The 40,419-nt window shown below is 54.5% G+C and carries 30 protein-coding genes and 1 pseudogene; 18 read left to right on the forward strand and 13 right to left on the reverse strand.

Features of this window, described 5'->3' with window-relative positions; translation table 11 throughout:
- Nucleotides 1–197: 197 nt before the first annotated feature.
- Entirely contained in the window at nucleotides 198–1,652 is a 1,455-nt protein-coding gene (locus ACTH3S_RS06860; protein WP_441808272.1) for a hypothetical protein, read from the reverse strand.
- Nucleotides 1,649–1,789, reverse strand: coding sequence for a hypothetical protein (locus ACTH3S_RS06865; protein ID WP_441808273.1), 141 nt, complete (start codon nucleotides 1,787–1,789; stop codon nucleotides 1,649–1,651). Before ACTH3S_RS06865 ends, ACTH3S_RS06860 begins: the two co-directional genes overlap by 4 nt.
- 148 nt (nucleotides 1,790–1,937) lie before the next feature.
- Here ACTH3S_RS06865 and acnA point away from each other — a divergent pair, with 148 nt between their 5' ends.
- Nucleotides 1,938–4,706 (forward strand): aconitate hydratase AcnA, encoded by a 2,769-nt coding sequence (gene acnA / locus ACTH3S_RS06870; protein ID WP_441808274.1) that lies wholly within the window; start codon nucleotides 1,938–1,940, stop codon nucleotides 4,704–4,706.
- A gap of 58 nt (nucleotides 4,707–4,764) precedes the next feature.
- On the opposite strand, the gene ACTH3S_RS06875 is transcribed toward acnA, so the two are convergent.
- Complete coding sequence (locus ACTH3S_RS06875; RefSeq protein WP_441808275.1) at nucleotides 4,765–6,759, reverse strand: ATP-binding protein; 1,995 nt, start codon at nucleotides 6,757–6,759, stop codon at nucleotides 4,765–4,767.
- The gene (locus ACTH3S_RS06880; RefSeq protein ID WP_441808276.1) at nucleotides 6,756–8,543 is read right to left on the reverse strand and encodes an ATP-binding protein; all 1,788 of its coding nucleotides are present in this window, start codon (nucleotides 8,541–8,543) and stop codon (nucleotides 6,756–6,758) included. Before ACTH3S_RS06880 ends, ACTH3S_RS06875 begins: the two co-directional genes overlap by 4 nt.
- Before the next feature lie 102 nt (nucleotides 8,544–8,645).
- On the opposite strand from ACTH3S_RS06880, the gene ACTH3S_RS06885 reads away from it, so the two are divergent.
- The 5 genes and pseudogenes from ACTH3S_RS06885 to ACTH3S_RS06905 all read left to right on the forward strand — a co-directional run bounded on the left by ACTH3S_RS06885 (nucleotide 8,646) and on the right by ACTH3S_RS06905 (nucleotide 13,138).
- On the forward strand, nucleotides 8,646–10,301 hold the full coding sequence (locus ACTH3S_RS06885) for a diguanylate cyclase (RefSeq protein ID WP_441808277.1): 1,656 nt from the start codon (nucleotides 8,646–8,648) through the stop codon (nucleotides 10,299–10,301).
- A 28-nt stretch (nucleotides 10,302–10,329) separates the two neighbouring features.
- The gene (locus ACTH3S_RS06890; protein WP_441808278.1) at nucleotides 10,330–11,481 is read left to right on the forward strand and encodes an HDOD domain-containing protein; all 1,152 of its coding nucleotides are present in this window, start codon (nucleotides 10,330–10,332) and stop codon (nucleotides 11,479–11,481) included.
- Entirely contained in the window at nucleotides 11,468–11,869 is a 402-nt protein-coding gene (locus tag ACTH3S_RS06895) for a response regulator (protein ID WP_441808279.1), read from the forward strand. Before ACTH3S_RS06890 ends, ACTH3S_RS06895 begins: the two co-directional genes overlap by 14 nt.
- Nucleotides 11,870–11,910: 41 nt before the next feature.
- Nucleotides 11,911–12,231 (forward strand): DUF2288 domain-containing protein, encoded by a 321-nt coding sequence (locus ACTH3S_RS06900; RefSeq protein WP_441808280.1) that lies wholly within the window; start codon nucleotides 11,911–11,913, stop codon nucleotides 12,229–12,231.
- Nucleotides 12,231–13,138, forward strand: a pseudogene (locus ACTH3S_RS06905) (lysine exporter LysO family protein). Before ACTH3S_RS06900 ends, ACTH3S_RS06905 begins: the two are co-directional and overlap by 1 nt.
- 47 nt (nucleotides 13,139–13,185) lie before the next feature.
- Here ACTH3S_RS06905 and ACTH3S_RS06910 read toward each other — a convergent pair.
- Complete coding sequence (locus ACTH3S_RS06910; RefSeq protein ID WP_441808281.1) at nucleotides 13,186–13,992, reverse strand: TatD family hydrolase; 807 nt, start codon at nucleotides 13,990–13,992, stop codon at nucleotides 13,186–13,188.
- Nucleotides 13,993–14,153: 161 nt separating this feature from the next.
- Here ACTH3S_RS06910 and ACTH3S_RS06915 point away from each other — a divergent pair, with 161 nt between their 5' ends.
- Complete coding sequence (locus tag ACTH3S_RS06915) at nucleotides 14,154–15,425, forward strand: D-amino acid dehydrogenase (RefSeq protein ID WP_441808282.1); 1,272 nt, start codon at nucleotides 14,154–14,156, stop codon at nucleotides 15,423–15,425.
- 59 nt (nucleotides 15,426–15,484) lie between these two features.
- Nucleotides 15,485–16,678, forward strand: coding sequence for a methyltransferase (locus ACTH3S_RS06920; RefSeq protein ID WP_441808283.1), 1,194 nt, complete (start codon nucleotides 15,485–15,487; stop codon nucleotides 16,676–16,678).
- On the opposite strand, the gene ACTH3S_RS06925 is transcribed toward ACTH3S_RS06920, so the two are convergent.
- From ACTH3S_RS06925 to ACTH3S_RS06935, 3 genes are all read right to left on the reverse strand, one after another.
- Nucleotides 16,635–17,126, reverse strand: coding sequence for a DUF4124 domain-containing protein (locus ACTH3S_RS06925; RefSeq protein ID WP_441808284.1), 492 nt, complete (start codon nucleotides 17,124–17,126; stop codon nucleotides 16,635–16,637). The genes ACTH3S_RS06920 and ACTH3S_RS06925 overlap by 44 nt on opposite strands.
- A 103-nt stretch (nucleotides 17,127–17,229) precedes the next feature.
- On the reverse strand, nucleotides 17,230–18,441 hold the full coding sequence (locus tag ACTH3S_RS06930; RefSeq protein WP_441808285.1) for an OmpA family protein: 1,212 nt from the start codon (nucleotides 18,439–18,441) through the stop codon (nucleotides 17,230–17,232).
- A 170-nt stretch (nucleotides 18,442–18,611) separates the two neighbouring features.
- Nucleotides 18,612–20,891 carry an ATP-dependent helicase gene (locus ACTH3S_RS06935; RefSeq protein ID WP_441808286.1) on the reverse strand — a complete coding sequence of 760 codons (2,280 nt, stop codon included), beginning with the start codon at nucleotides 20,889–20,891 and terminating at the stop codon, nucleotides 18,612–18,614.
- A 114-nt stretch (nucleotides 20,892–21,005) separates the two neighbouring features.
- Here ACTH3S_RS06935 and ACTH3S_RS06940 point away from each other — a divergent pair, with 114 nt between their 5' ends.
- From ACTH3S_RS06940 to ACTH3S_RS06950, 3 genes are all read left to right on the forward strand, one after another.
- Nucleotides 21,006–21,383: a DUF2237 family protein gene (locus tag ACTH3S_RS06940; protein WP_441808287.1), complete on the forward strand. Its 378-nt coding sequence runs from the start codon at nucleotides 21,006–21,008 to the stop codon at nucleotides 21,381–21,383.
- Nucleotides 21,383–23,554: a tRNA(Met) cytidine acetyltransferase TmcA gene (locus ACTH3S_RS06945; protein WP_441808288.1), complete on the forward strand. Its 2,172-nt coding sequence runs from the start codon at nucleotides 21,383–21,385 to the stop codon at nucleotides 23,552–23,554. The genes ACTH3S_RS06940 and ACTH3S_RS06945 overlap by 1 nt, the downstream gene beginning before the upstream one ends.
- A gap of 70 nt (nucleotides 23,555–23,624) precedes the next feature.
- On the forward strand, nucleotides 23,625–24,332 hold the full coding sequence (locus ACTH3S_RS06950) for an ankyrin repeat domain-containing protein (protein ID WP_441808289.1): 708 nt from the start codon (nucleotides 23,625–23,627) through the stop codon (nucleotides 24,330–24,332).
- 21 nt (nucleotides 24,333–24,353) lie between these two features.
- Here the strand turns inward: ACTH3S_RS06950 and ACTH3S_RS06955 are convergent, their stop codons facing one another.
- Nucleotides 24,354–25,457, reverse strand: coding sequence for an enoyl-CoA hydratase/isomerase family protein (locus ACTH3S_RS06955; RefSeq protein WP_441808290.1), 1,104 nt, complete (start codon nucleotides 25,455–25,457; stop codon nucleotides 24,354–24,356).
- 219 nt (nucleotides 25,458–25,676) lie between these two features.
- Between ACTH3S_RS06955 and ACTH3S_RS06960 the strand changes: the two genes are divergently transcribed.
- The gene (locus tag ACTH3S_RS06960; protein ID WP_441808291.1) at nucleotides 25,677–26,012 is read left to right on the forward strand and encodes a c-type cytochrome; all 336 of its coding nucleotides are present in this window, start codon (nucleotides 25,677–25,679) and stop codon (nucleotides 26,010–26,012) included.
- Between the two features lie 23 nt (nucleotides 26,013–26,035).
- Here the strand turns inward: ACTH3S_RS06960 and ppnN are convergent, their stop codons facing one another.
- Nucleotides 26,036–27,418, reverse strand: coding sequence for a nucleotide 5'-monophosphate nucleosidase PpnN (gene ppnN / locus ACTH3S_RS06965; protein ID WP_441808292.1), 1,383 nt, complete (start codon nucleotides 27,416–27,418; stop codon nucleotides 26,036–26,038).
- Between the two features lie 110 nt (nucleotides 27,419–27,528).
- On the opposite strand from ppnN, the gene thiI reads away from it, so the two are divergent.
- Entirely contained in the window at nucleotides 27,529–28,983 is a 1,455-nt protein-coding gene (gene thiI, locus ACTH3S_RS06970) for a tRNA uracil 4-sulfurtransferase ThiI (RefSeq protein ID WP_441808293.1), read from the forward strand.
- Nucleotides 28,984–28,991: 8 nt separating this feature from the next.
- Here the strand turns inward: thiI and ACTH3S_RS06975 are convergent, their stop codons facing one another.
- Complete coding sequence (locus ACTH3S_RS06975) at nucleotides 28,992–30,005, reverse strand: histone deacetylase family protein (RefSeq protein ID WP_441808294.1); 1,014 nt, start codon at nucleotides 30,003–30,005, stop codon at nucleotides 28,992–28,994.
- A gap of 172 nt (nucleotides 30,006–30,177) precedes the next feature.
- On the opposite strand from ACTH3S_RS06975, the gene ACTH3S_RS06980 reads away from it, so the two are divergent.
- The 5 genes from ACTH3S_RS06980 (at nucleotide 30,178) to ACTH3S_RS07000 (ending at nucleotide 38,096) form a co-directional block, all read left to right on the forward strand.
- Nucleotides 30,178–31,632, forward strand: coding sequence for an NAD-dependent succinate-semialdehyde dehydrogenase (locus ACTH3S_RS06980; RefSeq protein ID WP_441808295.1), 1,455 nt, complete (start codon nucleotides 30,178–30,180; stop codon nucleotides 31,630–31,632).
- A gap of 132 nt (nucleotides 31,633–31,764) precedes the next feature.
- The gene (gene uvrD, locus ACTH3S_RS06985) at nucleotides 31,765–33,930 is read left to right on the forward strand and encodes a DNA helicase II (RefSeq protein WP_441808296.1); all 2,166 of its coding nucleotides are present in this window, start codon (nucleotides 31,765–31,767) and stop codon (nucleotides 33,928–33,930) included.
- Between the two features lie 190 nt (nucleotides 33,931–34,120).
- Nucleotides 34,121–34,987 carry a DUF4123 domain-containing protein gene (locus ACTH3S_RS06990; RefSeq protein WP_441808297.1) on the forward strand — a complete coding sequence of 289 codons (867 nt, stop codon included), beginning with the start codon at nucleotides 34,121–34,123 and terminating at the stop codon, nucleotides 34,985–34,987.
- Entirely contained in the window at nucleotides 34,988–36,925 is a 1,938-nt protein-coding gene (locus ACTH3S_RS06995; RefSeq protein ID WP_441808298.1) for an alpha/beta hydrolase, read from the forward strand.
- Entirely contained in the window at nucleotides 36,912–38,096 is a 1,185-nt protein-coding gene (locus ACTH3S_RS07000; protein WP_441808299.1) for a WD40 repeat domain-containing protein, read from the forward strand. The genes ACTH3S_RS06995 and ACTH3S_RS07000 overlap by 14 nt, the downstream gene beginning before the upstream one ends.
- Nucleotides 38,097–38,351: 255 nt before the next feature.
- Here ACTH3S_RS07000 and ACTH3S_RS07005 read toward each other — a convergent pair whose 3' ends face one another.
- Complete coding sequence (locus ACTH3S_RS07005) at nucleotides 38,352–39,149, reverse strand: undecaprenyl-diphosphate phosphatase (RefSeq protein ID WP_441808300.1); 798 nt, start codon at nucleotides 39,147–39,149, stop codon at nucleotides 38,352–38,354.
- Between the two features lie 128 nt (nucleotides 39,150–39,277).
- Nucleotides 39,278–40,348 (reverse strand): ACR3 family arsenite efflux transporter, encoded by a 1,071-nt coding sequence (gene arsB / locus ACTH3S_RS07010; protein WP_441808301.1) that lies wholly within the window; start codon nucleotides 40,346–40,348, stop codon nucleotides 39,278–39,280.
- Nucleotides 40,349–40,419: the final 71 nt, after the last annotated feature.

The raw sequence follows: 40,419 nt of genomic DNA on the forward strand, positions 1-40,419 counted from the left end.
TCGAAAAACTAGAGATGGCGCCTAAAGCCCGCCACTATCGTCAGTTGCTTCAGGCGACTTGACGCAGCTTGGGGCCTGTGAGGGCAGAGCACCCCAAAACCGTGCGGAGCCATGGATGGCGGAGCCGAGCGTACAAGGACGTATTCACAGCGTGTTTTGGGGTGCTCTGCCCTCATAGGCCTTACTCCTCAGCTTCCCTAATCTGGCGTTGCGAATGACGCTTTGGGGCCTTTTAGAAGTTCCCGCTTTTCAGCTTGTGCCAGAAACACCGGAATCTGTGCATGCAACGGATGGCTAGCACAACGCTTCTGAATAAACGTCAGGAAGGCCGAAGCCTTCTCCCACTGATTCATACCATTTGCTAGCGTTTGTGCAACCAGCAAGTACGCTGGGGCAAGCTCCTCGCTATCTGGGAAGCGTTTGTGGAAATCCTGCAACAGCCGCAAAGCTTGCTTGAAGAGACCGCGGTGATAGAGGCATTGAGCACAGCGGACAGACAGCGCTGCGTCATCCAGTTTGAAACCCGGTTCAGCCTGATCAAGCATGGCAAGCACTGAGGCTATGCCGTCACCGTCGTTCCGGTCGGCCAGCCAGCCCAGAATTCGGGGGTGGTATTGGTAAACCTCAATCCCATCGTTCCGGGCAACCAGCAGCTGATAGAGCTGTTCGATGCGCACCGGATCAAGGCGATTCTGCTTCAGTGATTCCTTCAGCATGCCTTGAACGCGGTCGTAGTTGCCGTCTTTCACGTTCATATCAATGTCTGCATCAAAACGGGTGCTGCGATCCCGCTGGTGCATATCCATATCTGAAGTTTCATCTTGAATATCCGCCGCAAACCCCAGCTCCTCCTGATACTGAAAAAGCAGGTAACCAAGCATATTGAACAGAATCAGCGTGAAGGTACTGTTGAGAAAACCGGACAAGGGTTGTGATAACCAGAGCGGGAATTGGTTGATGGCAAAGTCTTGAGCCATGCCGGAGGCCAAGAGGAGCAGGATCAAGTAGCCGTACAGCAGAAAGTAGGGGGTGCCGATGCGTGAAATCAATACTGCGAGATTCATCGGGTTTACGGCGGCGCCCACAGAGCGTTCCATGGCTAAAACCATAATGCTGGCGGGCAGTGCCAACACCACAAAGGCCAGTGTTAGCATCATTAGCAACGGCCCACCCATCTTGGCTGCCAAGCCAACCAGCCCGCCCATCACGATGAAAACCAGAAGCTGGAGAATGACAATATTAAACCCGCTGCCTGTGAAAGCGACAGACACGGAGGGTGGTTTCAAGTGGCCTTCAGCGGTGTGATTGATTACCGCATAGGTGTACTTGAACAACGCCAGTGCCAGCAGCAGCCAGATCAGGAGTCCGATCAGATTGGCGGGCGCAACAATGGGAACAAGGGTGCAAATGGCAATGACGATTAACGGATCGGAATGGAACGGGTAACGAAAAAACGACCCGATTCGATTCCAAAAAGGTACAACCTCGGTTGCGGCACCCATATACCGCATGGCTTTGCTGCATTTGGGGCACAGCGCTCTGCGCTGTCGGGTATCCGCATCTGGCATGCAGCGGGTGCAGTAGTGAACCTGGCATTCGCCGCAGTGCCATTTGGCAGGGTTGCCTGGGTGGTAGTGACAATCGTGTTTCACGGTAGGGGCTTGTCCTGATCCATCAGAAAACTGAGTAACAATAATGCCAGATGTCCCGCTAGATCGCAGCAAACCTGTTGCCAGTTCGCTTCACGAACGCGCAGCAACTGAGTATTCAGCCCGCGAATCCCGAACATTCACCAGATCATGGTTGAACTCTGGCTAAACGGTGCAATAGTTATATAAGACTTCACATTCCCTCATTTATGCGCCAGCCTGATTGTTTACTGTCGCAGCGAGCACCTGAAGCTGTGCTCAGATCACAACGAATAATGGAGGCACAGTATGTCGAACGATAACCTTGGAAAAGACAGCCTGAATACGCTTAGTGACTTGAGCGCGGGCGGAAAAACATTCCATTATTACAGCCTGCCCAAAGCGGCAGAGTCGCTTGGCGATCTAAGCCGTTTGCCATTTTCACTGAAAGTGCTTCTGGAAAACCTGTTGCGTAATGAAGATGGCACAACGGTAGACCAGAGCCACATCAATGCCATGGCCCAGTGGCTGAAAGACAGGCACTCAGAGACTGAAATTCAGTTCCGCCCGGCCCGGGTGCTGATGCAGGATTTTACCGGTGTTCCCGGTGTGGTTGATTTGGCCGCCATGCGTGAGGCCGTTAAAAAGGCAGGCAAGAACCCCGCACTGATTAACCCTCTGTCGCCTGTGGATCTGGTGATTGATCATTCGGTGATGGTTGACGAGTTTGGTACGCCCACCGCTTTTTCCGAGAACGTATCCATCGAGATGGAGCGTAACCAGGAGCGTTACGAATTCTTGCGTTGGGGGCAGCAGGCCTTTGATAATTTCCGCGTGGTTCCGCCGGGGACTGGCATCTGCCACCAAGTAAACCTTGAGTACCTGGGTAAAACCGTGTGGTACAAAGAGCAGGGCGGTAAAACCCTGGCCTACCCAGATACGCTGGTTGGAACAGACTCACACACCACCATGATCAACGGCTTGGGTATTCTTGGCTGGGGTGTTGGCGGTATTGAAGCAGAGGCGGCGATGCTCGGGCAGCCTGTATCCATGCTGATTCCGGAAGTGGTGGGCTTTAAGGTTTCTGGCAAGCTGCGCGAAGGCATCACTGCTACAGATTTGGTGCTGACCGTCACCGAAATGCTTCGCAGCAAGGGTGTGGTTGGCAAATTTGTGGAGTTCTATGGCGATGGCCTTAAGGACATGCCCGTGGCAGATCGTGCCACCATTGCCAATATGTCGCCTGAGTATGGCGCCACCTGTGGCTTCTTCCCGGTGGACGAACAAACCCTTAACTACCTGCGCCTAACCGGCCGAGAAGATGAGCAAGTAGAGTTGGTAGAAGCTTATGCCAAAGCCCAGGGCCTGTGGCGTGAACCTGGCCACGAGCCGGTTTATACAGCCACCCTGGAGCTGGATATGAGTGAGGTGGAGGCAAGCTTGGCTGGGCCGAAGCGTCCTCAGGACCGGGTTGCCTTGAAGAACATGAAATCCACATTCGAATTGTTGATGTCAACAGCCGAAGGCGTGCCAGAAGCATCTGATACCCGTGAGAGCAATCTGGAATCGGAAGGTGGCCAGACAGCGGTGGGTGTGGACAACAGCTACCATCACCCATCAAGCCAGCCCCTGGAGCTCAATGGCGAGAAAACGCGGCTCGACCCGGGCGCGGTGGTGATTGCCGCCATTACCTCTTGCACCAACACCTCTAATCCCAGCGTTATGATGGCAGCCGGTTTGGTTGCCCAGAAGGCCGTCGCCAAAGGGCTGACAACCAAGCCTTGGGTGAAAACCTCACTGGCACCAGGCTCTAAAGTGGTCACTGATTACCTGCGTGTAGGCGGTTTTCAGGATGATCTAAACGAGCTTGGGTTTAACTTAGTAGGGTACGGTTGCACCACCTGTATTGGTAACTCTGGCCCGCTGCCAGATGCGGTTGAAAAAGCCGTTGTGGATGGCGACATCACCGTCGCATCAGTGCTCTCTGGTAACCGTAACTTTGAGGGCCGGGTGCACCCCTTGGTGAAAACCAACTGGTTGGCATCGCCCCCCTTGGTTGTGGCCTATGCTCTGGCCGGTAACGTGCGGCTGGATTTGGATAAGGAGCCACTGGGCAAAGACAACGAAGGCAACCCAGTATTCCTGAAAGACCTGTGGCCTAGCCAGAAAGAAGTGGCCGACGCGGTAGAAAAAGTGAAAACCGACATGTACCGCAAGGAATACGCCGAAGTGTTTGATGGCGATGACACTTGGAAGGCCATCAAAGTACCTGAGAGCAAGGTTTACGAATGGTCTGATAAGTCTACGTACATTCAACACCCGCCATTCTTTGAAGGCATGGGCGAAGACCCGGAGCCGATTGAAAACGTGAAGGATGCGCGCATTCTGGCGCTGCTGGGTGATTCCGTAACCACCGACCACATCTCACCGGCCGGCTCGTTCAGTGCGGATTCTCCGGCGGGTAAATACCTGCAGGAGCACGGAGTGAAACCGAAAGATTTCAACTCTTACGGCTCTCGCCGCGGTAACCACGAGGTGATGATGCGTGGCACTTTTGCCAACGTGCGCATTCGCAACGAGATGCTGGACGGTGTCGAAGGTGGTTTCACTAAGTTTGTGCCCACCGGCGACCAAATGGCGATCTACGATGCCGCCATGAAATATCAGGAGCAGGGCACACCGCTTGTGGTCATTGCCGGTAAGGAATACGGCACAGGCTCTAGCCGAGACTGGGCGGCCAAGGGTACGCGGCTGCTGGGTGTTCGGGCGGTTGTGGCGGAATCCTACGAGCGGATTCACCGTTCCAACCTGATCGGCATGGGCGTTATGCCTTTGCAGTTCCCGGAAGGTACGGACCGCAAGAGCTTGAAGCTTACCGGCGAGGAAACCATCTCCATTGATGGACTGTCCGGTGAGATTAAACCAGGCCAGACCCTGACCATGACGGTAACCTACAAAGACGGTTCTACCGAAAGCTGTGAGCTGAAGTCGCGGATAGATACGGCCAATGAGGCTGTGTATTTCACCCACGGTGGCATTTTGCACTATGTGGTGCGTGAGATGCTCAAGTCTGCCTGAGCCACTGTTCTACTGGTTCAGATAAAAACCGGCAGCCCGTTTAGGGCTGTCGGTTTTTTTATGGGTTGTTGTTTGCGATCGGTAGACGTATCCAGAAGGTAGCACCCTGGCTCGGTAACGACTCAAAACCGACGTCGCCCGCCATCATGGTAATCAGCTCCCGTGTTATGGCGAGGCCAAGCCCGGTTCCGCCTTGGCTACGGGTGTCTGAGCTGTCTGCCTGGGCAAAACGCTGGAAAATCTGATCCCGGAAAGCTTCCGGAACACCCTGTCCGCTGTCTCGCACGGCAACAGTGACGGCTGGCTTGCCTTCGAATACTTGGTGCCGAACAGAGAGCTCTACTCGACCGCTGTCTGGTGAGAATTTTACCGCGTTGGAAATCAGATTGTTCAGCGCCTGCTGCAGCCGTTGACCGTCTACGAAGACGGCAGTCTCCGGAGTGTCGGGGATAAGGTGGATGTCGACAGTGCGCTGCGCGCCATAAGCTTGATTGGTGCTGACCGCCTGCTCAAGCAGCGGCTGTAACGGTTGCCGCTGCATGTTGAGCTTCAGTTTGCCTGCCACCAGCTTTTCGATATCCAGAAGATCATCGATTAACGTTGCCAGTTGTCGTGCATTACGCTCGGCAATGGCCATCATATCTTGCGCTTTTGGAGGAAGCGCTCCTGCGGCACCGCCTGCCAGCAGCCCGATGGCGCCCGCAATAGAGGTGAGGGGTGTTCGCAGTTCGTGGCTGACGGTAGACACAAACTGATTTTTTATGCGTTCCACTTTTTTACGCTCCGAAATGTCCTCCAGCAAAATCCAGAGCAGTTTTCGCTCCGAAGAATCGCGTATCAGCATGCTGTGAACGATCGCTGGGTAGCTGGCGCCCTTGCAGTCGATTATTTCTTGCTCAAGGGGGCCGAAATAGCCCTTCTGCCTTAACTGTTCCAGAACTTCGGTTCGCAGGGATGTGTGGCTTGGGGAAAGTAGCTGGCGGTAGCTAAGTTTCAAGAACTCGTCTTTTTGATAGCCGGTCGACTTGAGCATGGCAGCATTCACGTCGATGATTGTCGCCGTCTGATAATCAGCAAGAATGATACCGGTTGGTGCGAGTTCAAACAGGCGCCGAAGCTGCTGTTCACTTTCCTGTAGCCCCAGTAGTGCCCGTTTTTTATCATCGATATCTTCAAGGTAGCCATGCCAGATCACGCTGTTATCGGGGAGTTTTTGTGGCGTTGAGTTACCCTCAATCCAGCGCCAGCTGTGATCCTTTCTGCGCATCCTGAATTGGATCGACCAAGTGCATAGCTGACTTGCAGACTCGTCAATCGAGGCTTTTACAGCGGGTAGGTCATCGGGATTGATCATCGCAAACAACGCTGCCGCATCCTCTCGTGCCTGCGCCTGGGTCACACCGAACATGCGCTCAATTCCCTTGCTGCTATAAGGGTAGTTCATGCGTCCATCCGGATAGAGGCGAAATTGGTAAAGCCCGCCGGGTACCAGGTCTGCTAACTGTTTGAGCATTGCCAGGGATTCATTCTGTTGCTCTAGTTCCTGCTCTCGATAGTGAATGGCCAGTTCGCGAGCGCTGATCTGCTCTTCGACACAGTCGGCCAGGTCCCGCAGAAACTGCCGATCTTCTGCGCTCAGCGTGCGTGGTTTACGGTCGATGACGCACAACGTGCCCAAGGCATGATCGTCCGCGCTGTATAGCGGTGTGCCAGCATAAAAGCGAATGTGCGGGTCGCCTGTCACCAGGGGGTTATCAAAGAAACGCTCATCTTCCCGCGTATCCTCAATCACCAGCTGTTGCCTGCCTAAAATGGCGTGGCTGCAAAACGAGATACCTCTGGGTGTTTCGCTAACCCCCAGCCCAACGCAGGACTTAAACCACTGCCGGTCGCGGTCGATCAGAGAAATCAGAGCGATGGGCGCATCCAGCAGCCTTGCGGCTATGCGCGTGAGTCGGTCAAAACGTTCTTCTTGAGGGGTGTCCAGAATTCGTAGTTGGTCCAATGCCGTTTGCCTGGCGCGCTCATTGGTAGGTAAATCAGGTGTTTTCATGATGCCTGGCCCTCCGGGTGAGAGGTGTCGCCGATGGGTAACTCAACCCAGAAGTGCGCGCCGCCACGGTTAAAGAATCCGACATCGCCGTTCAGCAGACCAGCAAGCTGGCGGCTGATCGCTAAGCCGAGACCAGTGCCACTGGTTGCGCGGGTTGTGCCTACTTCTGCCTGGGCAAAGCGATCAAAAAGCTGATGCTTGAATCCGTCTGGTACGCCTTCACCTTCGTCGTTGACTGTAATGCGTAGCCGGTTGTGATCCGTTTTTTCGGCCTGGATGGTGACCAAGCCGTTCTCTGGCGAGAACTTGATGGCGTTGCTGATGAAGTTGTCCAGAATTTGCCGTAACCGATGGCCATCTGTTTTTAAAAGCACGTTAGGGATGTCGCCTGTGATCAGTCTGGCGCCAGATTCCCGGGCCATGGTTTCGTTGCTACTGACGGTTTCTGTGAGTAATTCCCGCAGATCTTCAGGCTGCAGGCTCAAACGCATTTTATTGTTTGAGAGTTTATTGAAATCGAGCATATCGCCGATGAGCCGTTGCAGACGTTCGCCGTTGCGTAAAGCCAGTGTTGTCATCTCTTTGGCGCGTTCGGGGAGTTCGCCCGTGGTGCCAGACTGGAGCAGCCGCAGGGCGCCATTCATTGAGGTCAGCGGCGTTCGCAGTTCATGGCTGACATTAGACACAAAGTTGTCTTTGAGTTGGTTGTTCGCGTCTCGCTCATCCATCAACTGGTTAAAGGCATGTGCCAAGTCACGCACTTCAGGCGCTCCCTGCTCTTGAAGGCGACGGGAGGATTCGGGCTTCTGGATCATGGAGCGTATCCGGCGGGTCATCTGAGTAAGGGAGGCCGTCGTTGACCGAAGCGCCACATAGGTCAGCAACAATATGCCGAGCGTTACGCCTATGCTGATCAAAAAGAATCGGATGAAGGACTGTTCTGCGGGGGCGGTCGCAAGCGATTTCGGAACGGCGCGAATAAATAACCAACCCAGACGCTGCAGATGGTTGGTTGCATAGATCAACGTCTCACCTGATGCGTTTTCAACCTCCCCAAAACGGATGCCTGACAGGGCTGCATCTATCAGTAAGTTTTCTCCCGGGTCTGGCAGGTCCTCAATAACTCTCCCCGGGCTGGAGCCTTCTACAAATAAGAAGTTGTCTGTGTCTACAACCAGAAAAATAGCGTCTTTACTGGCATCGCTTCTTATGTACTCGGGTATCAGCACCGTGTGATCCATGCGCAGGGCGCCACTGAGAAGACCGAGCAGTTCTCCGCTGTCACTTTTGATCGGTACAATAAACATCATTAGCGGCACACCGGTTGACCGGCCGATAACGGGGCGGGAGATCATTGGGCGCTGAATTTTAATGGCCTCTTTCCAGTGGGGCAGGTCACCAAAATAAGTGCCCACTCTGCCCGGTACATAAATATTCTCCGCGAGGCTGGTTGCGTTTGGCGACATAACATTCAGGCTGTGGGGGAACAACTCTCTCAGTTTTTGCTGTTTTTTTAGTAGCTTGGTAAGTTGTTCCGGAGACAGCAGCTGACCGTTATCAGTTAAAAGGGTGGCAAACTGATCCAGCACATTGATGCGAAGCTCCAGGTTCTGGCTGACCAGGTTGGAAACCCGAGCGGTTTCGCTGGCCTGTTGCGCTGACAGATTGCTTTCGAAATCTTCCAGCAGTGCCCCGTAAGCGGCATAGATCACAGAGCCCACGGTTGCCAGGCTGCCAAGTATTATGATTACAGCAAGGCGGGTACCTAGGGAAAAATGGCTCAAAACGTGCTCCTGTCTGGCTATTTTCTGGAAAACTTGCTTTGATTGAACATTGATTGAAACAGAATTCACAGCGTTAACGCGCGTTAATCAGCAAGAGCCTTTATGCCTCAAAGCCCTTCTTCCGAGGTGCGAAAAAAACTGGAGATTCTTCGTAATCGTTTCCAGAATAAAACGATACGTGAAATTGAGGGACTGGTCGCCAGTATTTTTCGCGCATCCGAACACCCTGAAGCCACCGAGGAGCTGGTCGTTGCTTATCAGCTGTTGCACAGGCTGGCAGGCTCGGCGGGCACCTTGGGCTTTACTCAGCTTGGAGAGCAGGCCCGGAAGCTTGAGATTGCACTAAAGCCGCTGGCTGATCAGGTTACGGCGGGCGCAGACAGCGGTCGTATTCAGGTTCAGCTAAAGCGATTGCTGGCCGATGGTTATGCCGAGGTTTTCGTTGGCCTTGGCAGTCTTTTGGGTGCAGCCGAGCCAATATCAACTGGCTGGCATCAACCCAAGCCGGCTGAGGCTGGTAACCAGCCTGTGTTGTTGATTCTAGAGCCCGATCAGGAGCTTGCAGAGCTGATATCGCAAGGTTTGGCTCTGTACGGGTATCGGTTGCGCAGCATATGTAATGGCCAGCAGTGGCACAGCGTGGATGATGTTGATCTGGTCATGGTAAGGGAAACGCTTCTTCAGGATGAGGGGGCATATTGGCTACCTAGGCTGCACGGCGTTCCAGTGATTTGTTTCAGTGGTGAACATGGTTTTGCCACTCGTTACCAACTGGCGTGCTTGGGTGTTGATGCTTGCCTTGATGAGCCCCAAGATATTCCTGCCCTTGCCGATCGGATAGAGCAGCTTCTGGCTGAAGGACTGGCAACGCTCACCGGCCGGGTGATGATTGTGGACGACGACAGCGAACTGCTGGAGCACTATCGGGTCGTTCTTACCAGCGGTGGGCTGCAGGTGCGGGCGCTCAACGACCCATCACGCCTGCTGTCGGAGCTGGCAGAGTTCCGGCCGGACATTTTGCTCATGGATGTACAAATGGGGCGCTACGAAGGTCCGGCTTTGGCCCGAATGGTACGGTTTCAGGCCGAGTGGCTGAGTCTACCTATTATTTTCTTTTCATCGGAAGAAGATCGCGATCTGCAGCTGGATGTGCTTGCCCGTGGCGGTGATGATTTTGTTACCAAGCCGGTATCTGATGAGTTTTTGCTGCGCACCGCGAGAATACGCTGCTATCGAGCCCGACAGCTCGGTAAACTGGTGTCCCTTGATAGCCTTACTGGCTTGTTAAAACACGCGCTCGCCAAAGCAGAACTGGATCGCGAACACGCACGCTGTGCCCGCAACGGCCATGATTCTGTTGTGGCTATGCTGGACTTGGATCACTTTAAACAGGTCAACGACTCCTACGGTCACGGCACCGGGGATATGGTCATCAAAGCCCTATCCAACCTGCTTCGCCATCGGTTACGCAATACGGACATTATTGGCCGTTATGGCGGTGAAGAGTTTGTTGTTGTGTTGCCCGAGTGCTCGTTGGACAAAGCCGTTGAAGTGCTTGAGGCGCTGAGCCAGGATTTTGCTCAGCTGGTGTTTAACGGTGGCAGCGAGGAATTTTCGGTCAGTTTCAGTGCCGGTGTGGCCACACTGAACGGGTATAAATCTGGTGGACAGGCCATTGAGGCTGCAGACAGAGCTCTTTACCAGCGCAAGCGCGCAGGGCGTAACGGCGTAACCGTGGCTTCAGCGGATCTGCCGTGACCTTTAACTGCAAACCGAGAGCGTCGCAATGCATGTGTTGATTCTCGAAGACGATGAGCTGATCGGCGACTTGCTGGAGAGCGTTGTAGCGAGTGCATGCTCCGGTGCAAGAATTCGCCAGTGCACGTTGGTACAAACTGCGCTCAGTGCGTGGGAAAAACAGCCGGCAGATCTGATTATTGTCGACTGGAATTTACCAGATGGCTCGGGGCTTGAGTTGGTTCGGGCGGTAAGGAAAACCAGCGCGCATGTGCCGGTGCTTATGATCAGTGGCCGTGCGGACCGCGATTCCATTTTGGCCGCCGCCCATCTGGGTATCAATGGCTACATGAGTAAGCCATTCCAGGTAAGCGCTCTGCACCAAAGGCTGACAGAACTGGTGCCGGAATCCACCGCTCGTGGCAGCAGAGAGAGCACCTTGGATGAGAAGATGGAGGCGGCCTGTAATTCTGCAATCCAGTTGCCGGGCCAGATTGACGCCGCCGCGGTTCTGACCCTCATGGAAAAACGCGACGAGCTGGACGCCGGGACACTTGCGGAACAATGGAAAAAAGAGCCGTCTCTGAGCGCCAAGATGCTGGATGTAGCCAACAGTGCCTCTTTTCGCCGTTCAGGCACGTCGGTAAAAACGCTACGAGATGCGATCAGTGTGATTGGTATTGCAATGGCATTGAATCAAGCGCTGGCGTTATCTCTGGATATTGCGGGTAAACTCTCTTGCTTGCGCCTGTCGGAACGAGCGCGCCTTGAACAGGAGCAGGCGTTGCGAGTTGCAGCGGCTGCCCGCGCGTTGGCTATAAGGGTGGGCGATAAGCCGGCAACCTACTACACCGCAGGCCTCTTGAGCCGGGCCGGGGAGTTGGCGGCGCTGAAGGTTCTACAGAACCAATGCGACCAGAGTGGTGAGCCGCCGGAATTTGAACAGATTGATACTGCTATTGCCGGTTGGGCAGAAAAACTGGGCAATCGAATCAAAGTGCAGTGGCGCTTGCCGCTTGATCTCAGGGAATTAATTGGGGCTGTGTATTTTGTGAGCAGAAGCAACGTTAGCCGGTCGAAACTGGTGATGCGAACAGCAGCCCTGCTGGCAGCCGATCAGGCTGATGGGCCTGAGTGCCGCACATTACTGCGACGGCTGGGTATTGAACATCGAGAGGAAAGCCGGGATGGCGCCAGATAACAGTCTTAAACGTATTTTGATGATTGAAGATGAGCCAGACATCCGGGCGGTCGCGGAATTAGCTCTGGAAGCTATTGGTGGGTTTGAACTCACGGCCTGTGAATCGGGGCAGCAGGGGTTGGAGCAGATAGATGCGTGCCAGCCTCAGCTCATTGTTCTGGATGTCATGATGCCAGGCATGGATGGACCGGCAACTTTGAAGGCCATCCGACGTTTACCTGGCTATGCGGCGACACCGGCGGTATTTATGACCGCGAAAGTTCAGAGCGACGAGGTTCAGAACTACCTGGCACTGGGTGCCGCCGGCGTGATTCCCAAACCGTTTGACCCTCTCTCGCTAGCCGACCAGATAAGGGAGATCTGGAACGAGGCCTGCGCAATCGGTTAAGATCTTGCCAGTTTATACTGTCACTATCGCAAAAGGCTGTCATGTCGTCCTCTCAGAATAACGATGAAATCAAAACCAAGCTCAACCTGGAAACCTCCCGCATACGGTGGCATGAGCTGCAAACTTACTATGCCCGAGGGCAGGTTGTGCGCGTTGGTAAAAATTTGGATCTGCTGGAGGTGGCTTCCGAGCTGACAGCGGATAACCGCGTCCGCTTTGAGCAATGGCTTGGCGCCGACGATGTAGGTGACGTATCCCCGGATTTAGCCCGAGCCTGGTACGACCGCAATGCCGAGCTATGGGCTGTGGTTATTGCGCCTTGGGTGTTGGTACAGGATCGCTCTGACCCCTCGGTGCACTGATGTTTACCGACGCATTTCTCATTCTTGCCCCGCTGTTTTTGGGGTTCGCCCTGCCGCTTGAAAACCGCCGATTGATGACGGCTATTCATTACTTGGTGGAAGCTCTGGTGTATTTCATTCTGGCGCTTCTGGGGCTTGCGTTGGGTCAGATGGAAGGGCTGGCGAGCCAGCTTGGAACCATGGCCGGCCAAGTGTCGGCTCTGGTGGCGGTTTTGTTTGTTGCCAACATGGCGGGGCTTTGGCTGTTTCATCGCTGGCGGCCCATGAACCCGGAACAACAGGGCGCAGCCTCTGGCAGTACCGGCTACGTGCGGTTATTCATGGCCGCACTGAAGCCGCTGCTCGCCGTGCTGGCGGGCTTGTTGCCCGGCTATTTCCTGTTGCCCGACCTGCCGCAAGCAGAGCAACTGGCCACCTGGTCTTTGATGCTGCTGCTGTTTCTAATTGGCCTGCAGCTGCGTAATGCCGGGCTTTCCTTGCGCAAACTGTTGATGAACACCCAGGGTTTGGGTATTGCGGTGGCCATTGTAGTCAGCTCTTTGCTAGCAGGGGTGTTGTTGGTCCCGGTGCTGGGGCTGCCGTGGCACGATGTGTTGGCGCTGGCCTCGGGGTTTGGCTGGTATTCGCTCTCCGGCATTGTTGTGGGTGATGCCCTGGGCCCCGCCTGGGGCGGTGTGGCGTTTCTCAACGACGTACTGCGTGAAATCATCGCCCTGGCCATCATTCCCTTGTTGATCGGCAGCCAGCCATGGCCATTGGCTATGGAGGGGCAACATCCATGGACTTTACGCTTCCGGTTATTCGCAGCAATGGTGGCCTTGGCTGTGTGCCTGTGGCGATTGCCTCAGGCTTTTTGCTGTCGTTTTTATCGCCAGTGTTTATGGGCGTTTTTCTGTCTCTTGGGTAGTGGTTTAGCTCCACAGCTCAATGTAGAGGCTGGAAAACGCGCTGATATCACACTGGGAAAAACGTTCGCAGGCTGTTTTGGTAAGTTTGAACAATCACCTCTTCCAGCGGTAGGTCTTTCACTTCCGCAATTTTTTCAGCGACGAAAGGCAAATAGAAAGGGGCGTTTTCCTTGCCACGATAAGGCACGGGCGTGAGGAACGGAGCGTCGGTTTCCAGAAGTATCTGACTGATAGGGGCCATGCGCACAATATCCCGCACGTTCTCTGCCTTATTGAACGTGGTAATGCCGTTAAAGCCGAGGTTCCAGCCCTGATCTAGTGCGTACTGGGCAAGGCCTGGGCCGGAGGTGAAGCTGTGGATAACACCACGGCGCTTGAGGGACTGCTCGAATTCTTTGAGTATAGCGATGGTGTCTTCGTCTGCCTCACGGCTATGGATAACCACCGGACGGTCGTTGTCACAGGCAATTTGAAGCTGGCTCCGGAAAACCTCACGCTGGACGGCTCGATCGGCTTTTTCATAAAAATAGTCCAACCCTATCTCGCCAATCGCAACGATCTTATCGTCTTGGGCGTGGCTACGTATTTCTTCTTCTACGGTATCGCTGTAGCTCTCCGCTTCGTGGGGATGAATGCCCTGGGTGCCGTAAAGCCATGGGGCCTTGGTGCTGAGTTCACGTACATGTGCCAGGTTGCCCGGTGCCACAGCGATGGTAATCACCCGCTCAATGTTCACTCGCCGGGTTTGTTCCAGGGTTTCCTCTAGAGGTCTATCCTTGAGGTAATCCAAATGGCAGTGAGTTTCGATAATTGGGTGATCGAATACGGGAATCTCGCGACGTTTTTTACTCATGGACAGGTGCTAGGCTCCAATACGGGCAGTCGAATTGACTGCTATTGTGGGATCTGAAATGCACGAGTTTATCAGTTGTCCGTTTATTGGCCTACATTGGGCGATACGAGGTTTCCTTGATGCTGAGTGTCACGCTAGTTTAATTCAGGATGGAGATGCAGATGCACGTTGTCGTTATTGGTGGTGGCGTTGTGGGTGTTACCACAGCCTGGGAACTGGTTCGTCGTGGTCACCAAGTGACGGTGTTGGAGCGACATTGTGTGGCCGGTAATGAGACAAGCAAGGGCAATGCGGCTCAGCGCTCCTACGGGGTAGTGTATCCTTGGGCTGACCCAAGCATGGTGTTCAAGGCGTTACCTTGGCTGTTCAAGCAAGACGGCCCGCTAAAACTGCGTATGCCGCCTTCCTTGGCCGCCGTGCAGTTCATGTTTTCTACTCTGCGTTATGCGTGGTCGCCGGGCCTGTTTGGTTTTAACAAGCGCGCAATGCTCCGTCTTGGTATCCACAGCCGTGATTGCTTCTTGAAGCTGGAAGAGGAGCTCAATTTAGCGTTTGATGGCGGCCACCGGGGCTTGTTACACCTCGCCAGTACCCCTGAAGAACTGGAAGCACACCGGGATACGCACCGCGTACTGAACGAAATGGGCATAGCTTCCCGGTTGCTGACCCCAGAGCAGGTATATGAGGCGGAGCCAGGTATGGCTAAGAACGGGCCTTTGTATGGGGCGCTAAGTTACGACACTGACGGCACCGGCGACTGCCATTTGTTTTCCCAAGAATTGGCTAAAGCTTGTGAAGAAAAAGATGTTCGCTTTCGCTATGGCGTTCAGGTGGAGCGACTGGTTGCCAATAGCCAAACCGTGGAGTCGGTGGTTCTGCGCACCGAAAGCGGCCAGCAAGAAATACTCGACGCCGACGCCTTTGTGATCAGTGCCGGTTGCTGGTCTGGTGAGTTGGTTGGGCCTTTGGGCCTTAAGCTGCCTATATATCCGATCAAGGGCTATAGCATTACGGTGCCCTTGAAAAACCCGGATAACGCACCGGCTTCCACCATTCACGACGACAACTACAAAGTGGTGTCTACCCGCTTGGGTGACCGTCTGCGTGCAACGGGTTTTGTTGAGCTTGCGGATTTCAACCGTGATATCCCTGAGGCGCGCATTGCTACCATCAGAAAATCCGTTGAATCTCGGTATCCGGGCTGTGCGGATCTAAACGCCGCAGAAACCTGGACAGGCTTTCGCCCTATGACTCCAGATGGCCCTGCCATCATCGGTCGGGGGCCGCGGCAAAATCTATATCTAAACACGGGACACGGCACCTTTGGTTGGACTTTCTCCGCAGGCAGTGCGGATGTGATTGCCCAGGTGATTGATGGCGAAGAGCCGGCGGTTTGTCTGGATGCATTTCGCCCGGGGCGCTATCAGGAGTGACGGTTCGTGAGCCTACTGAGCCTTTTTATGTACGGTGGCAAGAGCTCAATGATTGGCTCGTGCAACATCAGCCAATTTGGCAGCCAGCGCCGTTTATAGAACCGATACCGGCGTGGGTTCGGCGCTATCCCAGGTTGGCTCACGCGGTGGCAGAACTTACCGATACCGAATGTGATGAGCTGGATGACGAACCAGAGGCGCTGGCGGAAATAGCCTGCCAATACGTACCAGAGTTGGCCCAGTACGGACAGATGGTTAGCTTGCCCGAGCTGGCACCTGAGCCAGCTAAGGTCATGGCAGCGACACTGCCAGAGGTTCGAGCAACGGATATGCCAGGGCGGAAGCGGGAACAGGCTGGTGCATTTGTAGCGTCGCTGGCACCGTTTCAACAACCTATTTTAGACTGGTGCTGCGGTAAAGGTTATCTATCACGAACACTTGCTGTACATAGTCACAAGAGCGTTGAAGGCTATGAATGGAATCCCGAATTGGTGGCCGGCGGCAATCAACTTGCCGCGCACTTCGGGGATGCCGTTCAGATCTACTGCCAAGACGTCATGGCGCAACATCTACACATACCCGCGAATACCCATGGCGTGGCGCTTCATGCCTGTGGTGATCTTCATCGACAGTTGTTAAGGCAAGGAACTGCAGCAGAGCTACCGCGGCTGAGTCTGTCACCTTGTTGCTATCACCTCGCAGCGGAAGATTGTTACCAGCCACTCTCCGAGCACGCAGCGGCATACGGAAACAGACTGACGCCAGATCGCGCTGATTTGCGCCTAGCGGTACGGGAAACCGTAACGGCGCCCGCCAGAGTTAGGGCGCAAACCCGTCGACTAAACCAGTGGCGCTTGGGTTTTGATGGGTTGCAACGGGCCCTGCGAGGGGTAGATCAATATTTGCCTGTGCCATCCTACCCATCGCGGCTGATTCAGAAGGGTTTTCCCGCTTTTTGCCAATGGGCAGCGGGGAAAAAGCAGCTTTATTTGCCTGCAAACACCGATTTTGATCGTTGGTTTGCCTATGGTATTCAGCGCCACGGTGACGTTCGCCGTTACGAGCTTATCCGGCATCTGTTCCGTAGGCCGTTGGAACTCTGGTTGGTTCTGGATTATGGGATCTTTCTGGAGGAGCAGGGGTACCGTGTGCGACTCGGCCATTTCTGCGCCCGCTCGCTGACGCCCCGAAATCTGTTGTTGGATGCGGTTAAGGTTTGCGGTACTCCACGCGCTCAACACAGCCATCCTTAAAGTAAACGTAGGTTAGCTCATAGAGTGCACCGTAATAGCGAGTCTGATAGATCCAGACCTCCTGAGGGCCGACATAAGTTTCGGGTGGGTTACCGAAAGCGCTACGAACATGTTCCCGAGTCATGCCCTCAACCACCTGGTTTTTAATTCGGTATCGGCGCAGGTCTGTAGAGTTTATAAAACGACAGGTTTCCGGTTTGGGTGCATTGCCATATGATTCTTCGTTTTTTTCGTTTGGCTCGGGTTCCGCCGCTTCTGGGGCTGGCAGGTTCTGATTGAAGCTGCCCCCGATACGGTTATCTCTGATCTGAATGGCTTTGGCATCTTTGCCACAGGGCGTGTCGGAAAAAACCGTATTGCCTTCTGCGCCATTACACCGGAATACCTGAGCTTGGGTTGGCGCGTTAAGCGTGAACAGAAAAACCAGGCCAGCCAATAATCTGAACATGGATTGCTCTCAACATGGTTGTGCCCTGGGATAACCGCCAAAAAGAAAGGCGCCCTGGGGCGCCTTTCTTATCTTCACGTACTCTTACACCGCTCAGACTGTCTTAGCGACGAACCTGAATGCGTGCTTCAACCCGACGGTTTTCAGCGCGGCCAGCGGCGGTTTTGTTAGAGGCAACGGGCTCTTTCTCACCATAGCCTTTGGCGCTCACTTTCTCGGGATCCACTCCCAGTGGGCCAGTCAAACGTCCTGCTACGGCTTCGGCGCGACGCTGTGACAGGAACTCGTTGTAGCTAGCTTTGCCTGTGTTGTCGGCGTGGCCGGCAATTTCTACGACGGTTCCTGGGTTTTCTTTAAGAGCATCTGCAACGCGGCGGATTTCGTCATCGTAGGCGTTACCGATTGTGGAGCTGTTTGTCGGGAACTGAACTTCAACGGTGAAGGTGTCGATGGTTTCAGTGACGCCTTCGCAGCCTGTGTCATCCACTTTAGCTCCGGCAGCTGTGTCAGGACACAAATCCTGACTGTCGACGACACCGTCGTTATCGCTGTCGAGCTCACAGCCGCGGCTGTCTACTTTTGCACCGCGCGGAGTGTCGGGGCAGGCATCACGTGCATCGGCTACGCCATCGCGATCTGCATCTGGCTCACAGCCAGTGCTGTCAACGGAGGCGCCAGCCGGGGTGTCTGGGCACTGGTCACGGGAATCAGGTACGCCGTCACCGTCGGTATCCGCTGGGCGCTTAGGCGCTGGCGCAGCGCTTCCAACCGTGCGGGTAAAGGCGAAGCTGATACCAAGAGAAACCTGGGTATCAAAGGTGCTTTCGTCGATGCCGTGGAACTCGCGCAGGTCGCCACGCAGAGAGACCGAGTCTGTCACGTTGTAACGAACACCGGTGCCCACGTTCACGCGAGTTTCGTCGTGGTCGGTGCCAGTTGTGCGATAGCTGATCACATCATCAACACCGAATTTTGCGTGCCCTGCGCCTACAGAAACGTATGGGTTCCAAACTTCGTCCGGAGCTGCAAAGTAGTAAATACCATCTACACGAAATTCTTCAAAATCTGATGACCCACTAACGTACTTACGGTCTGCATCAGCGCGGGAATAGATTGCTTCAACCGCCCAGTGTGGTTTGAATCGGTATTCCAGGCCAGCGCCAAATGTACCTGATTCGCTCAAGTCACGGTCATCGTCAAACAGCTGGAAAGCCGCAAATGGGTTGATGTAAATCGTTTCCGTGCGATCAGCCAAGGCTGGAGCCGCAAAGGTGCTTGCGACGGCGGCCATCGCGATTGGACGCATGATGTTCATGCAGAACCTCCTGTTCGATTATCGTTATGAAGTTACTGAGTTTTAAGTGATCAGAGTGCACACATACGCGCAATTTAAGCTAAAGGATTACAAAAAACAAAATATTACAGATTAAAGTTACATTAGAAAATGTAATCATTTTTGTTGAATGTACAGCACCGACCGCTGCCTTATGAAGGTGGAACACTGAAGTAGAGGTGCGCGCTTTTTTTGCTGAAGTTCATTTTTTCGCCGCTATTGAAATGAACCTCAAATGAGCTTTCGTCTTCTGAGACCACCGCGCCCGCGCCAAAAATAGCGTGATTGAGGCGTGGTTGATGCCACAAGGGGGAGGCGGTGCTGTCATGTATTTGTATCTCGCCTTCGAGCGTAACGCCTTCTCGCTCTGCATAGCGTGAACTGACGGGTGTCAGCGGCGCTTCCAGCTTCAGCTCTGGGCCGGTATCTGATGTTCGTTCATCCAGCCAGCGGCCGAACTCGCTGGCGAGCTCAAAGCAGCATTCTTCAACAAAGCGGCTAGGGCCCTGATCGCCATCCATATGGGGTTGCTTGCCCATGGGCCGGCTGATCAGGTGCAGTGTTTGCCGGGTGCGAGTCATGGCGACGTAGAGCAACCGGCGCTCGCTTTCCAGAAACGCCCGCACGTCGTCCTGGGGTCTTGGGCTGTGGGGCAGATACTTTTCTTGCAGCCCCGGGATGATCACCCGGGGCCACTCTAAACCCTTAGTGCGGTGAATGGTGGAGAGCAAAACCCCCTCGCCATTCTGTTTTTCATTGGCTTGCCACCGCAACGCCTTGAGATGGTCTAATGCGCACTCGGCATCAACATTCAAACCTTTTAAGTACTGGCGGAACCCGTGGATTGTATCAATGCGTTCCTCCGCGCTGTCATGGGTCAGCGCCAGGCTGCGCACACCTTCATACAAATCGGTGTGCTCTGCGTACACACTGATCAGCCCGGCAACTGGGCCAGAATAGCCATGCAACTGTTCTAGAACCTCTCCAAGTTTACGCAGTTTGCGCGCAGCCATGGGTGCCAGAGCGCCAAAATCCAGTGCTAGCAAACGTTCATGCCAGCCGTGGGCAAACCCTGACAAAAATCTTGCCAGTTGCTCTAGTTCTGGTTCCTTTAGGCCCGCGTGGGGGAAGCGCAGAAGCTGCTGGGCGAGCTCCAGGCGGTCTTCATCTGGCAGGTTTTCCAGCCTACCGGTCGCCACCATTAACACAGCCGTAATGGCCCGCACCTCGCGGCTGAACAGTGCGCCTTTGCCGGCATCAATCCGGTAAGGGATGTGTTGTGCCAGCAGTTTGAGCTCAATTTGTACACTTTGGCTCCAAACTCGGAACAGGATCGCTGTATTTGCCAGAGTGACGTTCGATTCTTGCCCGAGGATCTGCAGAACGGCGTCTGCATCGCTTTCAGCCTGGTGCAGAGTAATCTCCGTGTTCGGTGTGGATGGATGGGAGTGGCAAAGTACATCCTTGCGACCAGTGTTGTGGCAGATTAGATGATTAGCCAGCAGCGCCACGCGGTGACCATAGCGAAAGGTGTAACTCAGGGTCTGTTCCAACGGGCTTTCGAACTCATCGCTGAAACGCTTGAGAATAAACTCCGGCTTAGCTCCCCGAAATTCATAAATAGTCTGGTCTGGATCACCTACCACCGTTACCCGGGCGCGGTCTCCAGCAACATAACGCAGCAGCAAATGCTGAATCTCATTGGTGTCTTGATATTCATCCACCAAAATCAGATCCATCTTGTTGCCGACTAATCGTTGCAGAGGCTGATTCTGGTGAATGGCCATCACCGGCTCGTACAGCATGTCGGCGAAACTGATCCGGCTTTGGCCTTTGCGCCACTGCTCAAAGCTGTGAAACAGATCAATCAGATACTTGTGCTTGTCCGAGTAACCCAGTTCTTCAAATACTATCTCGGCAGGGGATAGAGTGGTTTTTACCAGATCGATAAATCCGGTTGCTGTTTCCACAAAATCCTTCTTGTTGCGTCGGATCTCATCTGCGAGATCCTCCGGCGCCAGCCTTCGAGTTAGCAGCCAGGCCTGAAAGCTGATCTCCTGCTCGGTCAGAATCTTCGCGGAGAAATTCGGCAGGTAGCCTTCGCGCACAAACCGCTTATACAGCCGCAGCCCCATGGCGTGATACGTGCGAATCTCCGGCAACGCCAACCCACTTTGATGGCACACCTCCTGCAGCTTGCGCTCAAAATCCACCCGAGCACTGCGGTTAAACATAAGCACTGCTATGCGGGCAGGGTCATGACCCTGTTGTAGCAGATAGCGGATACGCCAGGCGAGCGTGGAGGTTTTGCCGCTGCCGGCCACGGCGGTGATCACCGAATGCTCGTAGCCGGCGGTAATAATGGCCCGCTGCTCGTTGGTGAGAAAATCAGGCAGATCCAGGGCGGGGGATTCGAAAGTATTGGTTGGCATAGATGTTATTGTACGGGCCAACTGGTAGCGCGGGTACCTGTACCGTTAATATGATTGATTAACTTAGCGAATCCACTTCATTAGTTGGAGAGCGACGAGGCAGAGGAAATCAATATGCAAATTGAAGAATCTATTAATGTGCTGGGCGAAAAGCTGGAACTTTGCGGCACCGATCCTGAAACCGGCTTTTATCGCGACGGCTGCTGCAATACTGGGCCAGATGACCATGGCTCGCATACTGTTTGCGTGGTGATGACGGATAAGTTTTTGGAGTTCTCTAAGGCTCGGGGCAATGATTTGAGTACGCCTGTGCCTGCTTTTGGGTTTCCAGGCTTAAAAGCCGGAGACGGCTGGTGCCTTTGTGCGGCTCGCTGGCACGAGGCCTTTGAAGCCGGCAGCGCGCCAAGAGTGCGGTTGTTGGCAACCCATCAGGGAGCGTTGGAGCACTGCAGCCTCGAAAACCTGAAATCCCATGGCGTAGATCTTAGTTAATGATGTCGGGAGCCGTATTGCCCGAGCCAGACGCCGCTGCCTGGCGCTCGTTACAGGCCGGTCTTGCGAACACGGGGGAGCGCCGGTTGGTATTGTTGGAGGGTGGTTCTGACCTCTCCAAGCAGTGGTTACGGGCTCTGCTTTCGGGTGTCGAATGGGGAAGTGGGCTCTGGGTTGGGGCTGCAAGTGATGCACCCGATGATCGCCTGACCAGTATTGAACCGGCGAAGGCGCGCCAATGGCTTGGCCGCGAAACATCGCTGATTGCATGGGACGGTTGGCAAGGTAATCCGCCGGACGCTTTTGCAGCGCTTTCAGGCACGCTGAAGGCGGGCGGGTTGTTGTTCTGGTTAATGCCGTCGCTGGATGAGTGGGGGTGTTTTGCCGATCCGGACTATGCGAGAACCGGGCTGGACCATGATCAGCCTCATGCTTTTGCAGAGCGCATGGCGGGCATTCTGGCGGCAGATCCCTCGGTGATCCGGGTGAAGCTTGGTTCCTCAAGCGCGATAGCCCTTCCAGATCTGCCTAAACCAAACTCTGAATTTACAGTTACCACAACCTCTGATCAGCAGGGTTTGATCCAAAAACTGGTGGCCTTCGGGCTTGGGCGCCGGCGCCGGCCGATGGTGGTCACAGCAGATCGGGGGCGGGGAAAATCTGCTGCACTGGGCATGGCTGCCGCACAATTGTTGCAACAAGGGCGCCGGCAGATTCTGGTGACGGCGCCTTCACGAGATAATGTGAACGCTTTGTTCGCCCACGCTCGCGATAGCCTTGGTAGTGAGGTAGTGGACACGGGTGACGACCGAATAGAAACAGTCTCCGGTGCTTTGCTGTGTTTTCTGCCCATTCGGGATATGCTCCGTGCAAAACCGGAAGCTGAAGTGATTATGGTAGATGAAGCAGCGGCTATTCCGATTTCTCTGCTGAAGCGCGTGCTTCTGGGTTGGCCGCGAGTGGCGTTTGCCTCTACGGTCCATGGTTACGAAGGTGCCGGGCGTGGCTTTGCCATCCGTTTTCGCCGGATTCTCGACGAGAAAACGCCACAATGGCAGGCACAAACCCTTTCTCAGCCGGTGCGCTGGTCCGGGGGAGACCCTCTGGAGCCTTTAATCTCCGAGTTGTTTCTGCTCGCTGCGGATCATAATCCGGAAGGTGCGTTCGAAGCGGCTCCTGGCGAGATGACCATTGAGCCTTGGGAGCCTGCCTTAGCTTCTGAGGCAGAACTTGCTGATGCATTCAGCCTGCTGGTAGATGCCCATTACCGAACCACGCCTGCAGACCTTCGACAATGGATGGACGACCCCGCAGCCAGAAGCTGGCGGGCCATTATAAACGGCAAAACCGTGGGTGTGCTTTGGGGTGCCGTGGAAGGCGGGCTGAGTAACGACCTGGCACAGCATGTGGCCAGCGGCAAGCGCCGGGTTCGCGGGCATCTTTTGCCCCAGTCTCTGGCCAGCCACAGTGGCTTCCCGGAAGCGGCCAGCCAGCGCGGTTTGCGGATTATTCGCATTGCGGTAAGTGCGCCGTCCCGGCGGCTTGGTATCGGGCGAAGCCTGGTTGCGGCAGCGGCTGCCGGAGTGGAACACGAAGGGCTGGACTTTACTGGCACCAGTTTTGGCGGCAGTGCCGATCTTTATGCATTCTGGGCTTCATGCGGGCTGGAGTTTGTGCGTATCGGGCTGCAACAGGAGGCTACCAGCGGGGAGTATCCGGTGCAGATGATTTATGCCCAGAGTGTTGACGGGGTGTCTTTGGTTAAACGGGTGCGCGCGCGCTTGGCTCGGCACTGGCTGACGCTAGTACCATTGAACTGGAAAGAGTTGGAGCCAGAGCTGTTGGCGGCTATCACAACCGATTTATCATCGAAATGCAGGTTATCAGAGCGCCGGCCGAGTGCAGCGGATATCCGGGATCTGCAGAACTTCGGTGACGGCTACCGGGGTTTCCAACTTATGGTGCCGGTATTGCGGGATTTGAGCTTGGCCCCGGGGGTTGCTCATTGGCTTCGTTCCCGCGCAGAGGCGAGCCTCTGGTACCGGTCGGTATTGCAGGGGTGGAGCTGGCCTGAGCTGCAAAGGGAAGGGTTGTGTTCGGGCCAGCGTGATGGCGAGAACCGTTTGCGCACCTTAGTCCGTGAACTTCTGCTAAACGGGCCGGAGTTGTGACTCGCTCGATTTAATTATGATGGTCACCTGCCCAGAATAGGCTCCAATTATCTGACAGAGACTGTTCGTTATGGCCAAGGGAATCGGCATCTCATCGTATTCGATCCTGCTATCTATTCTGCTACTTGCTTCCGCATCTGCGGTTTTTACTGGCTGCGCGTCCAGAATAGCCCCAGCTAATCTGGATCACCTGGGTGAAAATGCGTCTGGCTCCGCTTTGTATCGGGCGGCTGCCGGGGGAGACTTTGCGGCTGTCAGCAACCTGGCAGAGTCGGGCGCACCCCTGAATACCCTGACTGAAAACGGCACGCCTCTGATGGCAGCTGTTCGCGCGAAAGCTGACCGTATCGCCTGGTATCTGCTAAGCCAAGGAGCTAGCCCAGATCTTGCCCGGAGTGATCAGGTTACACCCCTAATGACGGCATCTGAGCAGGGTGATCGCCAGCTTGTGCGCCTGCTTCTGTCGGGTGGCGCTCGGGTGAATGCCACGGATTTTCAGGGTTATACGCCGGTAATGCGTGCGGCTGAGCGGGGGCAGTTGTCGGTGGTAAAGGTGTTGCTGACGGCTGGGGCAAACGTGAATGTTAGCCAGGGTGGAGAGTCTCTGCTTATGAAAGTGGCCTCCAGTGGCGACCTGCTCACGGCGGAAATGCTGCTGGCTGCCGGTGCCGATGTAAACTTTCGCGCAGAGAATGGCGCTACCGCGCTGGATGTGGCCCGGGCCAGCAATCATTCGGATTTAGAGATGCTGCTGGTACAGGCCGGGGCTGAACTTTAAACAATGTTGGTCTGCTCTGTGCTATTCCAGCTGCATGGGATCTGTCTGATCGTTCCACACGGGCAAAAAGTGGGCCTCGATAATCGCCTCGGGTACCTCTTCCAGACGCGAGAAAGACCATAGTGGGTTCTGATCCCGATCAATCAGTCGTGCCCGTATGCCCTCCGTCAGATCGGGCCGGCGCAGGCACTCCCAAACCATTGCCAGCTCCATCCGGAAGACGTCTTTCAGCGACATTTGCTGGGCTTTTCTGAGCTGGTTCCAGATCAGCCAGGCTGATACCGGGCAGCCCCCTTTTAGCGTTTTCATGCAGGTCTGCCACCATTCGCTGTCTTTGGGAGATGCCTGCAGCTGATCGACGATCTCCGGCAAGCTTGAGCCTGCGCACAGCCTGGCAATATCCCGTTCGTGCAACTCCAGGTGGCTGGCGGGCAACGCGCGGTAATCTGGAACCTCAAGTTGGCTTAGCAAGTGGAACAGCCGGTTGTCATCGGCTGCTCTGTGGCCGCTCCAGCGTTCGTTCTGAAGTTGTGCCAAAAGGCCTTGTTGATCGTTCGTTGGTAAGACCATGTCTGCCAGCCCCACCCGCAACGCGTCAGTCACATTCAGGCGGGCGCCGGTCAGCGCCATAAAAAGCCCAAGGCGTCCAGGCAACCGATTCAGAAACCAACTTGCGCCAACATCCGGGAACAGGCCAATAGACATTTCTGGCATGGCCAGTGCGGCGTCTGGGGTTAGCAGCCGGTAGCGGCAGGCAGAAAACAGGCCCAGGCCGCCGCCCATAATGATGCCGTGCCCGATGCCTACAACGGGCTTGGGGTACTTGTGCAGGGTATAATCCAATTCGTACTCGTGCCGAAACACACTGAAAGCTGCTTCGGGATTTTCAGCCCCCGTTAATGACAGGTACAAATCCCGGATGTCTCCACCGGCGCAAAATCCCTTGTTTCCTGCGCCGCGTATCAGCACCACGCAGATGCGCTCATCTGCGCCCCAGCGCGCCAGGCTATCCTTGATAGTGACGATCATTTCTTCAGAGAGCGCGTTCAGCGTGGCGGGGGTATTTAGGGTTAATACGCCTATATGACCTTCGCGACAGGGTAGTTCCTGAACCTCTACAGACATTAATAGTGTCTCCGGACGGTAAAGATAATCTGGGGTATGAGCTTTGCTCGTACGGTCTCTTTAACCCGATGAAAGTTAAAGAAGACGAACCTCGAGATGAGCGCCTTGATCTATGGCATTTGCGCTGTGGCACGGCTGTGCTATAAGTTTCAGCCAGTTACCATTCGCTTTAGAATACCGGTTCGTAAAACTTAAAACGATGATGAGAGGTTAATCACAATGAATCTTAAACACTATGCCGTTGCAGGACTTTTTGCACTTGGCGCTGCCGTTCCTGCGGTAGCTTCTGCCGCTGGTGATGCAGCTGCAGGCAAGGCAAAAGCCGCCGTTTGTGCTGCTTGCCACGGCCAGAATGGCATTGCCCAGATTCCGATGTATCCGAACCTGGCTGGTCAGCACGAACAGTACTTGGCCGCTTCTTTGAAAGCCTACAAAAACAAGCAGCGCAATGGCGGCCAAGCGGCCATCATGCAAGGCCAGGCCGCGGCCCTGAGCGATGATGACATCGCCAACCTGGCAGCTTATTTTGCAAGCCTGCCAGCCGGCGGCAAGTAAGCGACGCGCATCGGCGCAACAGCTTAAGCTGTTGCGCCGATGATACGGTAGCTAGGGCGGTAGGCTGATGTGCCCGGCAATTTCATTCGATTTTGAGCGACGAACTGCTCCAGCATAGCCTCCAGAGGCTCGATCAGGGACGGATCCCCAGCAATCTCAAAGGGCCCTTTCTCTTGAACTTTTCGAATACCTCCTTCCTTTACGTTCCCAGCCACAATGCCACTGAATGCTTTTCTCAGGTTGGCAGCAATCAAGTGCACGGGTTGATCGCGGTGCAGCTGCAAAGCAAGCATGTTCTCGTGGTCGGGCTCGAAAGGTAGCTGGAACACCGGGTCAATTTTCAGCGTCCAGTTGAAGTAGTAGGCATCCTGCATCGCACGGCGGAAGGTCCCGACATCTTTCATGCCGATTTTCATGGTCTGGGCCACTCGAACTGGGTCGTCAATGATGATGTCGTACTTGCTGGCAGCTTCGTTTCCCAGGGCATTGCGGATGAACTTATCGATCATCTCAAAATATTCGGCATTTTCCGGCCGGCCGGTGAACACCACCGGGAAGGGCAGGTCGGCGTTGTCTGGATGCAGAAGAATACCCAACAGATAGAGGATTTCTTCAGCGGTGCCAACGCCGCCGGGGAAAACGATAACGCCATGGCCGCAGCGTACAAAGGCTTCCAGGCGCTTCTCGATATCCGGCAGAATCACCAGCTCATTCACGATGGGGTTGGGCGCTTCTGCACCGATAATGCCTGGCTCGGTAATGCCAATGTAGCGGCCATTCTTTACACGCTGCTTTGCGTGGCCGATGGTTGCGCCTTTCATTGGTCCTTTCATGGCGCCAGGGCCGCAGCCGGTGCAGATGCTTAGCTCACGCAGGCCTAGTTGGTGGCCAACTTCTTTGCTGTATTGGTATTCCTTATCACTGATGGAATGCCCGCCCCAGCACACGATCAGATCAGGCTGGCGCCCGGCTTGAAGAGCTCGGGCATTGCGCAGAATATGAAACACCATGTTGGTGAGATCGTCTGGCTCATCACCTTTGAGTATGCGAGCAAATTGCGGCGAAGAGTGGGTGTAAACAATATCCCGCAGCACTGAAAACAGGTGCTCACGAATAGCCCGGAGCATTTCGTCGTCCACAAAGGCGTGTGCCGGCGCGTTAATTAGCTCCAGTTTCAAGCCTCTGGGCTGGGGAATCAGGCGTATATCAAAATCCCCGTGGGCCTCCATCAAATTTTGGCAGTCATCGGTCACGACCCCGGTATTCAGAACGGCTAGCGCACATTGTCTGAATAAGCGGTATAAGCCACCTTCGCTGCGGTCTTTGAGCAAATTGACTTCGTGGTTGGACAGTATTTCCAGGCTGCCCTCGGGCGAGACAAGGGCGTTGATGGTGGGTTTGTTCATGTACGGCAAAACTCCTGAGTGTTGCGGTAATACTCTATTTTGAAGCATGGCTGCAAAACGTTAGACTATGCGCTTTTCCTAACATACACCACCCGACAAAATACCAATTTATGAAACTGCTTATTCGTCCTGCCTCGGAAGTCGCTATAAAAAGCAAGCCTGTTCGTCGTCAGCAGATGCGCCATCTGCGCCAGAATGTTCGTAAACTGCTGATGCAGATCGATTCGGATATCCTGGTAGAGGGCAGCTGGGACAGAGTAGATGTCGATGTTCCCGATGGTAGAGGCCTGTCTGGCCCAGTGGTCGACGCACTGATGCGAATCCCCGGTATTTCTACGATTCAGGAAATTTCTGTATTTCCACTGATTAGCCTTGAGGATGTTGCAAAGAAAACCGTGGCTGCATTCTCCGGGCGCCTGGATGGGAAGAGCTTTGCGGTTCGTGCCAAGCGTTTTGGGTCGCATGATTTTCGCTCTCTCGATCTTGAGCGTGAAGTGGGCGGCGAATTGATGATGGCGGCCTCGGGTGCCAGCGTGAATCTGCGATCACCTCAGGTAGAAGTGCGCATTGAGGTGCAGGATGACCAGTTTCACATAGCCAGTTGCAAGCACCGGGGATTAGGTGGTTTTCCTCTGGGCAGCGCCGAGAATGTTATGACGTTGATATCGGGAGGGTATGACTCGTCGGTGGCAGCTTACCTAATGCTGCGCCGAGGCCTGCGCAGCCACTTCCTGTTTTTTAACCTTGGTGGTGTGGCCCATGAGGTGGGTGTACGCCAAGTGGTTCACTACCTGTGGGATCGCTACGGAGCGTCCCATGGTGCCAAGTTTATCTCCGTGCCTTTTGACGGCGTGCTGGAAGAAATTATGGCGTCGGTTGGTCACCGACACTGGGGCGTGGTGCTAAAGCGCCAGATGCTTAAAGCGGCCAGCGAGATTGCGCGCAAAAACAACGTTTCTGGCCTGGTTACGGGTGATGCGGTAGCCCAGGTGTCTAGCCAGACTTTGACCAATCTGAACGTGGTTGATCGAGCCAGTGATGAAGTGGTTCTGCGCCCGCTGATTGCTATGGACAAGGAAACCATCATCGCCATTGCCCGGGAGATTGGCACAGAGCCCTATGCTCGAACCATGCCTGAATACTGCGGAGTGATATCCCAGAAGCCAGCAACTCGCGCAAAGTTGAGCCGGGTGGAGGCAGATGAAGCTGAAATGGACCCCCAGGTACTGATCCGTGCCATTGAAGCCCGCGAGGAAGCAAAAGTCAGCGAGCTTCTGGACAGCAAAGTTACGCCAGAAGATGTTGAACTGGTCGTAACGCCCGCCGTGACGGACGTTATTATTGACGTTCGCCACCCTTCCGAGGGTGAGCAGTCACCGTTGCAGCTGACTGGCAACGAGATCCTGAGCATTCCGTTTTACGAACTGAACCGGAAGGTTTCAGAGCTTCCCGCCAACCGCCAGTACCTACTGTACTGTGATAAAGGCACCATGAGCCGCATGCACGCTGTACATCTGAAGGCTGAGGGGCATGAAAATATCAAGGTTTACGCGCCCGCCTCATAGTTTGTAGTTTAACCGGTCATGCCCTTGAAAAACTGTTGTACGTTTTCGCTCAGGGTATCCAGATCGTAACCGCCTTCCTGAACCACCAATGTTGGCAGATGGAGCTCGCGAATGCGCGAGCTGAGCCGGCAGAACCCTTCTGAAGACACAGAAACCTTGGCTTGGGGATCATCTTTGTAAATATCAAAGCCCAGGGTCAGGATCAGTGCATCTGGCTGAAACAGCCTAATGGCTGCCATGGCCTCGTCCAATTTCTCGAAAAAGACATCTTCGGTCGAGCCGTGAGGCATTGGCAAGTTGATGTTATGGCCGTAACCCTCGCCTTCGCCTCGCTCATTCTCAAACCCGCTAACCACCGGGTAGAAGTTGGTGGGGTCGCCGTGGATGGAGATATAAAGCACATCACTGCGATCGTAAAAAATCTCTTGGATGCCCTGGCCATGATGCATGTCGGTATCAAGAATCACCAAGCGTGGAAATTTGGACTTCATATGCTCGGCAGCGATGGCTGCGTTGTTGAGATAGCAGAAACCTCCGGCAGAATCCTTACGAGCGTGGTGCCCAGGCGGTCGACATACAGCATAAGAGGTGCGGTCGCCTTCAAGTAAGGCATCGGCTGCGCCTAGCGCACTTTGGGCCGACCAGTAAGCCGCATTCCATGTGTGCTCGCCAATGGGGCTGCTGCCGTCAGCCTGGTACCTGGCCGCTTCTGCAAGAATGCCAGTGAGGTGATTCGGCGAACGGACGAAGATGTTGGAAATGACTTCCTCTCCCCAGTCGTCCATTTTCACCCAGCGTTGGTGAGCGGATTGAAGAAAACGTAAGTATCCCAAGTCGTGTACCTTGGAGATAGGCCCTGCATTATGATCAGCTGGTTGCAGCACCGGGATGCCTATTTCCTTCAGACCTTCCAGCATTTGGTTGGTGCGATCTGGTACCTCCTGAGGCTCTCGCATCTGGCCCCGAGTGAAGTAGGTTTTCGGACAGTGCTGATCTTGTGCGGGATGGAAAAACGCTTTCATTATCCGACCTCCTGGATTTCCGATTCTTCGAGTATAGGCACAGATGGAGAATGGTCAAAAGCCGGGTGATCGGCTTTACAGGTTGAGATTCTGCATCCACTATGGAAGACATGTTCAACCGACGCAACTGTGCACCTTACCGGGTGTCGTTACTGACTGAGTAGGAGCCGAAATGATCGAGTCACCACTGCTGGAAACGCTGACTGGCTACATCGGCGGTCGCTGGACCGACAACGAACAGGGCAGCACTTTTGACGTGTATAACCCGGCAACGGGTGAGGTGATTGCTCAAGTAGCCGCCATGCCGGAAAACGAGGTAAAGGCGGCGGTTGATGCAGGTAAGTCGGCACTTAGGCTGACCAGCCCCTACAGCATCGAAACCCGTAGAAAATGGCTGGAAGATATCCGTGATGCTCTTCGGGCGAACAAGGACGAAGTCGGTCGGATTCTCTGCCTTGAGCACGGCAAGCCATTGAATGAAGCCCAGGGTGAGGTGGATTACGCCGCCGGCTTTTTTGACTATTGCTCCAAACATATTCAAGCGCTGGACGCCCACACGCTACCGGAAAAACCCAAAGACTGCGCTTGGACGGTGCACTATCGCCCCGTCGGGGTTACCGGGCTAATCACGCCTTGGAACTTTCCCATTGGTATGATCGCCAAAAAGCTTTCTGCCGCTTTGGCGGCGGGTTGCCCTTCGGTGATCAAACCGGCCAGTGAAACACCACTGACCATGATTGCATTATTCGCGCTGCTGGATAAACACGTGGACCTGCCTGCTGGCATGGTGAATCTGGTTATGGGTAAGGCCAGTGTGATTGGCAAGGTTCTGTGTGAGAGCCCAGATGTGCCAATGCTGAGCTTTACTGGTTCCACCGAAGTGGGTCGCAAGCTGATTGTAGATACTGCCGATCAGATTAAAAAGCTGGCTCTGGAATTGGGTGGCAATGCGCCGTATATCGTGTTTGATGATGCGGATCTGGATGCAGCTGCGGACAATTTAATTGCGAACAAATTCCGTGGTAGTGGGCAGACCTGTGTGTGCGCAAACCGGATCTTTGTTCACGAGAAGGTAATGGATGCCTTTGGCGAGAAGCTCGCGGAACGCGTGAATAAAATGACTGTGGGCAATGGCATTGCAGGCGATGTCGACCTTGGGCCGCTGATCAATAAAGCGGGCTTCGATAAGGTGAAGCGCCATCTGGAAGATGCTCTGAACAAAGGCGCCACGCTGGTTGCCGGCAAACAGCCAGGTGATCTGGGCGATGGACATCTGTTCTTCCCGCCAACGGTTATTTCTGGCGTAACACGGGATATGTGCTGCTCCCGAGAAGAAACCTTTGGGCCGCTGGTGCCGATGGCAAGCTTTCGTACCGAAGAAGAAGTTATCGAAGCCGGTAACGATACCGAATTTGGCCTAGCCTCATATGTATTCACGGCAGATGTAGAGCGTGCTCAACGAGTGACTGCCGGTTTGCGATTTGGCCATGTGGGCTGGAATACCGGCACCGGGCCTGCGCCAGAAGCGCCTTTTGGGGGCATGAAAGCCTCTGGCACTGGCCGCGAAGGCGGGCTTGAGGGGCTGTTTGAGTTTGTGGAAGCGCAGACCATACCCCGCGGGTTCTGATCCCTCGGTAGGCGAACAAAGAAGGCGAGCTACGGCTCGCCTTCTTTGTTTTTTAAGCGCAGGAAAGCAGGGGTGGACCAAGGCTGATATACTTCCGACCTGTTCATTTAACCAGTAGCGAAAGTATTCACTATGGATGTCTCGCACATTATTGATTCCCTGAATGACGCCCAGCGTGAGGCAGTTACCGCACAGAACGATCATTTATTGGTTCTGGCCGGCGCCGGGAGCGGCAAAACCCGTGTGCTGGTACACCGGATTGCCTGGCTGATGCAGGTGGACCGGGTTCCGCCCACGGGGGTTTTGGCGGTCACCTTTACTAACAAAGCCTCCAAGGAAATGCGTTACCGCATCGAGCAGATGATGGATATCCCGGCTCGGGGCCTGTGGTTTGGTACTTTTCATGGCATTGCCCACCGCTTGCTAAGAGCCCATTGGAAAGATGCCGGGTTGCCGGAAAACTTTCAGGTTCTCGACAGCGACGACCAACTTCGGCTAGTTAAACGGGTCATGCGTGAAGCACAGATTGATGAGAGCCAATTCCCGCCTAGGCAGGCCCAGTGGTTTATCAGCAGCCAGAAAGATGAGGGCCTGCGGGCCGACCATATTCAGGAAAACCCGGGGGATCATTTCACTTCCACCATGGTGAGGGTGTACCGCCGTTACGAAGAGCTTTGTCAGCAAAGTGGGCTGGTGGATTTTGGCGAACTGTTACTGCGCTCCCACGAATTATGGCTGCACAAGCCACAGCTGCTGGCCCACTACCAACAGCGTTTTCAGCATATTCTGGTAGACGAGTTTCAGGATACCAACACCGTTCAATATGCCTGGCTGCAGGTTCTGGCCAGTAACCGTGTGCCGTTAACCGTGGTGGGCGACGACGACCAGTCCATTTACGGCTGGCGTGGTGCAAAAGTAGAGAATATCCAGCAATACCAGCGGGATTTTCCCAACGCCCGCCTGGTGCGGCTAGAGCAGAATTATCGCTCCACACAGCTGATTCTGAAAGCTGCAAACGCAGTCATCGCCAACAACCAGGGCCGGTTAGGCAAAGAGCTTTGGACCGACGGTGTGGAAGGCGAGCCCATTAGCCTGTACGCCGCCTTCAACGAGCAAGACGAAGCCAACTACATAGCCGACAGCGTCTCTGCCTGGGTGAGCGAGGGCAACCTGCGCAGCGAATCCGCCATTCTATATCGCTCCAATGCCCAATCCCGGGTGCTGGAAGAGTCGTTGATGCGCCAAGGCATTCCATATCGTGTGTATGGCGGCCTGCGCTTCTACGACCGACAGGAAATTCGCAACGCGCTGGCTTATCTTCGAATGGTGCATTATCGCCGGGACGACGCCGCTTTCGAGCGAGTGGTAAACCTCCCCGCCCGAGGCATTGGGGCAAAAAGCCTGGCCGATATCCGCCAATACGCAACCGAGCAAAGCATCTCCCTGTGGGAATCCTCTGAACGGTTACTTGATGCAGGGCAGGTGAAAGGCCGAGCGAAAACTGGCTTGCAGTCGTTCATCAACATTATCGAAGAGCTGTCTTCTATGGTGGAAGACGCATCACTTCAAGGCCTGATGAAGCAGACCATCGAAGCCAGTGGCCTGAAGGACTACCACGCCAATGAGAAAGGCGAAAAAGCCCAGCAAAAAGTTGAAAACCTGGAAGAACTGGTTAGCGCACTGAGCGATTACGAGGTAGAAGACGGTGTTGATCCGCTCTCGGAATTTATTGCCCAGGCGGCACTGGATGCTGGCGAATCCCAGGCGGAAGATCACGAAGACAGCGTGCAACTTATGACCCTACATTCGGCCAAGGGCCTGGAATTTCCTTTGGTGTTTCTTGCCGGCGTGGAAGAGGGGTTATTCCCCCACAGCATGTCTCTGGAAGAGCCGGGGCGCATGGAGGAAGAGCGCCGGCTGGCCTATGTAGGCATCACACGGGCCATGAAAAAGCTGGTTATTACCTATGCGGAATCTCGCAGGCTGTATGGGCAAGAGAAATTTAACGCGGTCTCCCGGTTTGTGCGAGAAATTCCCAGCGATTGCCTGCAGGAAGTGCGGTTGCGCAATACGGTAACCCGCCCGGCGATGCTTGAACGGCCTAACGAAGGCCTGTTCAGCCAGGATTCTGCAAAGCAGTCCGGTTTTAACTTAGGGCAGCGAGTTCGGCATCCAAAATTTGGAGAGGGTGTTGTGATGAATGCCGAAGGCAGCGGTCATCACACGCGGATACAGGTGAATTTTGATGAAGGGGCTAAGTGGCTGGTGTTGGCCTATGCACCTTTGGAGGCCTGCTAGGAGTCTGCGCGGTAGAGGTGTTTTGAGCCAGGTGCAGCCCCGGCGAGCCTGATCACAAAGCTCATCCACCTCTTTTTTAGTGCGCCGCTTCTGAACGTTGGTTCTGAAAACTCGGGCGGATGACAGTGTTTCCGCATTCGGCTACTATCACTCTGCATTTTTGGTCATCTAAGGATAGATGAGGGTAGCCATGACGGACTCCACAGCCCTGAGCCAAACGGCTCACACAACCAGGTCGTTTTACCAGCACGCAGACCTATCGAGCGAAAACGTCTGCGGGTATCTGGTTGATCAGGCAAAGCACCCTGAGGTGCTGCGCCTATTGTTTGAGCACGATCCGGTACCCGTTTACGATTTGCCGTATATTTATTCGGAATACCGTGAACAAGCCTTTGATGGCCCACTGATTATTCAGCCCACTACTATCCAAAGTGAAGAGTGGCTCCACAGGTGGGTGATCGAAGGCAAAGCGTTAACACTGCAAGGCCAAGAACTGGCGCTGGAAGCAATACGCGAGCATTTTGTAAGCCTGAACACCGTACGCACCCCCAATGGTGACAGCCTCTTTCGTTATTCAGACTCAGCAACACTTGGCAGCCTTGGCGCATCGCTATCACCTCACCAGCGCTTGCGGATTCTTGGCCCGCTAACGGCAATTCATGGTTGTTACGCGGGTGAGAACTGGACGCTGACAAAGGAGCAACCCTCGGCGCTTCAAGATGAGCTAAAAAAACAGCCTCCCCAGCCTCTTGAATTGACTCAGGAAAACCTAGCATCGGCAGAAGCTCATCGCCGACATTTATTGGCAAAAGCTTTAGCAGACAACAATGAGTTAGAGGCCCAAACTGCCACCTACTGGTTTCAACAGCTGGAAACTCTAGGCACACCCAATGAGCAAGGCTTGGTAGAAGGCGCCGGGTTATTAATAGCTCAGGGTTTTACCAGAGCATTGAGCGACGATGAACTCGCGACGGTACGTAAGACCAGGCAGGGAGCCGACTGGTCAGACACACTGGAAGTACTTGAAGCATTAACGCATTCACAGGAGGGAACCTGAATGACGCCCACTAGCAACCTGCCCTTCTCACCCAGCTCAGCGCCTCTGGGAGCCCACGGTGCGCCGGTTTGTAAGCACGAAACCGCAAACGTGCTTTTACGCCGCTCCGACACTCTCAGGCGACCGAGGGCGTTTATCAATGCCGGTAAAATCAAGGATGAGAGCGGTAAGGTCGTCACTGCAGAGCTGCGGGATGGCACAGAACATACGCCAGACAATGCAGAAGCCCGCTTCACCAAGCTCGTGACAGGCAGCGCCCAATGGTATTGGCCTGAGGAGCCAGAGGGGGAGCATTTGATCGGGTTCGACACCGTAAGCGAGCAACGCCGTTTTACGCCCGGCAAGCACCTCGACGAAGGCGTAGACCTCACGGTTATTCAGGGTGAACGCAAAGCAAAAGCGGTACACCTGCCGCCACCGGTAATCATCAACCTGCGTGAAACAACGCCCGCCTCTGAAGACCAGCTAACAGACGAACAGCTGGATTACTTCCAAGCAAACGGCAACAACGCACTCATCTACATACATGGCTACAACGTGCCCCATGGCGAATGGGGGCAATTTCTGAACCGCAAAGATAGCCAAAAAAGATATGGTGGCCATGGGCCAGCACCCACCAACGCCTGGCATCCGAACAAATCCACCGTGTGGCAGGATGCAGAAGCACTATCGGGCTACAGCGCCACCCCACTAAAAGACGATCAGCTCAATGGCACTGGCGCCCACAACTGGGCGACTCACATGGAGCACCAGTTGAACCGCGCAGCGGGTTTTGATGGCCAGGACTGGATGCCCTACAGCCGCATCATCAACATTTCCTGGCCGGGGAATACCGGCGCCACCGATTTCATGCAGGCAGAGCTGAACGCCATGACAGCAGGGCGACGGTTGGTTCCACTACTGCAGCAGTTGGCAGATGCCGGTATTTCCATCAACCTGATCTCCCACTCTCTCGGTGCCCGCGTTACGCTCACCGCCTTGAATATTTTGGGAACTATCGGGAAGAGCAATCTGATCGACCATCTGTTTCTCTGGCAGCCCGCCGTTGCAGACAACGCATTGACCAATGATAGCAGCCGTGACGTACACCCTCTGGGGCTGGGTGTGTTTCCTTCGGCCCACAGCGCGACCCGCAAAATTGTGGTATTACACTCCCGTGGCGACGGCATTCTTGGGGCCGGGGAAGATGAAGATAGTGCATGGTGGCAGGATGCTTTGTTGCGCTCTTCTCCGGCGGCTCTTATCGCAACGGCCGCCTGGAACCTCGCAAACGCAGAAGACGCCAAGGACGATGTGCTCAGTTACTTTCGGGGAGCTTATGATAAAAAATGGTGGACCTTCCCGAGCTTTCTGGATAACGGTTTCGGACCCGCCATCGAAACGCTTTACACAGACTACTTGCCGCTAACATTTAAAGCACAGATGACAACCTACCCTCAACTGTCTTCGTATGTACCCGAAGCACTCAAACGAACCGTCAAAGCAAATTGGGACAGGTTGGAAAAAGACATTCTTGCCGAAGCAGACGCTTTATGGCAGCCCTGTATAAATTGCCTGCGCAACGGTGAGCGACCTCCAGAATATACCCTGCTGGCACCTCTGAACCACCGGGCCAGCGTAAGCCCGCAGGTGGCCAAGGATTATGTTTTGCGTTTAAAAAGGCTTGCGGTGAATGATTGGATGCCGGAGCAATCGCCGCGGCCTGCGCTGGGGTATGTGGGGTTTGAGGAAGTGACTGGCGAACGGGCCGGGGTGTTTCGAGATCGTTTTATAGAAAATAAGCTTTTTGACGAATCGTGGTTGGCTACAGATCAAAGCAGATGGCTTTTTAGCCACTCGGGGATGCGAATTCCAAGCGAGGAAGTGTTCAATCGCTCATACGATGCAGCAATTATGCGTCGTGTCGTGAATGAAGGAGGCGGTTTTGGTCGTTACTAACGCTAAAAAGATACGCTGGGCAGGCACGGTGCTTGGTGCCATTGCGCTTATTGGCATCTTGCTAAACTCCAACCTCTTGGGAGTCTGGGCTGGGCCGGTTATGTCCATGGGTGTATCACAGTCTGGCCGCTATATCGTCAGTGCCCACAGAGACAACAAGCTCATTCTCTGGGACCTGCAAGAAAAACAGTGGGACAAACTTTCTGGTGAAGCCAACCTTTATAGCGCGTATTTTGTGCCAGACCAAAACGTTTTTTTGTGGCAGGACACAGACAATACCGTTACTGCACAAACAGTTGACGGAGAGCTTCGGAAACAATTCCAACACTTTCCGACCTATGGCCACGTTATCAGTAGCGATTTTGGGACCTATTTGTCATCTGATGAGTACTGGAATGTATTTTCTGGCTATGGAGACACGAAACGCCCTGTTCTCAAAGACGGTGTCGTCCCCAGCTTTATTGGAGCCGGCAAGCTCCTCAACCTATCCCTAGACCTAGACACCACTTTCTTTGTAACAGCTGGGTTCGATGATGACCACTCAGCAATTTCAGAGCATTCACCACTGAATAGCAGCCAACGGTTTTCAAAATATGGTGGTGTGACACTTTGGGATGCTGAAACAAAAAAACCCGTTGCAAAACTCCGCGGCAACTCTTCCAAAACCCACGCCACTATAAGCCCAGACGGGCAATGGATAGTCAGTGCCGATGAAAATGGAATCGGTTTGTTCTGGAATACGAACAAGCCGGAAATCCGGCACCGGTTAGCGGGATATCACAGTGGGATTTATCTTGACGATTCGCCTTTTGAAACAGGCGACCCCCGAAACTGGGACGAAAGCGAACTCATCGATGCGCCCGCCGGCCTCAACAATTTCACCATCGCCGTCGCCTTCATCCACAACAGCGAATACTACCTCCGCTTCGGCAACAACAGCCACATGGCAGCCCTTTATAAAACCGGCAGCCCCTGGCCCGTGAAGTACTTTGATTTGGGCGAATCACCCAGACTGGTTACTTACGGCAGCAACTACGCGCGTAATACCGCCATCGCCACTTCACCGGAATCGGGCATTCTGGCGATGGGGCATCAATCAACGGGCGGGATCAGCGTGTATCAGTTTGATCCGGAAAAACTGACACTGGAGCGGGTTTGGGTGGTGGAATAGTGGTGTGAGTATCAACAATGAGAAATTGGGTAAGCTGATAAGCCGTGGGTTGGGTGGTGGCTATCAATCCCGCTTTAAGAACACTCTGGCCACATTATGTGTTCCATCAAGCGCACCGAAAAGTCGCTTGAGGAACATCATCCCGAAGATTTTTATTTGGAGGCGTCCATGCAGCAGGTTGTCCTAACTTCTATAAGGGCTATGGAGACCACTTGTGTTTGAGTCTGGCCCTCTCGTATTGGGGCTTTTCCACGCTCACATCAATACTGCGTAAATAACCCCCGCCAGAATAAGCCTGTAAATAACATACGGCCACATCCCCACCTTGCTCAGCCCTTTCAGGAAGAAGTGGATCGCAATAATGGCGACCACAAAGGACGTTACACCGCCAACCAGGAATGCAGCCCAATCAACGACGAAATCCGCAGTCGCAACTTCCAGAAGCTTAACCGCCGAGGCCAGCGCCGTGATGGGGATGGCCAGCAGGAAAGAGAAGCGAGAAGCGGTTTCCCGGCTCATGCCCAGGAACAAACCGGCGGTGATGGTAATGCCAGAACGTGAGGTGCCGGGAACCAATGCAATCGCCTGAGCGATACCCACCAGCAAAGCATCTTTCCAGTTAAGGCTGTCCATGGTGCGCTGGCGCTTGGGTATCCAGTCTGCCACGCCCAGCAATAGGCCGAAAATGATGGTTGTGGCAAAGATGATTTCCACGGCGCGCAGTTCATTATCAATCATGTCCAGCAGTGCCAAACCCGCGAGGCCGGCTGGAATGGTGCCTATCACCATATATAGCGCCAGTGCGCCCTGGCCAACCACACGGCGCCGGCCCATGGAAACAAGTCCGTCTCGGGCAATGCTGAATACATCGTCGCGAAAGTAGAACACTACCGCTAGCAGGGTGCCTACGTGCAAAGCAAGGTCGAAGGCTACGCCCTGGTCTACCCAGTCAAAAAACGCCGGAATCAGGATAAGGTGAGCCGAGCTGGAAATGGGCAGGAATTCGGTCAGTCCCTGAAGAAGACCAAGGTAAAGAGCCTGGAGAAAGTCCATTCTGAAGGTTCCATTGGAAGTGGGTGCGTCAATAAAAAACTGGGCGCGATATTAGCAGGGTGGTGATTAACTGAACAGATGTATACCCAGGCGTGGTATCTAACCTGCGCCCGGGTTATTCGGGGCTGTCAGGTCGGGAATTTGTCCCGACTGTTGTTGGCAATGCGCACCAGCATCAGCATTAACGGCACTTCCACCAGTACGCCCACCACCGTAGCCAAAGCAGCCCCGGACTGCAGGCCAAAGAGGGCGATGGCGGCTGCAACGGCCAGCTCGAAGAAATTGCTGGCACCTATCATGGCGCCGGGAGCCGCGATGCAGTGGCGAACCTTCCACAATCTGGCCCAGCCGTAGGCGATGAAGAAAATCAGCACGGTCTGGATGATCAGTGGCACGGCAATCAGCACTATGTGCAGCGGATTTTCCAGGATGACTTCACCCTGAAAGGCGAACAGCAATACAAGGGTGGCAATCAGCGCCGCTGGCGTAACCGGCCCTAGCCGCTTCATGAACACCTCGTCGTACCACTGCTCGCCGCGTCGGGCGATCAAGGTTCGGCGGGTGACGTAGCCTGCAGCCAGTGGGATCACGATGTACAGCACCACCGACAGAATCACGGTGTCCCAGGGCACCTGAATGTCGGAAATGCCCAGCAGAAACACCACAATGGGCGCGAAGGCAAACAACATAATGATGTCGTTCAGGGATACCTGCACCAGCGTGTAAGCGGCATCGCCTTTGGTCAGGTAGCTCCACACAAACACCATGGCAGTGCAGGGAGCCGCGCCCAGCAAAATGGCGCCGGCCAGATATTCACTGGCCAGTTGCGGGGCAATAAACGGCTCGAACACCACCATTAGAAAGAACCAAGCGATGGCAAACATGGTGAAGGGCTTGATTAGCCAGTTCACGATGGTTGTGATGGCCAGGCCTTTAGGTTCCTTGCGCACGCCCACAACGGCGCTGAAATCGATTTGCGCCATCATCGGGAAAATCATCGCCCAGATCAAAATGGCAATGGGGATAGATACCTGGGCGTATTCGAAGCGGGACAGTGCTTCTGGTATTGCGGGAGCAAGCTCGCCCAAAGCCAAACCTGCAATGATAGCGAGGGCTACCCAAACCGACAGGTATTTCCCGAACAGATCCATGCCGCCGCTTGCGTCTTCAGTTTGAGTGGCTTGTGTTTGGCTGGTCATTGCTTACCTCAGAGTGTCCCCCTCTGGCAGGATAGTTGGCACTACTTAATTTTTAACCAGTTGGGCGGTAC

Source organism: Marinobacter sp. (assembly GCF_052094685.1).
GTDB lineage: Bacteria > Pseudomonadota > Gammaproteobacteria > Pseudomonadales > Oleiphilaceae > Marinobacter.

Coding starts and splice junctions, on each gene's coding strand:
- ACTH3S_RS06865 (WP_441808273.1), bottom strand. CDS start 1,789: ATGTTCGGGATTCGCGGGCTGAATACTCAGTTGCTGCGCGTTCGTGAA.
- acnA (WP_441808274.1), top strand. CDS start 1,938: ATGTCGAACGATAACCTTGGAAAAGACAGCCTGAATACGCTTAGTGAC.
- ACTH3S_RS06875 (WP_441808275.1), bottom strand. CDS start 6,759: ATGAAAACACCTGATTTACCTACCAATGAGCGCGCCAGGCAAACGGCA.
- ACTH3S_RS06885 (WP_441808277.1), top strand. CDS start 8,646: ATGCCTCAAAGCCCTTCTTCCGAGGTGCGAAAAAAACTGGAGATTCTT.
- ACTH3S_RS06890 (WP_441808278.1), top strand. CDS start 10,330: ATGCATGTGTTGATTCTCGAAGACGATGAGCTGATCGGCGACTTGCTG.
- ACTH3S_RS06895 (WP_441808279.1), top strand. CDS start 11,468: ATGGCGCCAGATAACAGTCTTAAACGTATTTTGATGATTGAAGATGAG.
- ACTH3S_RS06900 (WP_441808280.1), top strand. CDS start 11,911: ATGTCGTCCTCTCAGAATAACGATGAAATCAAAACCAAGCTCAACCTG.
- ACTH3S_RS06910 (WP_441808281.1), bottom strand. CDS start 13,992: ATGAGTAAAAAACGTCGCGAGATTCCCGTATTCGATCACCCAATTATC.
- ACTH3S_RS06915 (WP_441808282.1), top strand. CDS start 14,154: ATGCACGTTGTCGTTATTGGTGGTGGCGTTGTGGGTGTTACCACAGCC.
- ACTH3S_RS06925 (WP_441808284.1), bottom strand. CDS start 17,126: ATGTTCAGATTATTGGCTGGCCTGGTTTTTCTGTTCACGCTTAACGCG.
- ACTH3S_RS06930 (WP_441808285.1), bottom strand. CDS start 18,441: ATGAACATCATGCGTCCAATCGCGATGGCCGCCGTCGCAAGCACCTTT.
- ACTH3S_RS06935 (WP_441808286.1), bottom strand. CDS start 20,891: ATGCCAACCAATACTTTCGAATCCCCCGCCCTGGATCTGCCTGATTTT.
- ACTH3S_RS06940 (WP_441808287.1), top strand. CDS start 21,006: ATGCAAATTGAAGAATCTATTAATGTGCTGGGCGAAAAGCTGGAACTT.
- ACTH3S_RS06945 (WP_441808288.1), top strand. CDS start 21,383: ATGATGTCGGGAGCCGTATTGCCCGAGCCAGACGCCGCTGCCTGGCGC.
- ACTH3S_RS06950 (WP_441808289.1), top strand. CDS start 23,625: ATGGCCAAGGGAATCGGCATCTCATCGTATTCGATCCTGCTATCTATT.
- ACTH3S_RS06955 (WP_441808290.1), bottom strand. CDS start 25,457: ATGTCTGTAGAGGTTCAGGAACTACCCTGTCGCGAAGGTCATATAGGC.
- ACTH3S_RS06960 (WP_441808291.1), top strand. CDS start 25,677: ATGAATCTTAAACACTATGCCGTTGCAGGACTTTTTGCACTTGGCGCT.
- ppnN (WP_441808292.1), bottom strand. CDS start 27,418: ATGAACAAACCCACCATCAACGCCCTTGTCTCGCCCGAGGGCAGCCTG.
- thiI (WP_441808293.1), top strand. CDS start 27,529: ATGAAACTGCTTATTCGTCCTGCCTCGGAAGTCGCTATAAAAAGCAAG.
- ACTH3S_RS06975 (WP_441808294.1), bottom strand. CDS start 30,005: ATGAAAGCGTTTTTCCATCCCGCACAAGATCAGCACTGTCCGAAAACC.
- ACTH3S_RS06980 (WP_441808295.1), top strand. CDS start 30,178: ATGATCGAGTCACCACTGCTGGAAACGCTGACTGGCTACATCGGCGGT.
- uvrD (WP_441808296.1), top strand. CDS start 31,765: ATGGATGTCTCGCACATTATTGATTCCCTGAATGACGCCCAGCGTGAG.
- ACTH3S_RS06990 (WP_441808297.1), top strand. CDS start 34,121: ATGACGGACTCCACAGCCCTGAGCCAAACGGCTCACACAACCAGGTCG.
- ACTH3S_RS06995 (WP_441808298.1), top strand. CDS start 34,988: ATGACGCCCACTAGCAACCTGCCCTTCTCACCCAGCTCAGCGCCTCTG.
- ACTH3S_RS07005 (WP_441808300.1), bottom strand. CDS start 39,149: ATGGACTTTCTCCAGGCTCTTTACCTTGGTCTTCTTCAGGGACTGACC.
- arsB (WP_441808301.1), bottom strand. CDS start 40,348: ATGACCAGCCAAACACAAGCCACTCAAACTGAAGACGCAAGCGGCGGC.